Source organism: Agrobacterium sp. ST15.13.013 (assembly GCF_027956525.1).
Taxonomy (GTDB): domain Bacteria; phylum Pseudomonadota; class Alphaproteobacteria; order Rhizobiales; family Rhizobiaceae; genus Agrobacterium; species Agrobacterium salinitolerans.
Genome location: NZ_JAQKGP010000005.1, coordinates 1 through 56,575 on the forward strand (window position 1 = coordinate 1; position 56,575 = coordinate 56,575).

The 56,575-nt window shown below is 59.5% G+C and carries 51 protein-coding genes and 1 pseudogene; 22 read left to right on the plus strand and 30 right to left on the minus strand.

All coding sequences use genetic code 11. The annotated features are described in order from the left end of the window. Positions 1 to 271 (plus strand): annotated as a pseudogene (locus PL597_RS06890) (MFS transporter); the annotation flags it as partial. 99 nt (positions 272 to 370) lie between these two features. Here the strand turns inward: PL597_RS06890 and PL597_RS06895 are convergent. Further along, positions 371 to 1,459 (minus strand): hypothetical protein, encoded by a 1,089-nt coding sequence (locus PL597_RS06895; protein WP_269824037.1) that lies wholly within the window; start codon positions 1,457 to 1,459, stop codon positions 371 to 373. 308 nt (positions 1,460 to 1,767) lie between these two features. After that, a complete protein-coding gene (locus PL597_RS06900) occupies positions 1,768 to 2,865 on the minus strand; it encodes a citrate synthase/methylcitrate synthase (protein ID WP_269826827.1) in 1,098 nt (365 codons plus the stop codon). A 116-nt stretch (positions 2,866 to 2,981) separates the two neighbouring features. Here PL597_RS06900 and PL597_RS06905 point away from each other — a divergent pair, with 116 nt between their 5' ends. Continuing rightward, a complete protein-coding gene (locus PL597_RS06905; RefSeq protein WP_271364824.1) occupies positions 2,982 to 4,142 on the plus strand; it encodes a citrate/2-methylcitrate synthase in 1,161 nt (386 codons plus the stop codon). A gap of 221 nt (positions 4,143 to 4,363) precedes the next feature. Here PL597_RS06905 and PL597_RS06910 read toward each other — a convergent pair whose 3' ends face one another. Next, positions 4,364 to 5,182: a helix-turn-helix transcriptional regulator gene (locus PL597_RS06910; RefSeq protein ID WP_137412101.1), complete on the minus strand. Its 819-nt coding sequence runs from the start codon at positions 5,180 to 5,182 to the stop codon at positions 4,364 to 4,366. Positions 5,183 to 5,288: 106 nt separating this feature from the next. On the opposite strand from PL597_RS06910, the gene PL597_RS06915 reads away from it, so the two are divergent. Next, positions 5,289 to 6,182 carry an SDR family oxidoreductase gene (locus tag PL597_RS06915; protein ID WP_271364825.1) on the plus strand — a complete coding sequence of 298 codons (894 nt, stop codon included), beginning with the start codon at positions 5,289 to 5,291 and terminating at the stop codon, positions 6,180 to 6,182. A gap of 130 nt (positions 6,183 to 6,312) precedes the next feature. Here PL597_RS06915 and PL597_RS06920 read toward each other — a convergent pair whose 3' ends face one another. Both PL597_RS06920 and ampC read right to left on the minus strand, forming a co-directional pair. Next, complete coding sequence (locus tag PL597_RS06920) at positions 6,313 to 7,635, minus strand: solute carrier family 23 protein (RefSeq protein WP_271364826.1); 1,323 nt, start codon at positions 7,633 to 7,635, stop codon at positions 6,313 to 6,315. A 246-nt stretch (positions 7,636 to 7,881) separates the two neighbouring features. Next, entirely contained in the window at positions 7,882 to 9,039 is a 1,158-nt protein-coding gene (ampC, locus tag PL597_RS06925) for a class C beta-lactamase (RefSeq protein ID WP_271364827.1), read from the minus strand. Between the two features lie 133 nt (positions 9,040 to 9,172). Between ampC and PL597_RS06930 the strand changes: the two genes are divergently transcribed. After that, positions 9,173 to 10,051, plus strand: a complete 879-nt coding sequence (locus PL597_RS06930) for a LysR substrate-binding domain-containing protein (RefSeq protein ID WP_271364828.1) — start codon at positions 9,173 to 9,175, stop codon at positions 10,049 to 10,051. 9 nt (positions 10,052 to 10,060) lie between these two features. On the opposite strand, the gene chrA is transcribed toward PL597_RS06930, so the two are convergent. The 6 genes from chrA to PL597_RS06960 all read right to left on the minus strand — a co-directional run bounded on the left by chrA (position 10,061) and on the right by PL597_RS06960 (position 16,418). Beyond that, entirely contained in the window at positions 10,061 to 11,290 is a 1,230-nt protein-coding gene (gene chrA, locus PL597_RS06935; RefSeq protein ID WP_271364829.1) for a chromate efflux transporter, read from the minus strand. Positions 11,291 to 11,455: 165 nt separating this feature from the next. Then, positions 11,456 to 11,941, minus strand: coding sequence for a hypothetical protein (locus PL597_RS06940; RefSeq protein ID WP_269824044.1), 486 nt, complete (start codon positions 11,939 to 11,941; stop codon positions 11,456 to 11,458). A 130-nt stretch (positions 11,942 to 12,071) separates the two neighbouring features. Next, positions 12,072 to 12,614, minus strand: coding sequence for a hypothetical protein (locus PL597_RS06945; RefSeq protein ID WP_142913929.1), 543 nt, complete (start codon positions 12,612 to 12,614; stop codon positions 12,072 to 12,074). 219 nt (positions 12,615 to 12,833) lie between these two features. Then, positions 12,834 to 14,702 carry a tyrosyl-tRNA deacylase gene (locus tag PL597_RS06950; protein WP_271364830.1) on the minus strand — a complete coding sequence of 623 codons (1,869 nt, stop codon included), beginning with the start codon at positions 14,700 to 14,702 and terminating at the stop codon, positions 12,834 to 12,836. 51 nt (positions 14,703 to 14,753) lie between these two features. Then, on the minus strand, positions 14,754 to 15,656 hold the full coding sequence (locus tag PL597_RS06955) for a hypothetical protein (RefSeq protein WP_142913931.1): 903 nt from the start codon (positions 15,654 to 15,656) through the stop codon (positions 14,754 to 14,756). 594 nt (positions 15,657 to 16,250) lie between these two features. Continuing rightward, positions 16,251 to 16,418: a hypothetical protein gene (locus PL597_RS06960; RefSeq protein ID WP_271364831.1), complete on the minus strand. Its 168-nt coding sequence runs from the start codon at positions 16,416 to 16,418 to the stop codon at positions 16,251 to 16,253. A gap of 78 nt (positions 16,419 to 16,496) precedes the next feature. Between PL597_RS06960 and PL597_RS06965 the strand changes: the two genes are divergently transcribed. Continuing rightward, a complete protein-coding gene (locus PL597_RS06965; RefSeq protein WP_271364832.1) occupies positions 16,497 to 17,123 on the plus strand; it encodes a hypothetical protein in 627 nt (208 codons plus the stop codon). Here PL597_RS06965 and PL597_RS06970 read toward each other — a convergent pair. The 8 genes from PL597_RS06970 to PL597_RS07005 form a co-directional block, all read right to left on the minus strand. Continuing rightward, the gene (locus PL597_RS06970) at positions 17,015 to 17,818 is read right to left on the minus strand and encodes an aspartate/glutamate racemase family protein (protein WP_271364833.1); all 804 of its coding nucleotides are present in this window, start codon (positions 17,816 to 17,818) and stop codon (positions 17,015 to 17,017) included. The genes PL597_RS06965 and PL597_RS06970 overlap by 109 nt on opposite strands. Positions 17,819 to 17,829: 11 nt before the next feature. After that, the gene (locus tag PL597_RS06975; RefSeq protein ID WP_142913935.1) at positions 17,830 to 18,648 is read right to left on the minus strand and encodes an ABC transporter permease; all 819 of its coding nucleotides are present in this window, start codon (positions 18,646 to 18,648) and stop codon (positions 17,830 to 17,832) included. Positions 18,649 to 18,652: 4 nt separating this feature from the next. After that, on the minus strand, positions 18,653 to 19,564 hold the full coding sequence (locus PL597_RS06980; protein ID WP_077984166.1) for an ABC transporter permease: 912 nt from the start codon (positions 19,562 to 19,564) through the stop codon (positions 18,653 to 18,655). A 236-nt stretch (positions 19,565 to 19,800) separates the two neighbouring features. Next, positions 19,801 to 21,090 (minus strand): ABC transporter substrate-binding protein, encoded by a 1,290-nt coding sequence (locus tag PL597_RS06985; protein WP_080796270.1) that lies wholly within the window; start codon positions 21,088 to 21,090, stop codon positions 19,801 to 19,803. Positions 21,091 to 21,120: 30 nt separating this feature from the next. After that, positions 21,121 to 22,206, minus strand: coding sequence for an ABC transporter ATP-binding protein (locus PL597_RS06990; RefSeq protein WP_271364834.1), 1,086 nt, complete (start codon positions 22,204 to 22,206; stop codon positions 21,121 to 21,123). Between the two features lie 182 nt (positions 22,207 to 22,388). Then, positions 22,389 to 23,369 carry a 3'-5' exonuclease gene (locus PL597_RS06995; RefSeq protein ID WP_271364835.1) on the minus strand — a complete coding sequence of 327 codons (981 nt, stop codon included), beginning with the start codon at positions 23,367 to 23,369 and terminating at the stop codon, positions 22,389 to 22,391. 326 nt (positions 23,370 to 23,695) lie between these two features. After that, positions 23,696 to 24,589: a transglycosylase SLT domain-containing protein gene (locus PL597_RS07000; RefSeq protein WP_142913938.1), complete on the minus strand. Its 894-nt coding sequence runs from the start codon at positions 24,587 to 24,589 to the stop codon at positions 23,696 to 23,698. A gap of 325 nt (positions 24,590 to 24,914) precedes the next feature. Then, entirely contained in the window at positions 24,915 to 26,699 is a 1,785-nt protein-coding gene (locus PL597_RS07005; RefSeq protein ID WP_271364836.1) for a methyl-accepting chemotaxis protein, read from the minus strand. 275 nt (positions 26,700 to 26,974) lie between these two features. Between PL597_RS07005 and PL597_RS07010 the strand changes: the two genes are divergently transcribed. The 5 genes from PL597_RS07010 (at position 26,975) to PL597_RS07030 (ending at position 32,068) form a co-directional block, all read left to right on the plus strand. After that, positions 26,975 to 27,448, plus strand: coding sequence for a VOC family protein (locus PL597_RS07010; protein WP_142913940.1), 474 nt, complete (start codon positions 26,975 to 26,977; stop codon positions 27,446 to 27,448). Positions 27,449 to 27,707: 259 nt separating this feature from the next. Then, a complete protein-coding gene (locus PL597_RS07015) occupies positions 27,708 to 29,051 on the plus strand; it encodes an extracellular solute-binding protein (RefSeq protein ID WP_271364837.1) in 1,344 nt (447 codons plus the stop codon). Positions 29,052 to 29,132: 81 nt separating this feature from the next. Continuing rightward, the gene (locus PL597_RS07020) at positions 29,133 to 30,023 is read left to right on the plus strand and encodes a carbohydrate ABC transporter permease (RefSeq protein WP_077984174.1); all 891 of its coding nucleotides are present in this window, start codon (positions 29,133 to 29,135) and stop codon (positions 30,021 to 30,023) included. 7 nt (positions 30,024 to 30,030) lie between these two features. Continuing rightward, entirely contained in the window at positions 30,031 to 30,915 is an 885-nt protein-coding gene (locus PL597_RS07025) for an ABC transporter permease subunit (RefSeq protein WP_271364838.1), read from the plus strand. 31 nt (positions 30,916 to 30,946) lie between these two features. Beyond that, positions 30,947 to 32,068, plus strand: coding sequence for a sn-glycerol-3-phosphate import ATP-binding protein UgpC (locus PL597_RS07030; protein WP_271364839.1), 1,122 nt, complete (start codon positions 30,947 to 30,949; stop codon positions 32,066 to 32,068). A gap of 114 nt (positions 32,069 to 32,182) precedes the next feature. Here PL597_RS07030 and PL597_RS07035 read toward each other — a convergent pair whose 3' ends face one another. The 7 genes from PL597_RS07035 to PL597_RS07065 form a co-directional block, all read right to left on the minus strand. Continuing rightward, a complete protein-coding gene (locus PL597_RS07035; RefSeq protein WP_063949887.1) occupies positions 32,183 to 33,010 on the minus strand; it encodes a carbohydrate ABC transporter permease in 828 nt (275 codons plus the stop codon). Further along, complete coding sequence (locus PL597_RS07040; protein ID WP_162520600.1) at positions 33,007 to 33,891, minus strand: carbohydrate ABC transporter permease; 885 nt, start codon at positions 33,889 to 33,891, stop codon at positions 33,007 to 33,009. The genes PL597_RS07035 and PL597_RS07040 overlap by 4 nt, the downstream gene beginning before the upstream one ends. A gap of 67 nt (positions 33,892 to 33,958) precedes the next feature. Next, entirely contained in the window at positions 33,959 to 35,233 is a 1,275-nt protein-coding gene (locus tag PL597_RS07045) for an extracellular solute-binding protein (protein WP_137412081.1), read from the minus strand. 75 nt (positions 35,234 to 35,308) lie between these two features. After that, entirely contained in the window at positions 35,309 to 36,382 is a 1,074-nt protein-coding gene (locus PL597_RS07050; RefSeq protein WP_269824054.1) for an ABC transporter ATP-binding protein, read from the minus strand. A gap of 7 nt (positions 36,383 to 36,389) precedes the next feature. Then, a complete protein-coding gene (gene arfA, locus PL597_RS07055; RefSeq protein ID WP_271364840.1) occupies positions 36,390 to 37,901 on the minus strand; it encodes an arabinosylfuranosidase ArfA in 1,512 nt (503 codons plus the stop codon). A gap of 121 nt (positions 37,902 to 38,022) precedes the next feature. Then, the gene (locus PL597_RS07060; RefSeq protein WP_142913943.1) at positions 38,023 to 38,952 is read right to left on the minus strand and encodes an ArsR/SmtB family transcription factor; all 930 of its coding nucleotides are present in this window, start codon (positions 38,950 to 38,952) and stop codon (positions 38,023 to 38,025) included. 182 nt (positions 38,953 to 39,134) lie between these two features. Beyond that, entirely contained in the window at positions 39,135 to 40,427 is a 1,293-nt protein-coding gene (locus tag PL597_RS07065) for an ABC transporter substrate-binding protein (protein ID WP_137412078.1), read from the minus strand. A gap of 112 nt (positions 40,428 to 40,539) precedes the next feature. Here PL597_RS07065 and PL597_RS07070 point away from each other — a divergent pair, with 112 nt between their 5' ends. The 6 genes from PL597_RS07070 (at position 40,540) to PL597_RS07095 (ending at position 46,096) form a co-directional block, all read left to right on the plus strand. Then, positions 40,540 to 41,604 carry a LacI family DNA-binding transcriptional regulator gene (locus PL597_RS07070; protein WP_142913945.1) on the plus strand — a complete coding sequence of 355 codons (1,065 nt, stop codon included), beginning with the start codon at positions 40,540 to 40,542 and terminating at the stop codon, positions 41,602 to 41,604. Continuing rightward, positions 41,597 to 43,474, plus strand: coding sequence for a DUF2264 domain-containing protein (locus tag PL597_RS07075; RefSeq protein WP_271364841.1), 1,878 nt, complete (start codon positions 41,597 to 41,599; stop codon positions 43,472 to 43,474). Before PL597_RS07070 ends, PL597_RS07075 begins: the two co-directional genes overlap by 8 nt. Continuing rightward, positions 43,471 to 44,487 carry a hydroxyacid dehydrogenase gene (locus tag PL597_RS07080; protein WP_269834959.1) on the plus strand — a complete coding sequence of 339 codons (1,017 nt, stop codon included), beginning with the start codon at positions 43,471 to 43,473 and terminating at the stop codon, positions 44,485 to 44,487. Before PL597_RS07075 ends, PL597_RS07080 begins: the two co-directional genes overlap by 4 nt. After that, the gene (locus PL597_RS07085; RefSeq protein WP_271364842.1) at positions 44,484 to 45,260 is read left to right on the plus strand and encodes a sugar phosphate isomerase/epimerase family protein; all 777 of its coding nucleotides are present in this window, start codon (positions 44,484 to 44,486) and stop codon (positions 45,258 to 45,260) included. Before PL597_RS07080 ends, PL597_RS07085 begins: the two co-directional genes overlap by 4 nt. A gap of 99 nt (positions 45,261 to 45,359) precedes the next feature. Then, a complete protein-coding gene (locus PL597_RS07090; RefSeq protein ID WP_271364843.1) occupies positions 45,360 to 45,620 on the plus strand; it encodes a DUF4160 domain-containing protein in 261 nt (86 codons plus the stop codon). Next, positions 45,617 to 46,096, plus strand: coding sequence for a hypothetical protein (locus tag PL597_RS07095; RefSeq protein ID WP_271364844.1), 480 nt, complete (start codon positions 45,617 to 45,619; stop codon positions 46,094 to 46,096). The genes PL597_RS07090 and PL597_RS07095 overlap by 4 nt, the downstream gene beginning before the upstream one ends. Before the next feature lie 17 nt (positions 46,097 to 46,113). On the opposite strand, the gene PL597_RS07100 is transcribed toward PL597_RS07095, so the two are convergent. The 4 genes from PL597_RS07100 to PL597_RS07115 all read right to left on the minus strand — a co-directional run bounded on the left by PL597_RS07100 (position 46,114) and on the right by PL597_RS07115 (position 50,385). Further along, the gene (locus tag PL597_RS07100; RefSeq protein ID WP_077984188.1) at positions 46,114 to 47,190 is read right to left on the minus strand and encodes an ABC transporter ATP-binding protein; all 1,077 of its coding nucleotides are present in this window, start codon (positions 47,188 to 47,190) and stop codon (positions 46,114 to 46,116) included. Between the two features lie 77 nt (positions 47,191 to 47,267). After that, entirely contained in the window at positions 47,268 to 48,143 is an 876-nt protein-coding gene (locus tag PL597_RS07105) for a carbohydrate ABC transporter permease (protein WP_035210311.1), read from the minus strand. Then, positions 48,136 to 49,089 (minus strand): carbohydrate ABC transporter permease, encoded by a 954-nt coding sequence (locus tag PL597_RS07110; protein WP_162520601.1) that lies wholly within the window; start codon positions 49,087 to 49,089, stop codon positions 48,136 to 48,138. The genes PL597_RS07105 and PL597_RS07110 overlap by 8 nt, the downstream gene beginning before the upstream one ends. 6 nt (positions 49,090 to 49,095) lie before the next feature. Then, positions 49,096 to 50,385 carry an ABC transporter substrate-binding protein gene (locus PL597_RS07115; protein WP_271364845.1) on the minus strand — a complete coding sequence of 430 codons (1,290 nt, stop codon included), beginning with the start codon at positions 50,383 to 50,385 and terminating at the stop codon, positions 49,096 to 49,098. 117 nt (positions 50,386 to 50,502) lie between these two features. Between PL597_RS07115 and PL597_RS07120 the strand changes: the two genes are divergently transcribed. The 6 genes from PL597_RS07120 (at position 50,503) to PL597_RS07145 (ending at position 56,384) form a co-directional block, all read left to right on the plus strand. Further along, complete coding sequence (locus PL597_RS07120) at positions 50,503 to 51,213, plus strand: TetR/AcrR family transcriptional regulator (RefSeq protein WP_137412069.1); 711 nt, start codon at positions 50,503 to 50,505, stop codon at positions 51,211 to 51,213. Positions 51,214 to 51,459: 246 nt separating this feature from the next. Continuing rightward, entirely contained in the window at positions 51,460 to 52,602 is a 1,143-nt protein-coding gene (locus PL597_RS07125; protein WP_065116516.1) for a Gfo/Idh/MocA family protein, read from the plus strand. Positions 52,603 to 52,612: 10 nt separating this feature from the next. Next, complete coding sequence (locus tag PL597_RS07130; protein WP_271364846.1) at positions 52,613 to 53,776, plus strand: dihydrodipicolinate synthase family protein; 1,164 nt, start codon at positions 52,613 to 52,615, stop codon at positions 53,774 to 53,776. A 24-nt stretch (positions 53,777 to 53,800) separates the two neighbouring features. Further along, entirely contained in the window at positions 53,801 to 54,622 is an 822-nt protein-coding gene (locus tag PL597_RS07135; protein ID WP_269824068.1) for a sugar phosphate isomerase/epimerase family protein, read from the plus strand. Between the two features lie 19 nt (positions 54,623 to 54,641). Further along, entirely contained in the window at positions 54,642 to 55,877 is a 1,236-nt protein-coding gene (locus PL597_RS07140; protein WP_149147498.1) for a Gfo/Idh/MocA family protein, read from the plus strand. Between the two features lie 336 nt (positions 55,878 to 56,213). Continuing rightward, positions 56,214 to 56,384 (plus strand): hypothetical protein, encoded by a 171-nt coding sequence (locus PL597_RS07145; protein WP_162854306.1) that lies wholly within the window; start codon positions 56,214 to 56,216, stop codon positions 56,382 to 56,384. The last annotated feature ends 191 nt before the right edge of the window (positions 56,385 to 56,575 follow it).

The following is a 56,575-nucleotide window of genomic DNA, read 5'->3' on the forward strand; positions in this document are numbered from 1 at the left end:
CAGCGGCGCCGCATTCGCGCTCGTCGCGCTTTGGGGCCTTGCCTTCGGCATGGCGCCCGTGGTGCTGCCGACCAATCTTTCCCGCGGTGCACCCGATGCTCTGGAGGCAGCAGGCAGCCTGATGGTCGTTTCCTTTCAGGTGGCCATCAGTATCGGTGCGGTCTTCGGCGGCTATATCGTCGATTCCTACGGCGCCACTGCGCCGCTGGCGCTGACCGCAATACTGGCCGCATCCACGGTCGCTCTGGCCTTGTTGCAGCGTCGGGATTGATCCTGTCTGTGACGCCAGATGCCTAAAACGTAAGTCCTGCCCGGAATGTGGTCCGGGCAGGACTTTTTTTAACAGCCGATTTTCTTGCCGTCGCTCTGGTTACTTGCGGTAGGCTAGCCCACCCCAGATGCGGCCTTCGTCTCTGTGGCGACCGCCGTGTACTGCGCCGATATAGGCAGCCGCAGCGGAAACGAGCGCGGAAGCGGCCAGCAGGAATGCTGTCAGAATACCAGCGACGCGTGCTTTTTCTGCGGCATCCGCAGCCTTGGTCTTGGCATCGTCCAATGCCTTCTGCGCCTCAGCCTTCACGGTCTCGAGCTGCTTCTGCGCTTCATCGACCTTCTTCTGCGCTTCCGCCCTGACGGCCTGCACACGTTCAACCGTCTGGTTCACGCGCGTTTGCGCATCGGTCTGGCTGATGCTTGTGCGGGCAGCGACCTGATTGGCGAGCCATGTTTTGTCGGCATCAGATATTTCGCCTGTTGCCATCAGATTGCCGAGAATGCCGCTAATCTGGCGCTGATAGTCACTGGCGCTCTGTTCACCCGTCACAGGGGTGGCGGGCGTATCGGTCCTCAGTAGCGTATCCGTGAAATAGTCGATCGGGTTAGTTCTCAGGCCCTGCGGAAGCATCTGCTCAATGCTGGGTGCTGCAGCCTGACCGGCTCCTTGCGCCAGACCACCGGCCGCACTGCCAGCGCCGGAAATGATGCCGCCCGCCATTTGGCCAGCCCCCTGAACGGCGCCGCCGACTGCGGAACCCGTGGCCTCGACGGCGGTCTGCGCCACGCTGCCAACAGCTTTGGCGCCACCGGACAGTACGCCGAGCGCGAGAAATGCCGAGACGACCGTTCCGAGCCCCCATACGACCAGGCCATTCACACCATCGCGGACCGTCAGTTCGTTCCTGTCGGCAGCGCCGGCAGGCCGACGCATGCGGCCGGCAATATAGCCACCCAGCATGTAGGAGCCGACCATGGAAATGATGACGAAGAGCGCGGTTATGATGAGCCAGACTGTGCTGATGTCGCCGCCATCGTCGGCCGAGATCGAACTCAGGCCTAGGCCGCCCGCAAATGCGGTGAGGACTGCCATGGCGCCCGAAGAGATGACGGCACCGGCGAAGATCGCTGGCCAGTCCACATAGCTGCGGTTTGGATTCGTTTCGATACCCGTTGGATCAACCATCAGCGTAGCCCCAGCAGTGAGAGAATGAACAGGACAACGACGACGAGTCCAACTAGATAGATGATGGAATTCATGCGGTATCTCCTCCGAAAGGACGATCAATCCTCCGCGTAGCGGCGATTTTATGCAGTGAGAAACGTGAGCCGAGTGCTCCTGCACTAAACTCATCGCACCCGAAAAAGTTTCAGGACTTCTCATTGTCTCGGAAGGATTTGAACAAATTCGACCCCGAAACCGCCATGTGAGCACGGGTGAAAGATCAGGGGATGTCCCGCCTTTCGTCACTCAATCTTTGCTGACGAAAGGCCTCACTCGGGCGATGGACCGACATAGCGGGACTGCGGACGAATGAGCCGCCCTGTCCGTTGCTGCTCCAGCACATGCGCCGTCCATCCTGCCATGCGACCTGCGGCAAAGACATTGGTAAAGCTGTCGCGTGGAAAACCCAACGCCTCCAGCACCAGCGCCGTGTAGAACTCTACATTTGTCTGCAATGGCCGAAGCGGCTTCTTTTCCTTGAGGAGCGCGAGCGCCGCCGCCTCCACTTTGCCGGCAAAGGCAATGCGGCTGGATCCATCCTTGAGAGCCGACACCGCGCCTTTCAGCACGTCGGCGCGAGGGTCGCGGACACGATAGATCCGATGGCCAAAGCCCATGAGGCGCTCCCCGCGCGAAAGCGCATCCTCCAGCCATGTTTGAATGTCAGCCTCACTGCCAATCGCATCCAGCATATCAAGCACCGGACCCGGCGCCCCACCATGAAGAGGCCCCTTTAACGCACACAGCGCACCAACCACTGCTGAGAACATTCCGGCGTCTGTCGAAGCAATAATGCGGGCCGTAAAGGTCGAGGCGTTCAGTCCATGATCGGAAACCGTCGTGAGGTAAGTATCGAGTGCGCGCACCTTCTCCGGCGAAGGGTGAAGATCGGAAATCATTCGCAGAAAATCCGCTGAATGGCCGAGCGTGATATCGGGTGCAATCGGCGGAAGCCCTTGCCTGTCGCGGATGATGACCGCGGCAAAGACCGGCGCCGCCGCAACGGCCATGATGTGGTGCGCAGTCGTTTCATCATCAGGCAACGCGGACAGCAAGAAGCGCAGGCCCTCTATGGAAGAAAGATGTGACAGGTCAGGAAGCGGCTGGATCAGCTGGAAAGCCCGCTGCCGGGCAGAACCCAGCTGAGAACGAATGTCCTGCGCCGTCGCAGGCTGGGGGACTTGCTCTGCCCATAGAAGCTCCAGAACCTGTTCAAAAGACCAGCCCGCCAGACTTGAAAGATGGTGCCCGCGAATAATCAGTTCACCAGCCGTCCCGTCCACATGGCTGAGAACGGTTTCGGCTGCGACGACATCATCGAGGCCGATCACCGACCTATTATCACTCAAGGCTGCTATCGCGGACATGTAATTTTCCTCAATCTGAATACGAATGCGCTTGAGGATGCGGCATTGTATATATATGGTCAATATTGATTGATATAATCAATATGAGATATGGAATGCAGCCTTACGACAAGTACATGAGCGCTGACCGCGCGGCTTCCGAGCTCGGCATCAGCCGAGCAACGCTTTATGCCTATGTCAGCCGTGGCTTGATCCAGACGAGCGCAGCCGAAAGTGACCCGCGTCGCAAGCTCTACAGCACCCATGATGTCGAGGCGCTGAAGAAAAGGAAAACCGTTGGGCGACGCCCCGGACAGGTTGCCGCTTCCGCGCTTGACTGGGGGCTGCCGGTTCTCGAATCCTCTATTACGCAGATAACGGAAGGACGCCTGCGCTATCGGGGGCATGATGCGCTTGTGCTTTCACAAACCGCGACCCTGGAGGATGTGGCCTGTCTGCTGTGGGATTGCGGTGAGACTAACCCTTTCGATGACACGAAGGCCGCACCTGCCCCATGGCCACAGCCGATCCTTGATTATGTCAGCACCCTGCCGCTGACGGAGCGGTGTCAAACACTTCTCCCTCTCGTTGAAGCAGGCCGCCTGACGGCGTGGAGGCGCGAAAACAATCGTCTCTGGTCCGGCGCCGCCGTTCTACTTCGAGCTGTCGCCAGCGCCTGCAGCCTCGGCCAGCCGGGCACGCAGCCGGTTCACCTGTTTCTCGCTGACGTATGGAGGACGGATGCGGCAGGCGCTGATCTCATCCGCCGCGCTCTCGTGCTTCAGGCCGATCATGAGTTGAATGCCTCCGCATTCGCTGCGCGCGTTGTCGCCTCCACAGGCGCCTCGCTCGGTGCTTGTCTCAATGCAGGCCTTTCGGCGCTGAGCGGACCCATGCATGGCGGCATGACAAGTCTCGTCGAGCTCCTGTTCGATGAGCTGGAACGGCGTGATGATGTGGAACGGGTGATTGATGAACGGCTTCGACGCGGCGAAGCCATACCGGGCTTTCACCATCCGCTTTACCCGGACGGTGATCCACGGGCAGCGGGCCTCCTGCCCCATCTTCCATCGGATGCGAAGCGAGCTGAGCTTCTGCGAGTGATGAACGACACCACCGGGCAGTTGCCGACCTGCGATGTAGCGCTGGTGAGCCTGCGTCGCAATCTCGGGCTGCCGCGTGGCTCGGCCCTGGCGCTCTTCTCCATCGCACGGACCACCGGCTGGATTGCCCATGCTCTGGAACAGAAGCTGGACGATAAACTCATCCGGCCCCGCGCGCGCTATGTGGGGCAATAGGCATTGTGATTTCACAGCATGGCCGGCATTCACCTCCAGGCCTGAACGTGCAACGACTTTGGCACATGCCGAGCTGCTTGATTTCGATGTGCGGCCAATGCACGGAAATATCGCGCGGTGCTGGCCTGAACCGCTAGACTATGTTGCGGTGGATGCCGAAAACCGAATGGGTGTGAGCGCATTTGAACCGCCCCGATGGCGAATAGAACGGCGAGACGGAATCAATGAGATTTTGCAATGAACGAGCGAAACCGGTCGCTCATTTCCGGGTTGGCAGGATTATAGACCATCATGTTGAGATCCCCGCGCCCCTCCACCGCAAAGCTTGAAAACTCCAATTCAATCGTTCCGAGAACGGGATGGTGAAGGCGCTTGAGCCCTTCATGCATGCTTGTGACCTCGTTGTCGTCCCACATGGCCTTGAATTCGGCGCTGGCGGCCGAGAGCTCATCGACCAGTTGCCGGACGTCGGCGCCAGCGCCAGCGCGCGCGGCGTCCGCCCGGAATGCGCCGACGACATAACGGGCAACATTGCGCCAGTCCTCCTGCGCGGTGCGCACCCGGTCATTTGAGAAGATCAGGCGCAGAATATTGCGGTTCTCCCTCGCCAGTTTGCTGTAATCGGTAAGGATGAGGGCGGCGGCCCGGTTCCACGCCAGAACGTCCCATGTCGCCGTTCTGATGATGGCGGGGCTGAAGGGCATAGCGTCAAGCACACCCTGCAGCCGGGGCGTTATGGTCTCGGGTTGACGGTAACGCGGCTCGGGCGGATGGCCGAAGGCCAGTATATGCAGGTGGTCGCGTTCGGGCTCGGTCAGCATCAATCCCTTGGCGATGCGATCCAGCACATCCGCCGAGGGCGAACCGCCCCGGCCCTGCTCCAGCCAGGTATACCAGGTCGGGCTTATATTAGCGCGCTGAGCGACCTCTTCCCGACGCAGGCCCGGTGTGCGGCGGCGGCCGGTGGCAAAACCGAACGTCGCGGGATCAAGCCGCATACGGCGATCACGCAGGAAGGCACTGAGCGCATTGTCTGTCATCGCATTCCCCGGCACAGCCTGTTGAGAATTATACCATGATAAGGTCACTACTTTAACAGGACAATTCTTCATGAGATCACCTCTCCCGTCAACGCGGGAGATTTTTATGCGTGTTTTTCTGACAGGTGCGACCGGGTTCATCGGCTCGCGGATTCTTCGTGAACTGTTGGCGGACGGCCATGAGGTGGTTGGCCTCACCCGCTCGGAGGCCGGTGCAAGAGCGCTAGAGGCCGCCGGCGCCACCGCACATATTGCAACGCTTGAAGATGCGGCAGGGCTAGCGCAGGGTGCGGAAACTGCCGATGCGGTGATCCACACGGCATTCGATCATGATTTTGCGAATTTCGCCGCCAATTGCGAAAAGGATCGCCGGGTGATCGCTGCGATCGGTACCGTATTGGCTGGCTCCGACCGGCCAATGCTCATCACCTCCGCGGTCGGCATGGGCGATCCCGGCAATGGCGAACCTGCGCGGGAAAATGTGTTCGATACACATCATTTCAACCCGCGCATCGCCTCTGAACTCGCGGGACAGGAGCAATTGCAGGCTGGCGTCAATCTCGGCGTCATCAGACTTCCGCAGGTGCATGACACGGTAAAGCAGGGCCTCATCTCGCCCTATATCGAGATGTCGCGAGACAAAGGCATCGTCACCTATGTCGAGGACGGCGGCAATCGCTGGTCGGCCGGTCATGTCGATGATGTGGCGAAACTCTATGTGATGGCGCTCGCTCGAGGCGAACGCGGTGCTCGATATAATGCCGTGGCGGAAGAAGGCGTTGTGGTTCGCGATGTTGCCGGGATCGTTGCAGAGGGGCTGGGGCTACCGCTGCTATCAATAGGCAAAGAAGAGGCTGCCGGCCATTTCGGCTGGTTTGCCCTGTTTGCCTCCATGGACCTCAGGGCTTCCAGCGCCCTCACACGGGAAAAGCTGGGCTGGGCGCCGAAAGGTCCGGGCCTGCTCGATGATCTCAGAGCCATGGATTATTCGGCGATCTAGGCATTGGCCGACCGGCGCCCACTAAAGTGGACGCCGGCCCCCTTGATAGGGAATGGCGAAGACAGGCAGCATGGCAGCAACGGAAAACCAATGCTGACTTTATGAATGGAAAACGTTCAGGTGACGGACATCATTTGCCCGATTCCGGTCTGCCAAGGCCAAGCAGGTGGTAAAAGGCAATCGCTCCGATTGTCGCCGTGCCGATACCATCCAGCGTGAAGCCGGCGACATTGAGCTTGAAGTTGCCAGCGCCCAGCACCAGAGCGATACCCACGGTAATGAGGTTGCGGGGTTCGGAGAAATCCACCTTGTTTTCCACCCAGATGCGCCCTGCGGTCGCCGCGATCAGACCGAAGACCACGACAGACAGGCCGCCGATGACGGGTCCCGGTATGGTCTGAATGAGCGCACCGAATTTCGGGGAGAAGCCGAGAATGATGGCGACCAGTGCAGCAACGATGAAGACGAGTGTCGAGAAAATGCGGGTTATCGCCATGACGCCCATGTTTTCGGCATAGGTCGTCATGCCGGTGCCGCCGAAAGCGCCTGAAAACATCGTCGCGATGCCGTCACCGATAAAGGCGCGGCCGAGATAACGATCGAGGTTCTGCCCGGTCATCGCGCCTATCGCCTTGATATGCCCAAGATTTTCCGCCACGAGAATGACTACGACCGGCGCGATCAGCGCAATCGCCGATCCTGAAAACACCGGTGCGGTGAATGTCGGCAATCCGAACCACGATGTGGCCGCCACGCCGGAGAAATCGACGGGCTTGCCGAGGCCAAAGCCGTTGGCAAGCACGAGATAGGCGAGATAGGCAATCGCACCGCCGAGAAGAATGGGAAGACGGCGCGCCATGCCGGGCGCATAGACTGCAATCGCACCGACCGATGTGACCGTCAGGATTGCAATCCAGCGCGACAGCTGGTCGCCATCGGGGTTGCCCGGGCCCGAGCCAGAGGCGCTTGCGATCGCAATTGGTGCGAGGACAAGACCGATCGCCGCAACGATCGCGCCCGTCAGCACTGGCGGCATCAGCTTTTCGATCCAGTTATGACCGGCGATCATGACGATGACGCCGATCAACGCATAAAGCACCCCGGCAGCGATGATACCGCCGAGCGCCAGCGCGATATTGGGACTGACTGCCCCGGCGGCTGCCCCCGTTGCCACGAGCACCGGCCCGATGAACGCAAAGGACGAGCCGAGATAGCTTGGCACACGTCCGCCAACGGCGATGAAGAAGATCAGTGTCGAAATGCCTGAAAACAGGATCGAGACGTTCGGATCGAACCCCATGATCAGCGGAGCAAGAACCGTGGAACCGAACATCGCAACGACATGCTGAAGACCAAGCACCGCGGTCTGGCCCGCAGGCAGACGCTCATCGGGCAGGATGCGTCCTTCTGTTTTCAGTCTCCAGCGCGGAAAGTAACCACCGGTATCGCTCATATCGCCCCCTGGCAAACAGCCGGCACGCGCCTCCCGGGGCCTTCCCGTTTCAGTTCGCAACCGCGCAAGAAAATTTGCTTTTTATGATTTGCGCCCACCGTCCGAGATCGAATCGGCAGCTGGCGCATCTTTTTCTCCGTTAACGCGATTGCCTGTCCCTGTCATCGGCTATGGGCTGTTTCCCACTGTTGCTTCCGGCGCGGAAACAATCAGCTCCCGCGCCGGTAAAAGATCGGGTGGACGGCGTTATTGCGCTTTTTCAAGCGCCGTCAGGATTTCATAGGCCGCAGAAACCCGCTCCTCATTGGGGTAGTTTTTATTGGCCAGAATGACGATGCCCAATTTCTGCTTTGGTATGAACGCCACATAAGCGCCAAAACCATTGGTGGAGCCGGTCTTGTTGATGAAGACATCCTGGCGCGGTTTCATAGGCGGCGAGATTTCAGAGACCGGAACAGTCTTGAGCAGGGCGCCGGAATTCAACTCTCGCAATGTCTCCAGCTGCGCGGGATGGGCATATTGTTCCCAGACCATATCCTGCGTCATGGCGCCGACGCCGAAATATCCCGTATGGGTGTTGATGAGCGCCTGCTGGATTTTTCCGTCCAGCTTTTCCAGTCCCATATTCGCATTGACGAAGCGGATCATGTCTGCCGCTGTCGATCTGACGCCGTAGGCCTCCGAGGAGAGGACGGCCGGTGTCATGCGGGCGGGTTCGCCGGTCCGCTTGTAGCCCTGCGCGTAGTCGGCCATCTTTGCCTCGGGCACCACGGTGAAGGTGTTCTTCAGGCCCAGAGCGGGGAAGAGTGTATCTTTCATGGCGTCATCGAAGCTTTGGCCCATGGCCTTTGCCGTGATGTATCCGAGCATTCCGATGCTGGGATTGGCGTAGGTCCTGTGCGTTCCTGGCTTGTATGAGGGTTTCCAGGCCTTGAGATAGGCCAGCAACTGCTGTTCCGTCTTGACGGCATCCGGCACCTGCAACGGAAAGCCGCCGGCGGTGTGGGTGCCGAGTTGCATAAGCGTGACATCGCCGAAGGGCTTGCCCTTCATGGAGGGAAGATAATTTTCCACCTTGCTCGAGAGCGAAAGCTGGCCATTCATTTCGGCATAGGTGCTGAGGGTGACCGTGAAAGTTTTGGAAATGGAGCCGAGTTCGAAAAGCGTCTGCGCCGTCACCGGCTTGCCCGAGCTTTTGGACATGACGCCATAGGTGAAGATGTGGCTTTCACCATCGACACTGATACCAACGGCAAGGCCCGGAATGCCGTTTTTCTCCATGATCGGTTTGATCGCGGCATCCGTTATCGCTTTCAGCTTTGCCTCATCGGCGGCAAAAGCCTGTGTTAACAGGCTCGTCGAGAGCAAGGCCGCCAGTGCGACATGTCTGCTGTTGAGTTTCATCTTTCGCGTTCTCCAAAACCTAGAGTGGATTTTAGGCGTGTTTGCCATCCCCAGCGAAAGACGTTTAACCGGCCTACATTGCACGAACAAATCATGATATCTCGGAGGAGGCACAAGAAAATCTAGGTCTTGAATGGTTCGGCAATTTCTCCCCCTGAACGGCCTACGGGCTTTTGAGGCATCGGCGCGACACCTGAGCTTCACCCGCGCGGCCATCGAATTGTGTGTGACGCAGGCGGCTGTGAGCCAGCAGGTGAAAGGGCTGGAAAAGCGGCTTGGCGTTTCGCTTTTTCAGCGGCTTCCGCGCGGCCTGAAGATTACCGCCGAAGGCGAGGCCCTGCTGCCGACGGTAACCAGCTCCTTCGACCAGATGGCGACGACGCTTGACCGGATCGAGGCCGGGCAGGTGCGCGAATTGCTGTTTCTGGGTGTTGTGGGAACCTTTGCCGTGGGCTGGCTGCTGCCCCGGCTGAAGGCGTTTCAAAAGCAGCATCCCTTCATCGATGTCAGGGTTTCCACCAATAATAACCGGGTTGATATGGCGGCTGAAGGGCTGGATTTTGCCATTCGTTTCGGCCAGGGCTCCTGGCATGGCACGGATGCCTTCCGATTGTTCGAGGCGCCACTTTCACCGCTTTGCACGCCGAAACTGGCGGAGACACTGAAAAAGCCGGCCGATCTGATGGAAGCGACGCTGTTGCGCAGCTACCGAGCAGATGAATGGAGCAACTGGTTTGCGGCGGCCGGCGTCATACCTGCGGCACAGGTGAATGCCGGTATCGTCTTCGACACGTCTCTGGGCATGATGGAGGCCGCGCTTCAGGGGCTGGGCGTGGCGCTGGCGCCGCCATCGATGTTTTCGCGGCATCTGGCCTCCGGCGCGATCATGCAACCCTTCCCCGTCACCATCTCGCTTGGAAGCTATTGGCTGACCCGACTGCAATCGAAACCGCCGACACCGGCCATGCAGGCCTTTACCGACTGGCTGTTCGAGACCATCAGTGCTGCGTGATCGGCCCTATCACATTAAGGCAAGCAGAACGCCGCCTGACGCGCAGAGCAGGACCACGGCCCATGGCGGCGTTTTCCACACCGTCAGCAGGATGAAGCCGGTGAGCGCAAGGGTAAAATCCTTCGGCGTGAAGATCGCGCTTGTCCACACCGGATCGTAAAGTGCCGCACCGAGAATGCCGACGACGGCGGCATTTGCGCCGCGCATGGCGGCCTGCGCCAGAAGGTGTTTGCGGAACCCTTCCCAGAAGGGCAGCGCGCCGACGAGCAGCAACATGCCGGGCAGGAAGATCGCAACAAGGGCGATCGCCGCGCCTGTAACACCGTTGGGCTGCGACCCCACCACCGCACCGAGATAGGCAGCGAAGGTGAAGAGCGGACCGGGCACGGCCTGGGTTGCGCCATAACCGGCGATGAAGGCATTTTCCGTAACCCAGCCCGTGGCGACGACTTCCGATTGCAGCAGCGGCAGCACCACATGGCCGCCGCCGAAAACCAGCGCGCCGGCGCGATAAAAGGCATCGAACAAGGAGAGGCCTTGTGAAGCCGCGACGGCCGCAAAGAGCGGCAGGAGGCCAAGAAGCAGGGCAAAGGTGGCGAGCGCAATGTATCCCGCACTTTTCGGCACCCGGAAGGCGAGATGGGTGGCCTGACGCGCGGCATCGGCACGACAGAAGACAAGCCCGGCGAGCGCGCCGACGGCAAGCGCCAGGATCTGCCCGAAGGCGCCGGCGACAAACACGACGCAGACGATGCCGGCAAGCGCGATGCTGGCCCGCTCACGATCCGGCGCAAGGCTTTTTGCCATGCCCCAGACCGCCTGCGCCACGACGGCAACGGCGACGATTTTCAGCCCATGCAGGAGGCCGGCGCCGACCGGCCCTTCGATGGAGGCGGCGACCATGGCGAAGAAAAACAGAAAAATGGCGGATGGCAGGGTAAAACCCGTCCAGGCCGCCAGCGCACCGAGCGGACCTGCCCGCAGCAGCCCGAGCGCAAACCCCACCTGGCTGGAGGCAGGACCGGGAAGAAACTGGCAGAGCGCCACGAGATCGGCATAACCGGCCTCGTCGATCCATTTGCGCCGCACGACGAGCTCATCGCGAAAGTAACCGAGATGGGCGATGGGGCCGCCGAAGGAGGTAACGCCGAGCTTCAGGAATGCCGCGAAAACCTCGCCGGGCGTGCCGTGTGTCTGGCCGTGCACTTCGGTCTCTATGCTTCGCGTTGACGATTTCACCAAAGAACTCCCTGCGTGCAACGGCTAGTCGTCAACACATATCAGCCTCAAAACGGTTTCGGTATCAGATAACATTATGACAGGCATATGAAGGGACTGACGGCGTTGACGCCGGAACGTTGCGATAACGTTCCGGCGTCGTTTGGCGATTATCCGGCGAAGGGCCTATCGCTCGGTGGGCAACAATGCGGTGAAGTGCGAAATCCAGCCATTTTCATCGGTGCCGCCGGAAAAGCCCGTCGCATCCCAGATGATGTGATGCCGGTTGCTGCCGTTATGAATAGTCACCGCGGCGGCGATGGGGGTCGGGGATCGCCACGAAAAGTTGCGGTTCGCCCCGGGCTCGAGATGGCTGAGGGATTCGAGCTGGACATCGTCGAGAAAAAGCACCGTGCTCATCTGCGTCTCATAGAGATATTCCCATCGCGCCTGCGCCAGCGCATTCGCTGCCGCAACGAGAAGATTGCTCTCGCCGACGGGATCGGCCAGGGCCGCCAGGCGCCATGCGGCGAAGATATTGGCGATATCCCCTGTACCGAGCCCAAGGCTTGAGAAGAATTCGATGGTCTGCGCATTGTTGCTGAAAGTATCATAGCCCGCTTCGCCGAAGGGCCGAATATGCTTGACGACGAAATTGCTGAGAATTGGCATGTGTATCTCCTTTTTGGACATGGGCCACCTGTTCCCGGACGTCGACGTGCAGGAGCGCATGGTGGGATTTTGTGTTATTGGGGCGCCGGATATCTCCGGCAATCGAGGGAAATGCGGTCGGCTTGCCGGCCTAACCGAAGGCGATGGCGACGCGGGCCGGCATTGCCAGAAATTCCTGCAGGCCGATGCGGGTTCTGGCGCCGCCTCGCCCTGCCGGCCATGGATCGAGAATATGAAGTTCGAGATTCTTGCCGTTCACGGTGTAGCCGTAGACGAGGTAATAGTGGTATTCCGTTCCGATCACGAAGACGCGGTTGTTATCGATCTCGTGTCTGACGGTATCGGCTGTCAGGCCATTGACGAAGTGGCCGCCCGTCGTGGTGTGATCGAAGGCGTTCCACTGGCTGGAAACCAGCTTGACGACATTGCTGTTTGCATTGGCACCGCCCTGCTCATCGATGCCGGCGGATTGATCCAGAACCTGCGCCAGCTCCCAGCGCTCCTGAACCTGCGGATCGACGCTCGCAAGCGCCTCGGTGTTGCGCCTTGCAATCTCGTATTGGGTGGCGGCGGGAAGCCCGTAATAGGCCCGCACCATCTGCTCGACGGCGGCAAAGCACCAGGCGGGGGTGTCCTGAGGCACCAAAACGGGAGGGTTATTGACTGTAGGCATGGTCTTCTCCTTTCTGAAAATGACGTGGCATGGAACGCTTCGATGGCGGCCGGATGCCTGTCGTTGATTTGGTGAATGTCGAAGTTTCGGCGGCCGTCCTGCCGGCATCTGCGCCGGCAGGACATTGCCCATGATCCCATGCCCGAGGGGGACGATTCCGGCTGAGATCATGGATGGGTTTCTGCCGAGCCGGAAAAGGAACGGCAGGGTCTCAGGGGATCAGGCGGTCTTGCTCAGATCCTGACGATAGGCTTGCAGCGACGCGATTTTTGCGTCCGCGGCGGCCTCGCGTTCGGCGACGATGGCCGAGAGCTTCTCCGCGACACCCGCCAGATAGGCCGGCAGATCGTCACTTTTGATATATCCGCCCTGCAACTTGTTCAGCTTCGACCATCCTTCGGCAAAGCTGCGGTTGAAGCGGTCGGAGACGATCACCACCGCGTGCCACTGGGCGGTTTGCCTGACGAAGAACTCGTCGACGGAGCGGATGAGCTGCGCGAAGCGGTTCTTTCGCAGCGTCTCCTGCCCGGCGACATTTTCAATGCCGGTGATCTGATGCTGGGCATCATCTGCGACCGCTTGCATGAAATCGGCGAAGCCCTTGAAGAAGAAGGCGATTTCTTCAACGATTTCCTTCATGCGTTTCAGCGCCGAAATGCTGACATTGAGCGATTGCACCGCAAGCTTGATCTTGTCATCCTCTGCCTGCTTTCCCTTCAGGAGGGCGTTGATCCTGATGAGTTCTGCCGCCTGGGTACGGCGCTCCTTCTCATAGGCCTCCGCCTTGTCGATCATCTGCATCTGGATTTCGCGCAGGCTGGCAGCCTGCTGCTGCTGCTCTTCGGAAAGCTTGCCCAGCCCCTTGTCCAAAGCATCGAGCGAGGCCTGCAGACTGGAAACAACCGTTTGCTGAGCGGCGATCTTTTCTTCCTGCGCCTTGAGTTCCGCGGCGCGTGCAGCCAGACGTTTATCGAGTTCGGCAAGCTCGATGGCCTTGCTCGATTTGGGGTCGGCGCTTTCCGCGTCGTCCGCAAGCTTCGCCTTGGCGTCCTCGAGCGACTTGACATCTCCCTTCAGAGCGTCGCGTTTTTCCTCGCTCTTGCGAAGCTCGGCTTTCTTTTCGGAAAGCTCGCTCTGCTTGGCGGCCGCATCGGCCTTGCTTCCGCCGCCTGACGGGGTGCGGGAGCCGCCACCCTGGCCCTGCCCGTCCGCATCCTGTCCGGCCTTGGATTGTCCTGAAAGTGCGCCGCCAACCGACGAGGCCAGCATGGAGGCGGGACCGCCTGCCACCATGGCAATGGCGGGAATTGCGCTTGAAATCATCTGCGCGCCGACCCGGACAATCGACATGACAAAAGCACGCTGCTCGGCCGTATTGGCCCGCTGCTCATATTCCCGGGCCTTCTTTTCGAATGCCGCAACCTGTTCCTTGAGATCGTTGACAAGCGATTCAAGCTGTTCCCGTCGTGCGTCCGCCTCCCGGATTTCCCGTTCCATCACCGCTTTATCGGCGAGGCGTTTGCTCAAGGCCGTTTCGCTCATATCCGTGGTTTGCGCCGTGTCCCTGATGATGGCGTCGTAGGTCGCAGCAAGGGCCAGAAGCTCGTCTCGAACGCTGAGCGCCCTATCCCGGATGCCCGTTGCGAGCTTTATCAGATCGTTGGAGACGAATGCCTTGATTTCGGCCTGATCGTTTTCTTCCCTGACATCGAGCCAGTCCGGGAAAAGATCGGCGATGGACAGGCCGATACGGGTCGCCGCCGCCATCGCGTTCTTCATGACTATTTCGCTTTTCTGCTGCGACGTGATCAGCCTGTTCATGATAGCGCTGATGCGGACGCGAATATCGCCGTTTTCCTGCGGCGTGGTGTTATAGGCGATGTAAAGCAGATCGATCGCATTGTCGGTGTCGCGCTTGGCGCGCTCGACATCATAGGTTCCCTGGATTTTATCGACATAGGACCGGACAAGCGCCGTATCAGACTTGGGAAGGCTGAAATTCGGTTGCGAAACGATCGCATCGACGCCGGCGTCGATTGCGCCGTTGATCTGGGCGGTCCGGCTCTCGAAAGTCACGACATTGTTCATTTTCATGCTCCTGTTGATGGGTGGTTGCGGAGAGTCATTGGGGGTGATCGTTCACGATCCGCATTGTTTCTTCGCGTCGTCAGGCAGCCCGGCCTCGGTGGAGGAAATGAACTGCGGCACGTCTTTGGTCAGGCCGTCGATCTCGGTCGACAGCCGCGTAACCTGACGTATTTTCGCGTCGTCAGGATTGACCTCGCTCGCTTCCTTCAGAGCGCTGGTGAAGTTGGCGACCTGAATGTTGAAGTCCTGAACCTTGACGTTGATGGTGGAGATCGCCGCCTTGAGCCTGGTGATCTGCTCTTCCAGAGTTTTCACCGCTTTCTGGTTTTCCGCGTGGCTCTGCTGTGCCGCCGCAAGCTGGCGGCGATTGTTTTCGAGCTGGTTGCGAACGCCTTCAAGAGCCGCCCGGGCATTGTCCAGACGCGGCCGCGCGGTCCGGTATTCCCTCTCCGCATCATTCATCCAGCCCAGCGCCTTGACCGCCGCGTCGCCGGCCTGGCAAATTCCCGGCAGGAAGAAGAGGACGCCGCTGCATATTTTTACTCGCTTGGCCTGCTCGTCCATTTCCTTCCGGGCTTTTTCGAAGGTGGCCTGACGCGCCCTGACGTTCTCGCTCTCGGACTGGACCAGCTCCTCGTAGCCCTTCACGCTGGTTTCGGACTGCACCACCTGCCGCTCCAGTTCGATCTGCAGGTACATGGCCTGCCCCAGCGCCTTCTCGCGGTCAGCGCTGAGCTGCTGTTGCGCCGTCAGATGTTCCATCAGGCACGCGGATCGACGGCCGAGCAGCTCGCGGCTCGCTTCCGCCTGTTCCAGTTTCGACTGGAAAGCCGCCGTCTGCTCGGCGGTGAGGGTGGCCGCGTTCGCAAGGGTCGGCTGGCCCATGGACGGGATATCGAAATTCATTGCGAAGGCCGCAAGGCCTGCAAAAACAACATGCTTAAGTTGAATCATTTCAACCTCCTCTGAAGAATCGGGGATGAATAAAGGGCATGAAGGGCTCTACGCGCCGCCAGGCATCGCTGCCGAACGCGCCAGAGACCTGGCAGTAACATTCGGGTGTCATGTGGTTTCGGATGCATCTTTTACGATGTCGTCAATGCCTAAAAAACAACCATCAAAGATTGTATTCATGGCAAATAGACAAAAGATTTCGCATCCACGACTTCACTAATTTATGCAATAAAAACAGTCGATAACTTCATTTTCAGCGTCACTCTCGCAAACCGTCTCAAAAGGGAACACATTTTAACGCGCTCCTTAACATTCAATTTATGAGAGTATTTCTTAATACCCCGCAACAGAGCCTCGGGGGAGTGCAACAAAATGCACGCATCTTCCGGAGCGGAACCTTTCGGCTGTCACCCCTGCCCCAAGCGGCCGTTGTCAGCGAACAGAACTCACGCTTTCGAATTCGCCATAAAGTAGCGAATAACAAAAAACCACGGGAGAAAGGTATCCGGAAAAGCAGGCGCCCCAACTTCAAAGACGCACCCGAAAAGGGACTTCGCCCGACCTCGGCCGGACATGCTTCGAGAGAGGCTGGGCTTACTTGCGAACCGAATCCTGAACGACGATGCCTTCGGTGATGCCGTCGCCCATCTTTGCAGCCACATATCGACCGCCTTCAAAAAGGAGCAGCGCCTCGTCCGCGCGCTTGGAGATTTCGGCGCATTCGCCACTGTCATGTGCGCGGTGGGCATCGCATCGGTCCATGGCGGGCAATTTACGCTGGCGGCGGTGCAGGCAGTCGTCGTTCCGCGCGGCTGGGCTTCCAGCCGCAGGACACGGGCGTTGATCGACTGGCTGGAGCTGGAAAATACCGCGCAGCGTCACCCGCCCGGCGACGATAACCGCGAGCGGCCATGGTCGCTAAACGGCTGGATTATTTCGGCCATCGAGACGCTTGCAAGCACCTATCGCGTCGCGGCCTCGCCGTGGCAAACCCTCCCGGCAACGGAAACGCCTGCGGAGGAAGCCATCGGAACCGGCGTGCTTGTCGACGGTGTGAGCTGGCTTGTGCGGCACGCGCAGGATTTGCCTTTTCTCTCAGAGGAAGTACGGATGTTTCTTGGGCATGCGCCGGGTTTCCTGATCTTGCTGGACCTGCTGTCCGCCGCGAAAGCGGACGCGTGCGATGCAACAGGTTGCGTGTTCTCCCGCAAGGCGACGGCGCGCGCCTATGGGGTCAGCCGCGCTCATGTCACGGCCATACTCGCCAGGGCCGAACGGTTGAAAATCTTGAAAAGAAACGGACCCAGAATAGTTCTGAGCGACCTGGCATTGCAGAACGTCCAGCGCGATCTGGCCTATCAGCTCGCCTTCGTCGTTTTATGGACGGAGGCAGTGAGAACGTCTCCACTGTCCGCGGATGCCCCCGAAAGCCTGTCCGGCTGGAATGCCTCCAGCAAGCCGCGATAGGGCTTGGCGAGCGGCGTGGCATAAGCGCCGCGCTTGGCGGTGGACAACCCCATGGACACCAGCGATTCCGCCTGCTTGACGGCCGCCGCAACGCCATCGACAACCGGCACGCCGAACTCATCGCGGAGTTCGGCGGCAAGATCCGCCATGCCGGCGCAGCCGAGCACGATCGCCTCCGCCCTGTCCTCTTTCAGGGCCAGCGCGATTTCCGCGCGCAGCCTTTCACGGGCGTTCGAGGCGGGATCTTCCAGCGACAGGACAGGAATATCGGCGGCGCGCACATTGCAGCGGGCGGACATGCCATAACGATGGACGAGATGTTCCAGCGGCAGCCGCGAGCGCTCCATCGTCGTAACGATGGTGAATTTCTGCGCGATGAAGGCGGTAGCGGAGACCGCCGCCTCGCAGATGCCGATAACCGGAATATCGGCGAGCGCGCGGGCCGCATCGAGCCCGGTATCGTCGAAACAGGCGATGATCGCGGCGTCGGCTCCAAGCGTCGGCGCCTTTGCCAGCTCCAGCAAAAGGCCGGGCACGGCGAAAACCTCGTCGTAATAACCTTCGATGGAGACAGGCCCCATGGAGGAGGTGACGGCCAATATGTCCGTATCGCGGCCGGCTATACGCATCGCGGCGTCGGCAATGGTCGCGGTCATGGATTGCGTGGTGTTGGGATTGATGACGAGAATGCGCATTTGACGTTACTTTATCCGCGTGAACGGCGGCGATTGAGCGTGACGATCAGGCCGAGCGTGGCCGCGATCACCAGGAAAGAAAACAGGGTTGTGACAGCACCGAGCGCGTAAAGCACCGGCGTTGTGACATTGGTGGTCATGCCGTAGATTTCCAGCGGCAGCGTGTTGTAAGTGCCTGACGTCATCAATGTGCGGGCGAACTCGTCATAAGAAAGCGTGAAGCCGAAAAGGCCGACGCCGATCAGGCTCGGCGCGATCATCGGCAGCACCACATGGGCGAAGGTCTGCCAGGAGGAAGCGCCGAGATCCCGGGCCGCTTCCTCATAGGACGGCGAAAACCGGTTGAAGACGGCGAGCATGATGAGAACGCCGAAGGGCAGCGTCCAGGTGAGATGCGCGCCGAAAGCTGATGTATACCATGAAGGTTCCAGCCCAAGCTGCTGGAATAGAACACCGATGCCGAGCGATATGATGATCGACGGCACCACGAGGCTTGCGACCGACAGATAAAATAGCGGCGTCGCGCCGATGAATTTGCGCCGGAAGGCAAGGCCCGCCAGCAGCGAGACCAGCACGGTAACGGCCATGACCATCAGGCCAAGTGCGAATGAGCGCCGGAAGGAGCCGCCGAAATCTCCGACAGCCTGCTGTTCGAAGAGATTGCCGAACCAGTGCAGCGAAACGCCGTTCAGCGGGAAAGTCAGGCCGCCATTCGGCCCCTGAAAGGCGAGGATGAGGATGGCCGACAGCGGGCCGTAGAGAAACAGCACGAAGAGGACGAAAAAGAAGGCGAGGATGTAGAATTCGCGGCCGCGTTTTTCCTGATGCATGGGATCAAAGCTCCTTGCGGATATCTACGATGCGCAGAATGCCCGCGACCATCAGAAGAACGAGGATGAGCAGGATGACGGCGTTCGCCGCAGCAGCCGGATATTGCAGCAGCGACATCTGGTTCTTCATCATCAGCGCCACCGAGGCGCTCTGGCCGCCGGACATGACTTGAACCGTCGAGAAATCCGCCATGACCAGGGTGACGACGAAGATGCTGCCGATGGCCATACCGGGCTTGGCAAGAGGAATGATGACGTTGGTGAGCGTCTGCCATCCCGTGGCGCCCGCATCACGCGCCGCCTCGATCAGCGATTTATCGATACGCATCAGCGTGTTGAAAATCGGCGTGACCATGAACAGCGTATAAAGATGCACCATGGCCAGCACCACGGCGAAATCCGAATAAAGCAGCCATTCGATCGGCTCGGGAATGATGCCGGAACCCACCAATGCGCTGTTAACAAGACCGTTTCGCCCGAGAACGGGAATCCATGAAATCATGCGGATGATGTTCGAAGTCAGGAACGGCACGGTGCAGACAAGGAACAACACCATCTGCATGGTGGTGGTGCGAATGTGGAACGCAAGGAAGTACGCCACCCAGAAACCGCAGAAAAGCGTGATCGCCCAGACCATGGCGGCATATTTCAGGGTATTGAGATAGGTCTGCCAGGTGACCCAGGACCCTAACGTTTCGCTATAATTGAAGGTGACGAAATCGGGATACATCTGGGCGAAGTCGTAGTCCCAGAAGCTGACGATGGCGATCATCAGGATCGGCAGAGCCAGGAAAAAGCCGAGGATCAGCAAAAGTGGCAGGGACTGAATATAGGACACAAGCTTCTGCGGCAGGGCAAAGCTGCGGGGCGGCTTGTCCTTTTTTTCACTGACGCCAATGAGTCTGACCGTCACCATTGTGAAGCCTTTCGCTGTATTTGCAGAAGTACCGGCGGCTTTCGCACCGGGTAGTGTGTCAGGCAAAGTTCTCTTCAAACGCGACGTCATCCTCGGGCTTGTCCCGAGGATCCAACCACGTTTGATGTGGTGGGTCGTTAGATCCTCGGGTCAAGCCCGAGGATGACGTCGCGTTTAGAGGCTCTGTTGCTGTCAAGACCGGCGGCCAACGCCACCGATCTTGTCTGTTTCGGGTACTAGGCAGCGATAAACTCGTTCCAGCGGCGGACCATGTAGCGGTCTTCATCCATGACGGAGTTCCAGCACGCCACCTTGCCCATGCGCTCCTCGAAAGAGCCGCCGTCGCGAACGGCACCGGCCTTTTCCATGACCTTGCCGTCGGGCGCGATGATGTCGCCCTCAGCCGGCTTGCCTTCGACCCAGTAACCCCACTCGTCGGCGGTCATGTGCTCCTTGGCCGTTTCCATGGCGGCGGAGTAATAACCCTGGCGGTTGAGATAAGCGCCGACCCAGCCGGAGGTGTACCAGTTGATATATTCATAGGCTGCGTCGAGCTTCGCGCCGGACAGGTGCTTGGCGAGACCCAGACCTCCGCCCCAGGAACGATAGCCCTCCTTCAGCGGCTGGTATTTGCAGGCGATACCCTTGGAGCGGACGGCGGCAACGGCCGGCGACCACATGGACTGGATGATGACTTCGCCCGAGGCCATGAGGTTGACGCTTTCATCGAAGCTCTTCCAGAAGGCGCGGAACTGGCCGTCCTTCTTGGCCTTGATGAGGAAATCGATGGTCTTGTCGATCTCTTCCTTGGTCATGTTGCCCTTGTCGGCATATTTGATGTTGCCCATGGCTTCCATAATCATCGCCGCATCCATGATGCCGATGGAGGGGATGTTGAGAATGGAGGTCTTGCCCTTGAACTTCGGGTCCATGATATCGGCCCAGCTGGTGATATCGCGACCGACAAGATCGGGACGGATGCCGAGCGTATCGGCATTGTAGATGGTGGGAACCATGGTGAAATAATCGGTCTCGCCCTTCGCGAATGTCTTGTCGCCGGGCTTTTCAACGAAACCGACCGTGTGCGGCGCGGTACCCTGCGCGACCACGCTGTCCGGCTTCAGCTTGCCGTTTTTGAACAGCGGCACGATCTTGTCGTAATATTTCAGCTTCTTGATTTCCATCGGCTGAATGACGCCGGCCGGATAGACCTTCTTGAGGATCCAGTATTCGATATCGGCGATATCGTAGGAGTTCGGCTGGGTGACGGCGCGCTGGGCGGCGGCGTCGGAATCCGTCGCCGTCATTTCGAGCGTGATGCCGAGGTCTGCCTTGCACTTCTCGGCAATGGCATTGAGGTTGGAGACGCCGGTGCCGAACTGGCGGATAGTAATCGGGTTCTGTGCCCAGATGGTCGGAAAGCCGGTGATGAGGCCGGAGCCGATCGCCGCACCCGTGGCGGCCGCGCCCGCCTTCAGGAGGCCGCGGCGGGACAGGCCCTTCTTGCTGTTGGTGGTATCGGTCATTTCAAAGTTCTCCTCTGGTTATTTTTGGGGTCACTTCTCTACCCGGCCGAGCACGATGGCATCGGCCGCATTCCATGAAAGCGGTATGGCGTCGCCGGTCCTGACCGGATTTTCGAAGAAGGCGGCATCGCTAAGGATGACGTTGAAATCCTCGATGCCTGCGCCGGTCACGGCGATCTTCACGCTTGCGCCGCGATATTCGACGTTCGAGACGATGCCGGTGAAACCGAGGCCCGGCTGTTGCGCCTCACCCACGCGCACGCGGTCGGTGCGCACGGCGATATCGACCGCGCCCTCATCCGGGGCGACGCCGCCTGCCGTGAAAGTACCGCCGCCCGCCACTTCGAGCGTGACGAGGTCTCCCGATTTTTCCCGGTAGCGCCCGGAAATGACGTTGTGGTCGCCCATGAAGCGGGCGACGAAGGCGGTGGCCGGACGCTCGAACACCTCGCGCGGCGTGGCCGCCTGTTCGATGCGGCCGTCATTCATGACGACGACGATATCGGCAAGCGCCATGGCCTCTTCCTGGCTGTGGGTGACATGCACGAAGGTGATGCCGAGCGAGGTCTGCAGTTTCTTCAGCTCGGCGCGCATACGGATCTTGAGGAACGGGTCCAGCGCCGAAAGCGGCTCGTCCAGAAGCAGCGCCTCGGGATCGGTAATCAACGCACGCGCCAGCGCCACCCGCTGCTGCTGCCCGCCGGAAAGCTGGGCCGGACGGCGGCTGGCATAGGGTTCGAGCTGCATCAGCCGCAGCATATCGAGCGCCTTGGCCCGTCGGGTTTCCTTGTCCACACCCTTCATCTTGAGGCTGAAAGCGACATTGTCGACGAGATCGAGATGCGGAAACAGCGCGTAGGACTGGAACATCATGGCCGTACCGCGCCGGGCGGGCGGCAGATCGGTGACGACCGCATTGCCGAGCCTGATGTCACCGCTGGAGATGCTTTCGTGGCCGGCGATCATTCTGAGCGTCGAGGTCTTGCCGCAGCCCGACGGCCCAAGCAGGCAGCAATAGCTCCCGGCCGGTATTTTGAGGCTTATCGCATGCACGGCGGTGGTGTTGCCGTAAATCTTGGATACGGACGCGATGTCGATTGCTGCGGCTTTGCTCATAAACACTCTCCTGCGACGTCTTTGTCATGCAGGAGGCGTGCCAATCGGCTTAGCCATTGATGTAAAATGATATTCTTCTGCGGTCCGGAAAGCTTTGCCCGGACTTGCCCAATTTTACGTCGATTGTTTTCGATTCATTGCAGAAATTGTATGCAATCCAAAAATCCGAAACGCCCCGCGCTTCACCCGGCCTTGAACCGGTCGAAAGCGGTGAGATATTTGACCGTGGGATCGGCATCCCAGCGGTAAATTTCGGTCCGCAGGAAATGCAGTTCCTCTTCGAGCTTTTCCTCCGGCAGTTCGACCCACCAGGATTTCGGCCGTCCATCGGAACCGTCGGACCAGCGATAGCCCCGTTTTTTCAGATGATCCTTCATGTCGAACGGGCTGTTTTCCGCGTAGAGGCGCACCCTTGAGCGCAGGCTCGCCTCATGGAGTTCTGCAAACGGCGTTCTACTCTGGCCAGGGCGCGTCTGCTCCAGCACTTCCAGCAGGGCGAAACAATCGTCCACCGCACGATGGCCGTCGTGGAAATAGCCGGATTGCCCGATCAGATAACCGAGTTTGTTGCCTTCGAAACCACGCGCGCGCCAGTCAATTTCCGAAACGGAGCAGGCCCATGCCTTGTCGCGGAAGATCGGCGAGAAGGCCTCGCAAAAGGGGCGGTCGAAACCGGCATTGTGGGCGATGATCAGATCGGCATGGGCAATGAGGGAGGTCAGCCGGCCCATGTCTATCGACTGCCCCGCCACCATCTCGTCGGTGATCCCGGTCAGGCGGGTGATTTCTTCGGGAATGGCGATACCAGGCTGCCGCAACCCGCCATAGATGCCGGTGACATCGCCGATTGTGCCGTTATCGTCGAATGTGAAGGTGATGACGCCGATTTCGATGATCTCGTCGGTCCGATGGTCGAGGCCTGTCGTTTCCGTATCGAGGATCACGCCCTGACGGGCGAATTCCGGCCTTGGCCGATCGATGACCGCGCGCGGCTGCAACCGGCGCAGGACACGATAATTGCCGGTGGATTCAAGATAAGCGGCAAGGGCCTCATCGTCCGTAGCGGTCTTTTGGGTCGTTTCGCGACCACCCGCTTTTCGCCCTCTTTCAGCCTGCGGAAGCCGCGCTGCCGCGGGAGAGAAAAAATCCAACTGGGAGGTCATAGTGCGCCTGTCCGCCTTGCCCGGAAACCAAGATTGAGTATTCCAACATATGCGCACGGGCTCACAGTAACAACCGCACTGAGCCTCATCCACAGAAACGGGATAGGCAGACAGTCGCGATTTCGCTTTGAGATATCTGGCGACCGGGACGGCTATAACGGCCCGCCTCACGACGCCGGACGATTGAGACTATCCGCGCAATTGCCGCAATTGCCGATGATCTCGGTCGTCCTGGTGCTGAAGCCGGCATAGGTCTGAAGCCGATCAACTTGTTATGATCAGCCCCTTCGCGGGAAGCCGATTTACCGGTCCGGCGCGCGCAGTTTTTACCTGTTGCGGAACACGGTGCAGGGAACGCCCGCGCGCCGGATATCGCCACAAAGCGCGTTGGCTTCAGCTCTGGTTTCCCGGCCGATGCGGGCGGCATAACGCGGCCGCGAACCGAAATTGCCGCCCCGCTGCCGCACGATCAAAGCCCGCTCGGCATTCAGCGGCTCCGAAAGCTGCAGGATCGCCCGGGTGAAAAGCCGGTTCGCCACGGCCGGATTATAATGCGCCGCAAGCTGCACGCCCCAGGGCGCCCAGTCGGCCGATGCAATGAGAACGGGATCTTTCATGGTGCGGGTGTCGGCGAGACGCACGCAGGCATCGAGAAAGGAACGGTTGTCATCCAGCGCCGGCGCAGCCTTTTCCGGCGGATTGTCCTTCCATGTCTCCACAGGATAACCGGTGATCGCGAACACATAATCGCGGGTTTCGGTGGGCAGGCGGCCGTTGGCGATGAAGTTCCGCAAGCCCGCCTCCCCCGCATTGTAAGCTGCGGCGGCAAGGCCGAAATTGCCGAACTGCACGTTCAATTCGGAGAGATATCGGGAAGATGCCTCAAGCGCGGCGATGATGTTGAAACTGTCTTCGAGACCGCGCAACCGCGCCGTTCCCGGCATGAACTGGGCAATGCCCTCCGCCCCCTTCGGGCTGACCGCACTCGCCCGGAACAGGCTTTCTCGCCAGATCAGCCGGGCGAAATAATCCGGCGGAACGGCATGGCGGACGGCGAGAACCTCAATGGCATGGCAAAGATCGTTATTGTAACTGTCGGCATTGATGCACAAATCCGGCGCGACATCATGGGTATAAGCGCAGGCGGTTTTTTCCCTGGCGGGCTCTTCGGCTTGCGCCGCCCCAAAGGCTGCGGTCAGCAGACACAGGGCAAGAGCCATGCGGCTTGTCGATATCCCTGCCAAGCGAAAGTCCCCGAAAACTCCAGACACGATGTGCCGATTATCGGCCAATCCGGAAGATATGCCCAGCTTTCCGGCTTGTCATCACGTATCGAACATCCAATGGACTGGCGTGATCGGATGGGGCGAGGACGGCGGGCAACCCCTTTTAAGTCAATAATGGAGGGTCAACTTTCTCTCGACGTCATCCTCGGCCCTGTGCCGAGGATCTAATCACGTCGAATAAAATCGATACGTTGCAGATCCTCGGGACAAGCCCGAGGATGACGTGGGCGTGATTGGCTCGGCTTGCCGAGGCCTCACTCTAAAAGTCCTGCCACTCCTCATGCTTGACGGCAACCGCGGCGGAACCGCGCGCTGCAAGCGGGCGGGATGCGCTGCGATGCGAGCTCGCCGGCGCAGATTGCTGCTCGAAGCCGCTGCGCGCAGAGGCGGAGGAGCGCGGAGTGTCATCGAACCGGAATTGCCCGAGAAGTTCGAACAGGGCCGCCGCTTCCCGCGCAAGGCTGTGGCTTGCGGCTGTCTGCTCCTCGACCATGGCGGCGTTCTGCTGGGTGCCCTGATCCACAGTGTTGACAGCCTGATTGATTTCCGCAAGCGCCGTGGACTGTTCGCGCGCGGCATCGACAATCGCGACGACATTGGTGTTGATGTCACGCACCTGCTCGGCGATCTCCTGCAGGGCCGAGCCGGCCCTGGTGACAAGGCCGACACCGTTCTCCACCTGCGCCCCGGAGGCATTGATCAGGCTCTTGATTTCCTTGGCAGCCGTTGCCGAACGCTGCGCGAGTTCGCGAACCTCCTGCGCAACCACGGCAAAACCCTTGCCCGCCTCACCGGCACGGGCGGCTTCAACGCCTGCATTCAATGCCAGAAGATTGGTCTGGAAGGCGATTTCGTCGATCACGCCGATAATATTGGAGATTTCACGCGATGATTTTTCGATCTGGTCCATGGCGCCGATCGCATCGCGCACCACCTGGCCCGAATGTTCCGCGTGGTCACGGGCGCGGGCAACGATCTTGCCAGCCTCTTCGGCGCGGCGGCTGGAATCGTTGACGGCGGTGGTGATTTCCTCCAGTGCAGCTGCCGTTTCTTCGATGGAGGCGGCCTGCTGCTCCGTGCGTCTGGCGAGATCGTCGGCAGCGGACCTGATCTCGTTGGAACCGGAAGAAATGGCGCCTGCATTTTCAGACACCAGCGTCATGGCCCTTTTCAGCTTTTCCGAAGCCGCGTTGAAATCCGTGCGCAATCTATCAAGCGAGGGGATGAAGGGCTTGTCGATGTTCTGGGCAAGATCGCCCTCGGCCAGATCGGTGAGGCACTGCGCCAGCTTTTCGACATTCTCGACGCGGCCGGTCACGTCAGTCGCGAATTTGACGACCTTGAACACCTTGCCGTTGAGATCGAAGATCGGGTTATAGGACGCCTGAATGAAGACCTTGCGGCCGCCCTTGCCAAGCCGCATGAACTCGTCCGCCACGAGATCGCCGCCGGCCAGCCTTTCCCAGAACTGCTTATATTGCGGCGACTGCGTATAGGCCGGTTCGCAGAACATGGAATGGTGCCTGCCCTGCACCTCCGCCAGCGAATAACCGAGCGCGGCCAGAAAATTCTCGTTTGCGGTCAAAACCTCGCCGTTCGGGGAGAATTCAATGATGGCTTGCGCCCGAGACAGGGCGTCGATCTTGCCCGCGTCTTCCGCCGCCTTCAGTTTGCGGTCGGTAATATCGGTGGCGATCTTGACCACTTTCACCGGCTTGCCGCGACGAAACACCGGATTGTAGGACGCCTCGATCCAGACTTCCCGGCCGCCCTTGCCGATGCGCTTATATTGCCGCTGATCGAACTGACCGGCCGAAAGCTTGGACCAGAAGGCCCTGTAGTCCTCAGAAGACACGACCGCAGGTTCCACGAACATGCTGTGGTGCCTGCCGAGGATTTCCGAAAGCTCGTAACCGAGCGCCCGACAGAAATTCTCGTTGGCGTTGAGGATTTTTCCCGAAAGGTCGAATTCAATGATGGCCTGGGATTTGGAAAGCGCGGCAAGAACCGCAAAAGCATTGGCACCACGATCAAGAATACTCACGCGCAGTCCTCCATTAGAAAGGGATGATTTCTATTCAAAATCATTCGTGAATATTATTATTATATTCTTAAATAATATTTAAGGATAAAGTTGATGTTCGTCATCTACGGTTGCGGAAACCGTGGCAGAGTGGTGTCTGTCGATGTTCCCTTGCCGCCGTTCTTTTTTGGAACGTTCAAGACTTGGCCGCATTCTATGCCGAATGGGAAAGCGGCAATTGCCGGCGCATTTACGTGCCGGCACGAGGGCGATTTCAACTTGGGAGGAACACACAGATGGAAAAGAACACGATCTGTATCTGGTACGACAAGGATGCCGAGGCCGCGGCCAGATTTTACGCCGAAACCTTTCCGGATAGTGCGGTCACCGGTGTTCACCATGCGCCGAGCGACTTTCCCTCCGGTAAGAAGGGAGACGTGCTGACGGTGCAGTTCACCGTTGCAGGCATCCCCTGCATCGGCCTCAATGGCGGACCGGTCTTCAAGCAGAGCGAGGCTTTCTCCTTCCAGATATCGACTGAAGACCAGGAAGAAACCGACCGTTACTGGAACGCCATCGTCGGCAATGGCGGTGAGGAAAGCGCCTGCGGCTGGTGCAAGGATAGATGGGGCGTTTCGTGGCAGATCACGCCGCGCGTGCTGATGGAGGCCATGGCCGCCGGCGGCGCGGAGGCCAAACGCGCCTTCGACGCGATGATGGACATGAAGAAAATCGACGTCGCCGCCATCGAGGCCGCACGTCGCGGTTGATTGGCAAAAGCTGTTCAGCAAGAAGTGGCAACGCAATCCGGAAACAGTAAGCGCTTGATAAACAAGGTTACATTCCGATTTTCCGCATTTGTCGCACTTTTTTCGCCGCGCAGAATACACTGCGCGGCCAGTCATCATAAAACGTTCAACAAAATGTAAGCGATCCGTTAAATACGACTGTTAGCAGAGCCCGTGGCTACGTGCCGGGGACATGAGGTCCTTGCCGAGCAGGCCATCATTCCATCAACGGGGCTAACTCATGAAATCTTCCGCTCTGACTTCCTTCGTGGCCGGCGTCGCCATCGCCGCCGCCTTCGGCGCCACGGCCGCCCAGGCAGAAAAGACCAAATTCGAATTCTGGTACGGTCTTTCCGGCGATCTCGGCGACCGCGTGCAGGAAACCTGCAAGAAGTTCAACGAATCCCAGACCGAATTCGAGATCGTCTGCACCTCGCAAAACGATTACGAATCCACCCTGCAGAACACCATTGCCGCGTATCGTGCCAAGAAGCAGCCCGCCATCACCCAGATTTATGACGCCGGCACGCTGGACATGATGCTGTCCAAGGCTTTCGTTCCAGCCAAGAAGCTGATGGCTGACAATGGTTACAAGATCGACTGGGACAATTACTTCCCCGGCATCGCCAATTATTACGCCACGGCCGCAGGCGAGCTGAATTCCTTCCCCTATAATTCTTCGACCGCGATGTTCTATTACAACGTCGACGCTTTCGAAAAAGCCGGCGTCACTTTCAAGCCCGACACCTGGGAACAGGTCGAAGAGGCTTCGAAAAAGCTGAAAGCCGCCGGCTTCGAATGCCCGCTCGCCTTCAACTTCGACACATGGATGCTGATGGAGCAGTTTTCCGCCATCCACAACCAGCCGATCGCCACCAGGGCGAATGGTTATCAGGGCCTCGACGCGGAACTTGCGATCAACAAGACCAAGTTCGTCGACCATGTGAAATTCTTCAAGAAGATGCAGGACGAGAAGCTGTTCGTCGTCAAGACCAAGCAGCTCGGCATGGATATCCTGCCGGCCTTCACCTCCCAGACCTGCCAGATGTTCATGACCTCCATCGCCAACCACGGCACCGTTGGCAAATCCATGCCGGAAGGCGTGAAGTGGGACGTCGCCATGCTGCCGATCTGGAAGGGCACGGAGCGTCACAACTCGCTGGTGGGCGGCGCTTCGCTATGGGTCATGGCCGGTCGTCCGGACGCCGAATACAAGGGTGCGGCCGCATTCCTGAACTTCATCGCCCAGCCTGATATGGTTGAATGGTGGTCGACGGTCACCGGTTACATTCCGGTCACCAAGACCGGCTTCGACGCCATGAAGGCAAACGGTTTTTACGACAAGGCTCCCTATAAGGGCCGCGAAAAGGCCATCGAAAGCCTGACGTTCACGCCGCCGTCCGACTATACCCGCGGCATCCGCCTCGGCGGTTTCACGCAGATCCGCAAGGAAGTCGCCACCTCGCTCGAAGCCATCTTCATGCAGAACGCGGATATCCAGGCTGAACTCGACAAGGCCGTCGAGCGCGCCAATACCGGCCTGCGCCGCTTCGAAAAGACCTATGAAGGCGCCAAGCTGAACTAAGCCCGCTTTCATCGCCGTCAAAGGCCTGTCCGGACATGGTTCGGGCAGAGCCGCCGAATTCTCGAACCCTGCCGGTTTCCAATGGAAAAGCGTACCGTCTTCAAAAGCACATGGCTGCCTGTGCTCTTCGCCCTGCCGCAGTTCCTGCTCATCCTTTTGTTCTTCTATTGGCCGGTTGCGGCGGTGCTGAACTGGGCATTCACCCTGGAGCCGCCTTTCGGCGGCCAGGCGGAATTCGTCGGTTTAGCCAATTTCATCGAAACCTTCGGCGATCCGCTTTATTGGCAATCGATCCTCACCAGCCTGATATTTGCGGTGGCCGGGCCGTTTTTCGCGATCCTCATCGGCCTTGTGCTCGCCCTTGCGGTCGATCGCCAGCTTCCCGGCTCCGGCTTTTTCCGGGTGCTTTATATCCTGCCCTACGCGATTGCCGGTCCCGCCGCCGGCATGGCCTTCCGCTTCATCCTGTCGCCGGAACGCGGCATCGCCGCATCGCTGAATTCCTGGTGGCCCGATATCTGGAACCCTGCAAAATACGGCGAGCACGCGCTCATCCTTGTCATCGTAATCTTCATCTGGAAATGGGCGGGCTACACCTTCATCTTCCTGTTCGCCGGCCTGCAATCCGTGCCGCGTTCGCTGACGGAGGCCGCCGCCATGGACGGCTCCGGGCCCGTTCGCCGCGCCATCGACATTCAGGTGCCGCTGCTGGCCCCGACCCTGTTCTTTCTCACCGTCATCATGATGACCGAAGGTTTCGTTGGCGCCGATACGTTCGGCATCGTCGCCTCCACCACGGAGGGCGGCCCCAACCACGCCACCGAAGTGATGGTCTACCGCATCGTCAGCGAGGCCTTCGAGGGACTGAACTATTCCGGCGCCTCGGCGCAGAGCCTCGTCCTCATCGGCCTCATCATGGTCTTCACCTTCATCCAGTTCCGCTTCGTCGAGCGGCAAGTCCATTACAAGTGAGGCGGCGATGATCCAGCGCACACCCTATGCCGACGCCCTGACCTATGCGATCATGGTGGCCGGTTTCTTCCTGCTCATCGGCCCCTTCATCGTCGTCATTTCCGGCGCCAGCCAGTCGGTCCAGCAGGTCAACAGCGTCCCCTTCAACTTCATGCCGCAGGGCGAATTCTTCACAAATGCACAGGCGGCATGGCAACGCGCCAATCTCGGCAATGCCCTCCTCAAGAGCATGATCATGGCGACGCTGGTGACCATCGGCAAGGTGGCCCTTTCGGCCTTCACCGCCTTTGCCATCGTATTCTTCCGCTCGCCGCTCAGGCATCTGTTCTTCTGGACGGTGTTCATCACCCTTATGCTGCCGCTCGAAGTGCGCGTGGTGCCAACCTATTCGGTCGCCGCCGATGTTTTCCAGCCGTTCCGCTCGATCCTCGGCCTGTTCGGCATCGAGATCACCCTCGAATGGAACCTGCTGAACTCCTATGCCGGCCTCACCCTTCCGCTGATCGCCACCGCCACCGGCACCTTTCTTTACCGGCAGTTCTTCATGACGATCCCGGACGAACTGGCGGAAGCCGCGCGCATGGACGGTTCGGGTGCGGCACGTTTCTTTGTGGATATGCTGCTGCCACTGTCGCGCACCAACATGCTGGCGCTCACCACCATCATGTTCGTTTATGCCTGGAACCAGTATCTGTGGCCGCTGCTGATGATCACCGACCCGTCCTACAAGACGGTGATGATGTCGCTGCGCGCGCTTCTGCCCGCCGATGACGGCACGCCGGACTGGAACGTCACGCTGGCCGGTTCCCTCATCATCATCCTGCCGCCGCTCCTCGTCGTGGCCTTCCTGCAACGCTGGTTCGTCCGCGGTCTCGTCTCGTCCGACAAGTGATAGCGCGGCTTTCAACAAAGGTTTTATAATCATGGCTCAGATCGATATCCGTCAGGTCCGCAAATCCTATGGCAAGACGCCTACCCTGCACGGCGTGGACCTCTATTTCGGTTCCGGCGAATTCGTCGTCATCCTCGGCCCCTCGGGCTGCGGCAAATCCACGCTTCTGCGCATGATCGCCGGTCTGGAGGATATCACCTCCGGCGAGATCGCCATTGGCGGGCGTGTGGTCAACATGCTGGAACCGCGTGAGCGCGGCTGCGCCATGGTGTTTCAGAACTACGCGCTTTATCCGCATATGTCAGTTGCCGGTAATATCGGTTATGCGCTGAAAGTCGCCGGCGTTGCGAAAGCCGAACGCCAGCGCCGCATTGAGGAGACAGCAAAGATCGTCGGCCTTTCCGATTATCTGGAGCGCAAGCCAGCAGCCCTTTCCGGCGGCCAGCGCCAGCGCGTCGCCATGGCCCGCGCCATCATCCGCGAACCTGCGGTGTTTCTGTTCGACGAACCGCTCTCCAACCTCGACGCCAAGCTGCGCGTGACCATGCGCGCGGAAATCCGCAAGCTGCACCAGCGCCTGTCCGCCACCTCCATCTTCGTCACTCATGATCAGGTGGAGGCCATGACGCTGGCCGACCGGCTGGTCGTGATGAACAAGGGCAATGTCGAGCAGGTCGGCCATCCGCTGGATATTTATCACCGCCCGGCCAGCACCTTCGTGGCGTCCTTCATCGGCTCGCCGGCCATGAACCTGTTCAGCACAAGGGTGGAGGTGGAATCCCCCGCCGTGATGCTGAATGGCGCGCCGGTGAAACTATTCCCCGAAATCGCGCTGGAACTGCGCGGTCGCGACGTCACGGTCGGCATCCGCCCGGAGCAGTGCGTGGTCAGCACGGATGGCGCCGGCGTACCGGCGGTTGTTGATTTCGTCGAAGAATTGGGCTCGGGCCGCATCGTGCATGCCGATATCGCAGGCGAGACCTTTTCCGCCGCCATCGGTGAGGACCTTTCCGTAAAACCCGGCCAGCGCATCCATCTCGATCTTCCACCCGCCCATCTTCATTTTTTCGATCCGGCCACCGGCAAACGGATCGAAGCGGAAGGTATGGCGGAGACCCCCCGAAGCATAAACGAGAAGCTGCTCGCGGTTTGATCCTTCTGCGAGACATGTCCGGCACGGTTTGGAATATTCTCTCTCCGCGCCGGACCCGCAATTAAGATCAAGCCTGTTTGGCAGGCGCGTCGCATCATGCGACGGGTCCGGCCGTCACCCTTTCACGCCTGACGAAATCATGATCGCTTCCGTTACACGCCGCTGGAAGATGACATAGGCGATGATGACCGGCAGCGCCGCCAGCATGGCGATGGCCATCAGCCGCGCATAGGCGACCCCGAAAGTGTCGTTGACCTGGGTGATGCCAACAGGGATGGTCATCATGTTTTCCGAGGTGACGACGAGGAAGGGCCAGAAGAAGGCGTTCCACACCGTGATGAACGTCACAATCGCCATAGCGGTGGTGATGCCCCAGTTAAGCGGCAGATAGACCTTAAAAAGAATGGTATATTCGCCGCCGCCATCCAGAACCACCGCCTCGCGCATCTCCTTCGGCACGCTGTCGAAGAACTGCTTGTAGACAATGATGACGATGGGCGTGATGAGCTGCGGCAGGATGATGCCCGCCCAGGTGTTGATAAGGTTAAGGTTCTTCATCAGGATAAATTGCGTGACGACCAGCGTCTGCGCCGGCACCATGAAACTGGCCAGCACGATGCCATAAAGCAGCCGCCGGCCCGGAAAACGTATCTGCGACAGGGCATAAGCACATAACATCGAGATCAGCAGCACCGACACGGTGACGATGGCCGCCGTGCCAACGGAGTTGATATACCAGTTCATCAATTTCGTGTTGAAGATGGCGCTGACATAAGCACTCAGCCGGAATTCATCGGGGATCAATGATGTGTTGCCGGCAACATTCTCATCCGAACGGATGGACGTCACGAACGTCCAGTAGAGCGGGAAAATCCAGACCAGTGCGGCCGAAAAGGTCAGCACGGTCAGGATAATGTTTTCTAGTCTTCTTGTGAGGCTCATGAGTTCCTCCGGATGCGCAGCAGCTGGAACTGGAGAATGGAAACGATCATGATCAGCAGGAACAGCACGGTAGCGACAGCGGAGGCGTAACCGCCATTGTTGAGCTGGAAGGCTTCACGATAGACCTTGAGAAGCAGCACGAAGCTGGAATTGAAGGGTCCGCCGCCGCTGAGCAGATAAATCTGGTCGAATATCTTCAGTTGCAGGATCAGTTGCAGAGTGAGCACGAGAGCTGTCACCGGCCATAACAGCGGCCAGGTGACGCGCCAGAAGCGTTGCCACGTCGTTGCGCCGTCCAGCGAGGCAGCCTCATAAAGCTCGGCCGGAATATTGCGAAGGCCCGCGATGAACAGCAACACGTTGAAGCCATTCGTCCACCAGATGGTGACGACGGCGACCATGGGCATCACCCAATATGGGTTCTTGAATACCGCGACTGGCTTTCCGGCAATCAGCGAAATCACCGGTTGGAGAATACCGAACTGCAGATCGAGCATCCATGCCCAGATTTCAGTGACGACAGACACCGGCAGCACATAGGGCAGGAAGAACAGGCTCATTGCGATCGTCTGCTTGACACCCGAGAGGCGGCTGACGGCAAGAGCGATCATCAGGGCGATAACTGTGGTCGGCACGACAGTCAGAAGCACGAAATAGCCGTTATTCTTGAGGGAGGTGACGAAAAGCTTGTCACTCAGCAACTTGGTGTAGTTGGCCAGCCCTACCCAGTCACCGTCGCCAATCAGCGGCGCATTGGTAAAACTGATGCGCACCATCTCGATCAAAGGATAAAGGAAGAAGGTGACGAAGACCACGATGAACGGCGTCACCATCGACAGCGCGATCAGCGATTTCTTGCGCCGGTTTTCAATCATAGCCATGGGATATCTCCGGGACCTCATGCATTGCAGGCACCCTCCGGCCATAGACCGGAGGGCTGGTTTCCTGTCACTTCAGCTTGCTTTGCAGCTCTTCCTTGATCTGTGCCACCGCATCCGTGCCACTCATGAAGCCCTGAATGGCCGGCGCGATGACGTTGAGCGCCGCATCATAGGCGGGTGAGGCAACGCCGGTGATCGTCGTTTTCGGATCGAACACCGCCGCTTCCGCAAGCGACGCATAGGTCGCATTCGGCTGCATCGCCTTGTAGTCGCTGCCTTCGGTGATCGATTTATAGGCCGGGATATGGCCGGCATCGGCCCAGCTGATGGCGTGTTTTTCCATCCAGCCGATCACTTTCATGACGGCTGCGCGCTTCTCACCCGAAACGGTCTTGTCGCCCTGGTTGGGGATGGCAAAGGCGTGTGAATCCGCCCAGGTGGCGCGTTTGCCCATGAAGGGTGGAACCTCGACCGCGCTCCATTTGAAGCCCAACTTGTTGTTCTTCTCCAGATCCTTGTAGGTCGGCACTTCCCAGACGCCATTCAACTGGAAGGCGGATTTCCCGGCAGAGAAAAGCGCGACGGAAGCAGGATATTCCGCCTGCTCGGGCGCCCAGCCGTTTTCACGCCATTTCGACATGGTGTCGATTGCCTTGGCGGCCTTTTCGGCATTGTCGCCGGCCAGAACCTCGCCATTGGTGACGAGTTCGCCGCCCTGTTGCGAGAACAACGTATAGAAGACACGCCAGACCCCGGCTTCTCCGCCGGACTGGTAGGTCACCGGTGTCTCGACGCCTTTCTCCTTCGCCCAGGCCAACGCCTTCTCAAAGTCATCCATCGTCTTGATGCCGGTCAGCTTGCCCTCGGCATCGATATAGGGCGAGCCTTTGAGAAGATCGGCATTGTAGTAAAGAATAAGCGCGTGAATATCGAAAGGCACGGCATAAAGCTTGCCGTCATGGGTCGCCGCCTCAAGCGGGGCGCTGAAGAAATCGTCTTTCTTCAGGCCAGCATCTTCAAGGTCCTTGTCGGTGATTTCGCTCAGCACCTTTTCCTGCAGCGCCAGGGGCGCGCGGGACAGGTGATAGGTCATGACGTCAGGGCCCTCGCCGACGGCAGAAGCGGTTCGCACCTTGGTATAAAAGGGCACGCCCCACTCCAGTGTCGTTCCCTTGACCTGAATATCCGGGTGCTCCTTGTTGAAAGCATCGATCAACGCCTTCATGCGCACGCCATCGCCGCCGGACAGAAAGTCCCACCAGACGATATCCTGTTTGGCCAGCGCCGGCAGGGCGGTCAAACCCAGAACCGTGCCAACAAGCAATGTCTTGATCAGTCGCATCGTGTACTCCTCCCATTTATGTGGAAACACCCCTTGAAGAGGCGGTCTGCTCAATCGAAAGGCGCCTCCTCGCACCTATCGCAATCTCTTGCCGTCGCTGTCGAACACCAGAATGTGTTCGGGCGAAGCGCTGAGCGACACGGACCGGCCATCCAGACTCTCGCGTGAGCCCTGCCGCTGCACGATGATTTCCTTGCCCGAAGGCGCGCGGGTGTAGAGATAGGAAACATCCCCCAGCTCCTCCGCCACCTCGACATTGACGGGCAAGGCGCCCTCCTGCGTTATCGTCAGATGCTCGGGCCGAACGCCGATCTCGACCCGCTGGCCGGCGGAAACAGGCTGCGAAAGCCGTGCTTCGAGATGTCTCTCGCCGCCATCGAGCGAAAGCGTCACGACGCCGTTTCGCTGTTCGACAATCTGCGCCTGCAGGAAGTTCATCGCCGGTGAGCCGATGAAGCCCGCGACGAACCGGTTGTCCGGATCGTCATAAAGGGTGAGCGGCGCACCCGCCTGCTGCACGACGCCGCCCTTCAGCACGAAAATCCTGTCCGCAAGCGTCATGGCCTCCACCTGGTCATGCGTGACATAGATCATCGTCGCGCCCAGCTTGCGGTGAAGCCGGGTCAGTTCCAGCCGCATCTGCACACGCAGTTCGGCGTCCAGATTGGACAGCGGTTCATCGAACAGAAATACCTTCGGCTGCCGGACAATGGCGCGGCCGATGGCCACGCGCTGCCTCTGCCCGCCGGAAAGCTGCGAGGGCCGTTTGTGCAGATGCTCCTCGAGCTGGAGGACGCGCGCGGCCTCGCCCACCCTCTCCGTCACCTCCGCCTTCGGCCGGCGTGCAAGACGCAGGCTGAACGCCATGTTCTCGAACACCGTCAGATGCGGATAGAGCGCATAGTTCTGGAACACCATCGCAACGCCGCGATCCGCCGGTTCGACTGCGGTGACATCACGCTCATCGATGGCGATGCGCCCGCCGCTGGTTTCCTCAAGGCCTGCGATCATGCGCAACAGGGTCGATTTTCCGCAGCCGGAAGGCCCCACGAAGACCGCAAAGCTGCCGGCTGGAATTTCCATCGAAACATCCCGGATCGCCGCGAAGGATCCGAAGGACTTGGCGACATTGTTGAGACGGACACCCATGGTCGCCTCACTGAACCTTCAGCCGAAGCACGTGATAGGACAGCGCTGGCACCGAACCCTTCAATGCCCCGTCCTCCACGGCAACGCCACTGCCCGGCACCGGCACGACGCGATCCGGCTGGTCCGGCCCGTTGCCGACACGCAAATCGTATCCCGCCATGGCCAGATGCAGGCTGAGCGTGGCGGATGAATAGCCGGTGAAGCTGACATCGATCTCCGCCGCTTCTGTCAGATGTCGGTTGAGCACGAACAGCGTCACCACGCCTTCCGCTTCGTCATAAACCCCGGCAACATCGAGATATTTGACGTCATCGGCCGCGTTGCAATCGTAAGTCGGGCAATCGACGGCGATGTTCAGCGCGACACCACGGCCATAAAGCGAGGCGAACTGATAGGGATAATAGATCGTCTGCCGCCAGGCCGGGCCGTTCTTTTCCGCCCGGATGGGGGCGATGACATTGACGAGCTGGGCGATGCAGGCGATGCGCACCCGGTCCGAACGGCGGATGAACTCGTTGAGCAGACCGGCGACGAACAGCGCATCCTCGAAGTTGTAAGTTTCCTCCAGAAGTGCGGGCGCTTCCGGCCAGTCCCAGCTCTTGATGCGTTTACCGTCTTCTTCGCGGATGTGATACCAGACGTTCCATTCATCGAAGCAGATGGAAACATCGTTCTTGGCGCGTTTCTTCGCCTTCACGTAATCGATGACCCCGGCAATCGTCTGGATATAGCGCCCGGTTTCCTCGATCTTGCCGAAATAGTTCAGCGTGTCGCGGCTGCTATTGCCGAAATATTTGTGCAGCGAGATATGATCGACATTCTCGTAGCACTCCTCCAGCACCTCGCGCTCCCATTCGGGATAGGTCGGCATGCCGTCATTGGAACTGCCGCAGACAATCGCTTCAATCGTCGGGTCGAAGCCCTTGAAGGCCTTGGCGGTTTCATTGGCGAGGCGGCCATATTCCACAGCCGACTTGTGGCCGATCTGCCAGGGGCCGTCCATCTCGTTGCCGAGGCACCACATTTTCACACCGTGGGGCTTTTCAGTGCCGTGGCTGCGGCGCAGATCGCTGAGAGCCGTGCCTCCTGGAAAGTTCACGTATTCGAGGAAGTTGCGGGCATCGTCCAGCCCACGGGAACCGAGATTGACGGCGAGCATCATCTCGATGCCGGCCATCTGCGCCCAGTCGGCAAATTCATTGATGCCGATCTGGTTGGTTTCCTTCGAACGCCAAGCAAGGTCGAGACGGATGGGGCGCTGATCGCGCGGGCCGATGCCGTCTTCCCAGCGATAAGCTGACACGAAGTTGCCGCCGGGATAGCGGATCGCGGGAATTTTCAGGTCCTGCACGAATTTCAGGACGTCTTTGCGAAAGCCATTCGCATCCGCCTGCGGATGGCCGGGCTCATAAATCCCACCATAGATCGCACGCCCCATATGCTCGATGAAGGCGGAATAAAGACGATCGTCGATACGCCCAATCCGGAAGTCCCGGTGGACTGAAACCCGCGCTTTCATAAGGCTCTCCTCCCTGCGCATTTATATCTTAAAATATGATATGAACCATATTTGATAATATAGTTGCCGAGGGAATCCGCGCCTGTCAACCGCGAAAATCATACTTTTGAAAATTGAGGGTTCAGCCCGCGGTACGCAGGCGCAGGATGATGTCCTGATCGTAATTGCCAAAGCCGCGGCCGAATATATTCAACCCGCCCGGATGTTTTGCATCGGCCTTGACCTCGATGCGCAAGCGGATGGAACGGTGGCTGGTCAGATCGATATCCGTCAGTGTCACATCCGAAATCCGGGTTCCGTCGACATAGGTTCCCTGTTCGGTGATGCGCCAGGTCTTGAGCATGCCATATTGGGAACCGGAGAGCTTCCACCAGTCCGGCGTAAACGTGCCGCGCTTGTCGCCGAAGTCGCCGGGTGAAGTCCACACCCCGATTTCCCGGCCGTTGACGGATAGCGTAATATCGGACGGCCAGTTGCTGTGCGTTCCGGGCACTTCGGAACTCACTTCCATCGAAAACTCGATTTCCTCGACTTCCCGCCCCTGAATCTTGGCATTATTGGGGAATTGATATTCCACGAAGCCGGAGGTCAACCACAGAAGCGCCGTCTTCATGCGGTCTGGATCCATGAATGTATCGGGCACATCAAGCAGACCGATAATTCCCTCCGGCGAGCAGATGCCGCAGGGCGCGGTGACCGAACTTTGGGTGTAAAGACCGAGCGGCATGGCGACCGCGATGTAATTTGATGTGACAGGCGCCTCGGGTTTTCGGAACGAAACGATGAGTTCGTCACAGGTGGCGAAGCAGATTTTCTGACTTCCCTTGCGCGCCTTGCGCGTTTCGGTTCGCAGAAGCCCCGCCTCCTCGAGAACGGCCACGCCGGCGGAAACGGTGGACTGGGGGAGTTCCAGTCTCTGTGCAATTTCGTTGACGTTGAGGCCGCTCGCCTCATGCAGCAGCTTCAATATTTGCACGCGGATCAGCGACGCCGCCGCCTTCAGGACATCGAATTCTTTTTCAGCATCAACGAGGAGAAAATTGGGCGCCATATTCTAATCTTCAGATTTATCGATCCAGATCAGAATTTCTGGCTTAAATGCCATGCACTTGTCCAGTGCTGTTTGTCATACAGGCGCCTTTGAAAGGCATGAAGCGCCATTCAGCCCGGGTGCTTCACAAAAAAGAGCACCGCCACATGGCTCGACACCGTGTGGCGGCGCCCGTTTCGTCGTCAGCCGCGCTTGCGCAGGGTCCGCGTGCCGGTGTCGACGAGATTTTGCGCCGCTTCATCCACGCTGGCGCGGCCGAAGGCGAGCGAATCGGCGATGGGGCGCATCACGCCACGGTCGAACTCGTTGGCGCCGATCGGGGCGGGTTCCGGATAGGCATCGGTCTTTCCGGACAGGCTTTCGATATAATCCACCGTCTTGCGCTCGGTCTCATTGAGCGTCGGCAACAGGGCCTCGCGCACGGCCTTGGCCGGCGGCACGCCACGTTCGACGCCGAGCGCCTTGCCGGCTTCCAGATCGTTGACAAAGAAGTTGATGAACTTCGCCGCCGCTTCCGCATTGGTCGAGGTGGACGAAATGGACCAGATGAGTCCCGGCCGGTAATAATGACCGGTCGGTTTGCCCGGCCCCTCGCCCGGCAGCATGCCGATGGACAGCGTTTGTTTATTGAGCTTCTGATAACCGACAAGCTGGTTGGAATAGGCAAAGCCGATAGCCGAATTGCCGAGCGTCAGGGCGTTGGATTCGATGGTATTGTCGTCACGGGTCTGAATGTCGGCGGAAACGCAGAGCTTGTTCTCGCGCAAATCCTCCCAATAGGCGAACCATTCCTTGGCGTCTTCCTTGTTGAAGCCGATGGTGCCGTCCTGAAACAGCAGCTTGCCGCGCTGGCGCAGCCAGACATCGAAAACATAATGATAACGCGCGCCATAGGGCACAGCCCAGTAGTTCCGTTTTGCCGGACCGTTCTTCTTGAAATCGCGCGCCAGTTCCGAAAGCGCCTTCCAGGTGATCTGGTCCTGCGGCACGGAAACGCCGGCTTCCTTCAGCGTGTCGGCGTCATACATCATGCAGAAGGAATTCAGCCCGAGGCCGACGCCGTAAAGCTTGCCGTCGATGCGGCAGAGATCGACCTCGCTTTTGCCGAAGGTGGAAAGATCGAGCGACTTGCCGACGAACTGGTCCAGCTCCATGCAGGCGCCACGGCCGGAATAATCGGCAATGGTGGAAGGTTCGAGCTGGAAGATATCGGCGACGTTGCGCCCCGCCATCGATGTCGCAAGCTTGGTCCAGTAATCGGAACCGGCGATCATTTCGCCGCTGATCTCCGTTTGCGGGTTTGCCTTCTGGTAAAGGGCGATCACGTCGTTAGTGCGCTTGCTGCGGTCGGCAGATCCCCACCATACGCAGCGAAGCCGGGTTTCGGCCGCGGCCGCGCGAAAACCGCCCGCCGCCACGCCGAGACCGGCCAGCGCCGCCGTTACCAAAAATCCACGTCTGTCGATAGTTTGCATCTGCTCCTCCCGCGTTTTGCAAATTTTTCATTGACCACTTAAATTCTTGCAAATTTTCTCAGTTTGCAATATTTGCATCATATTAGATTTTTTTGCAAGCGCAGGAGACGATATGAACGATACGCCCGACATCAGCCGCCCGCGCCAGTCGGATATCGCCCAGCGCGCCGGCGTTTCCATCAGCACCGTCTCGCGCGTTCTTGCAGGGGAAAAGGGTATCAGCGCGTCGATCCAGACCAAGGTTCTGGGGGTGGCGGCGGAACTTGGTTATCCCTTGCGGCCGGTCACAACCCAGACCGGCGGCGTGCCGCTGGAGGGCAAGAAAATCCTCGCCCTCATGTCCGCCGAAAGGGCGACCGGCGATATCGGCGCTTTTTATCACGATATTTTCGACATGCTACGCAGCCTTGCCCAGACGGACGGTTTCGAACTCGACATCCGGCTTTTGCACCAGAAACAGGTGGATGATGCGCTGACCCAGCGGGTCTGCGAGGTGGACGGTCTTCTCGCCATCGGTCTCGATCCCGAGGATGAAATCATCCACCGCATAACGCAGGGTGTGCTGCAACCGGTTCTGGTCAACAGCGCCGATCCCTCGATGATGCTGGACTGCGTTTCGCCTTCCAATTTTTACGGCGGGGCGCTGGCGGCGCGGCGGCTTCTGGAGCTCGGGCACCGCAAGGTCGCCTATATCGGCCCGCATCATCGCCACACCATAAGGGAGCGTATGCGCGGCTTCCGCCACACGATTCTTGAGGGAGAGGGAACGACCTATGAGGAGTTTCTGCTTTCGACGGCGGATAGCGGCTTCGGACAGGCAGGCGATGCAGTTCGCCAGCTATTGGCCAAAAACCCTGAACTCACCGGCATCTTCTGCATGAATGACGCGATTGCGCTCGGGGCGCTGGGGGCAGCGCAGGAGCTTGGCCTCGCCGTGCCGGACGATCTTTCCATCATCGGCTTCGACGACCTGCCCTTTGCCGAACTTTCCACGCCCCGTCTCAGCACCATCCGCGTCGACCGTCGAGAAATCGCCCGTGAGGCGGTGGAACTGATGCGCCGCCGGCTGACGGAACCCTCTGCCAATGCCCGTCAGGTGCAGCTTGGCGTGCAGCTGGTGGAAGGACAGACGGCCGGCAAGGCGAAAAAGACGGGAAAGGCAGCACGCGATGCATGACACCATGAGTAAGCCCACCATGGCCAGATTCAATCCGCTGCATGGCAATCCGCTCAAAAGCCGCGCCGATGTCCGACGGGCGCTGGATGACAGTTTCGCGCCGCTTCTTCCCTATTTTTCGCCGGGCGGCGCAAGAGTGACGCTCAGCGGAGCCGCCGCGCATTTCGACCGGGCGGCGGCCGATCTGGAAGGTTTCGCCCGGCCGCTCTGGGGCATCGCACCGCTTGCGCTGAGCGGCGATCATTTCGACCATTGGCCGCTTCTGGCACAGGGAATTGCCAACGGCACCGATCCTTCCCATCCCGAATATTGGGGCGATGTGCGCCAGAAAGACCAGCGGCTGGTGGAGCTTGCAGCAATCGGGTTTGCGCTGCGGCTTGCGCCGCAGCACCTGTGGGAACCGCTTTCCGACGCGCAGAAAGACAATGCGCGGCGTTATCTGCTGGCGGCGCGCGAGCGCAATTACGCCGATAATAACTGGAAGTTCTTCCGGGTGATGGTCGATATGGCGCTTGATCATCTCGGCATCGAATTCGACCGCAGCCTGACCGAGACATTCCAGAAGGAACTGGACGAGTTCTATATTGCCGACGGCTGGTATCGTGACGGTAATTATCGCCGCATCGACCATTACATCGCCTTCGCCATGCATTTTTACGGCCTGATCTACTCGAAACTCAGCAAGCCTGACGACGCCTACGCCGCACGTTACCGGGAGCGGGCGCGCCTCTTCGCCGTCGATTTCGCCAGCTGGTTCGATGAGGATGGCGGCACGCTCGCCTTCGGCCGCTCCATGACCTATCGCTTCGCTTGCGGCGGCTTCTGGGCCGGCCTTGCCTTTGCCGATGAGGAGGCGCTGCCCTGGGGCGAAATCAAGGGGCTTTATCTGCAACATCTGCGCTGGTGGGCGAAAAAGCCGATTGCCGACCGCGACGGCGTGCTCTCCATCGGCTACGCCTATCCGCAGCTCACCATGTCCGAAAGCTATAATTCGGCGGGCTCGCCCTACTGGGCCTTCAAGGCCTTTCTGCCGCTGGCCCTGCCGGAAAGCCACCCCTTCTGGCTGGCGCAGGAAAAACAGCCTGAAACATCCGCAAATCCAAAGCCGCTCGCTCATCCCGGCATGGTGCTGATGCGGGCCGCTGGCAATGTCACGGCACTTTCCAGTGGCCAGGAAAACCTTTCCATGCGTGGCGGGCCGGAGAAATATGCCAAATTCGCCTATTCCTCGCGTTACGGTTTCGGCGTGGAAGTGGACGAGCGTGGTTTCAAGACCAATGGTTTCGACAACATGCTGGCCTTTTCCGAAGACGGCCTGCACTACCGCGTGCGCGAGACCAACGAAAAGGTTCTGCTGGCCGGGGAAAGCCTGCGGGCGACATGGAAGCCGTTCCCGGATGTGGCGGTTGAAACGACGCTGGTTGCGGCTGGCGACTGGCATATAAGGCTGCACCGGATCACCTCCGCCCGTCCCCTTTCGGTGACCGAAGGCGGCTTCGCTATCAACCGCAACGACGGCGACCGCGACGCCGTGCGCGAAAAGTCGGGCCGGGCGACTGCCGATTGCGGCACGGACATATCCGACATTGTCGATCTCGGCTCCAGCATAACCCGCCGCGGCGTGGCGCTGAAGGCGCTGCCCAACACCAATCTCGTCAACGCCAAGACCACGGTGCCGCAATTGCGGGGCGAGATTCCGGCGGGCGAAACCCTACTTGCCTGCGCGGTCTTTGCGGGGATGGCCGGGCCAGAAAGCGAAAAAGCGCTGGCGACGCCACCTGTCTTTCCGGATATGGAGGCGCTCGACCGCCTGTTTGCCGAACGGGGCGTTTCGGTCAGCAGCATGGCGGCAACGGGAGAGCCGCAATGACGAACCCGCTTCCGCGTCTCAGCCTTGCCATGGACCCGGAGCGAACCCAGCATGTGCTGACACCGCAGGCGCTCGACAGGCTGTCGCAGAACGTCGAGATTCTCGATACGAGGCGGATCTGCGATTTCCACGATCCCGCAGTTAAAGAGCAACTGGCACGGACGGATATTCTTCTGACCGGCTGGGGCTGTCCGGATATCGGCGCACGGGAGCTGGCGCTGATGCCGTGCCTCAAACTGATCTCCCATGCCGCCGGCACGGTCAAATATTTCCTGTCGCAGGCGGTGTTCGATCGTGGCGTTACCGTGTGCAGCGCGGCGGAGGCGAATGCGCAGCCGGTCGCCGAATTTTCGCTGGCGATGATCCTGCTCGCCGGCAAGCGCACCTTCGGCTTCCGGCGTCTCTATCTGGAGCACCGAGATCGCGCCCCTGTCGAAGGATTGCAGGCGCAGGCCATCGGCAATCTCGGCCTCACGGTCGGCATTGTCGGCGCCTCACGCATCGGACGTCGCGTCATCAATCTGTTGCAGCCCTTCGATCTCAACCTTATCCTTTTCGACCCGCTTCTAAGCGTTGCGGAGGCGGAAAAGCTCGGTGTACGTCTCGTTTCGCTTGAGGAGCTGGTGGCGGTGAGCGACGTCATTTCCCTGCATGCGCCTTCCCTGCCGGAGACACAGCATATGATCGGCGCGGCAGCGCTTGCCCGCATGAAGGACGGCGCGACCCTGATCAATACGGCGCGCGGCGCGCTGGTGGATGAAGACGCGCTTCTGGCCGAACTGAAAACCGGACGCATCGAAGCCGTCATCGACGTGACCGACCCGGAAGTGCCGCCGCCGGATTCACCCTTCTACAGCCTGCCCAACGTGTTCCTGACGCCGCATATCGCCGGCGCCACCGGCCTTGAACGCGCAAGGCTCGGTGACATGGCGATTGCCGAAATCGAACGCTTCTGCCGCGCGGCACCCCTGCAACAGCAGGTGCGGCCAGAACATCTGGAACTGATCGCATGAGATTTTTCGAGCCGGGCCTCTGCTCCGTCACCTTCCGCTCCCTGTCGCCACAGGCCGTCATCGACCTTGCCGCCGCAAACGGCATCAAGGCAATCGAATGGGGTGCGGATATCCATGTACCGCCCGGCGATCTCGAAAATGCAAGGGATGTGGCGGCGCGGACGGCAGAAGCCGGCCTCTCCGTCTCGTCCTACGGCTCCTATATCTTTGCGCCGGATTCTACGCCGGAAGATGTGGCTGCCGTGCTCGAAACCGCAAAGGCCCTCGGTGCCGGCCATATCCGTATCTGGCCCGGCAGCCGCAAACGCCCGTCTGCCGATTACTCCCCAGGCGAGCGCCGCGCGGCGGCGGAAGCACTGGCGACAATCGCCCGCCGGGCGCACGACGATGGCATCACAATCGGCCTCGAATATCACCCCAACTCACTGACGGACACGCTGCCCTCGGCCCTGCAACTCATGCAGGACTTGCCGATGCCCAACCTCTTCTTTTACTGGCAACCCGCCCCCGGACTGCCGCTGGAGGACGCACTCACGGAAATATCCGCACTCGGCCCACGCATCTGCCACCTGCATGTCTTCGCCTGGCTCGCCGACGCCAGCCGTCTGCCGCTTGGCGAGCGCGCGGATTATTGGCGCGCGTGCATCGCTGCATTGCCGGAAAGCGGCTGGACGAAGACGGCTTTCGCGATGCTGGAATTCGTCAAGGGTGACGATATCGAGCAGTTCGCGGAAGATGCGGCGGTTCTCGGCGACATTCTTTATAGAACATAGAACCCCGCCCTATGACTGCCCACTGGTCAGGAATATGCTTCGCTGCCTCCTTCACATAGTGAAATTTATGCACTATGTTTTATTGATGCGTGGGGGCGCATGGGCAAACTGGTTCAGATCGGGAACATCATTATACGCGTCTATGCGAACGATCATTTGCCACCGCATTTTCACATCATAACACCGGATGCCGATGCCCTTGTCGACATCGAAAATCTGGAGATCCTGCGCGGCAAGCTATCCCGCAGGGCTGAAGCCGAAGCTTTGGCATGGGCGAGAAACAATGGGAACCTGATTGTCGATGAATGGAATCGGACGAACCCGCGTTTTCCCATTGTAGGAAAGGGAAAGAAGTCATGACACCGCGCATCAAAACCATCCTGCCCCATCCACCTTGCACGCTCACCATCGACTGGGTGGACGGAAGCCAGTCGACTGCCGATCTGACCGGATGGATAGCGACCGGAGGAGAATTGCTCAATCCGCTCCATTCGGCAGATATCTGGCAGACCGCGACAGTCACCGACTATGGCGCGAGCGTGGAATGGGACGGAGACGACCTGGCAATCGATGCCTATCACCTTTACCAGATCGCGCAGGACCAGCGGGATTTCGATGTGGAGGACCTGCGCAAATGGCAGGAGGAAATCGGCCTTTCCAATAATGAGGCGGCGGATTTTCTCGGCGTCACTTTACGGACGTGGAACAACTATCGCGCGGGCACGCCTGTAAGCCACGCGATCAAGATGCTGCTGCGGGCCACCCAGCGCGACCCGCTTCTCATGCATGCGCATTTTCGTCCCCGCCGGCCAGGACGCCCGAAACACGCAGCGTAAGACGGCTGCCGGCAGCGCTATATCCGCCGCCCATCCGCCCCGAACAGATGCGTCTTCGCCAAATCAAACGCAAAGGGAATGGTCTCGCCGATGCGGATATGGCGCTGGCCGTCCAGCAGCACGGTGGCGGGCTGGCCGTCGGGGGTCGCGGTGTAGACCACCGTTGAGCCGCCGAGATGTTCGACGAGCTGGATGGAAGCCTCACCCAGCGAGGCGGACTGCTCCTGCGGGTTCACATGTTCCGGGCGCACGCCGAAGGTGAGCGGTTCGCCCTGTTGCGCGGCGACCGGTTTTTCCAGCACGATGCGCTGACCGGCCACCTCTATGGTGCGGTTGGAACTGTCGCCAGAAGCCACCTTGGCGGAGAGGAAATTCATCTTCGGCGAACCGATGAAACCGGCGACGAACTGGTTTGCCGGGTTGTTGTAAAGATCGAGCGGGCGGCCGACCTGCATGATGCGGCCTTCGCGCAGCACGACGATCTTGTCGGCCATGGTCATGGCTTCCACCTGGTCATGCGTCACATAGATCATGGTGCTGCCAAGCGTCTGGTGCAGCTTGGCGATTTCGACGCGCATCTGCACGCGCAGTTCCGCATCGAGGTTGGAAAGCGGCTCGTCGAACAGGAATATCTTCGGTTCGCGCACAATGGCGCGGCCGATGGCGACACGCTGGCGCTGACCGCCCGAAAGCGCCTTCGGCTTGCGCTGCAACAGGGGCCCGATCTGCAGGATGTCGGCGGCCTTCTGCACCCGCGCCTGGACTTCCGGTTTCTTGTAGCCTGCCGTCTCAAGACCGAAAGCGAGGTTCTTGTAGACGCTCATGTGCGGATAGAGCGCATAGGACTGGAAGACCATGGCGATTCCGCGCTTGGAGGCGGCGGTTTCGTTGACCCTTTCGCCATCGATGCGAAGATCGCCCTCGGAGATTTCTTCCAGTCCGGCGATCATGCGTAAAAGCGTGGACTTTCCGCAGCCCGAGGGGCCGACGAAAACTGTGAATTCGCCCGGTTCGATCTTGAGATCGATGCCGTGGATGACCGGAAAAGCGCCGAACCGCTTGACGATTTTTTCCAGAGTAATGCTGCTTGCCATGCTGTTTCTCCCGACTGTCGCGCCGCGCAAAGGGCAGCCACGACAGTGTTGATGGTCTTATAAAATGTTTTCTCGGTTCAGCGTTTCATTCCCGTCGTCGCGATGCCTTCGATCAGCAGCCGCTGGAAAAACAGGAAGAACAGGAAGACCGGCACCAGCGACAGGTTGGACATGGCGAAAAGCGAGGTCCAGTCCGAGCTGCCGGTGGAATCCACGAAGGATCTGAGACCGAGCTGCACGGTGTAGGTGTTGATGTCGTTCAGATAGATCAGCGGACCGAAGAAATCGTCCCATGTCCAGATGAAGGAAAAGATCGCGGCCGTCGCCAGAACCGGCAGCGACAGGGGCAGCATAATCTTCCAGTAGATGCGGAAGGGCGAGCAGCCATCCATGACCGCCGCCTCGTCCAGTTCACGCGGGATGCCGCGGAAGAACTGCACCATCAGGAAGATGAAGAAGGCATCCGTCGCGAGGTATTTCGGCACGATCAGCGGCAGCGATGTGTTCACCCAGCCCATTTCCAGAAACAGGATATATTGCGGGATAAGCACGACGTGATAGGGCAGCATGAGCGTGCCGAGCATCAGCGCAAACCAGAAATTGCGCCCGCCGAACCGAAGCCTTGCAAAAGCAAAGGCGGTGAGCGAGCAGCCGACCACATTCCCTATGGTAGCGAGCACCGAGATGAAGAAGGAGTTCCAGAAGAACTGCCCGAAACTCACCTGCAGCCCCGTCCAGCCACGGATATAACCGCCAAAATCGACTGCCGAGGGAATGAGCGAGGAAGAGCCGAACAGCTCATCCTGCGGCCGGAAAGAGCCCGATATCATCCACAGGATCGGATAGAGCATCGCGAAGGACGCGATGATCAACGCCGTGTGGAGCATCACCGATTTCAGCGGCGAGCGTTGCGGGCCTTGTCCCGGGCGGGGGGCGGTAACAGCGTCAGTCATCGTAATGCACCCAGTATTTTGCGCTGAGGAACGAGAAGGCCGTGAACAGCGAGATGATGATCACCAAAATCCAGGCCAGCGCCGAGGCATAACCCATGCGGAAGAAACCGAAGGCTTCCTGATAGAGGTAGAGCGTGTAGAACAGCGTCGAGTTGATCGGCCCGCCGGAGCCTTCGGAAATGATGAAGGCGGGCGTGAAGGCCTTGAAGGCGTCGATCGTCTGGATGACGGCGTTGAAGAAGATCACCGGCGTCAAAAGCGGCAGGGTAATGCGGAAGAACTGCCGCACCTTGCTCGCGCCGTCGATATCGGCGGCCTCATACATGTCCTGCGGGATTTGTCTCAGACCCGCAAGGAAGATGATCATCGGCGAACCGAACTGCCAGACGGACAGGATGACCAGCGTATAGATCGAATAATCAGGATTGGAAATCCAGCTTGGGCCTTCATAACCGAAAGCCTGCCAGAGCAGCATGTTGACGAGGCCATCGGACGCGAAAAGCTGGCGCCAGAGAACGGCGATCGCGACGCTGGAACCCAGCAGCGACGGCAGATAGAAGATCGCGCGGTAGAGCGTTAGCGCCTTTATGCCGCGATTGAAGGCGAGCGCCACCAGCAGCGCGAAGATGAGCTTCAGCGGCACCGACAGCAGCACATAGGTAAACGTCACCTGCATGGCTGCTGCAAATTTTGGGTCATCGGTTGCGATGCGCACATAGTTCGCCGCACCCACCCAATCCGGCGACTGCAACAGATCGTAATTGGTGAAGGACAGATAAAGCGACGCCAGCGCCGGGCCAAGCGTGAGGCCAAAAAAGCCGATCAGCCAGGGCAGCAGAAACAGGTAGGCGTGAATGTTGCGGTCGAAAACCCGCTTCAGGCCGCCCCGTTTCGGGAGAGCCGCGCCACGGCTCTCCTCCACAAGAGTTTCAGATCGAAAGGCCATAAACCATCACTTCCGTTTGATAACGGTTTCGGATTCCTTGACGAGGCGGTCACCGCCCTCTTCCGGCGTGATCTTGCCGAAGCCAACTTCTTCTGCCGTGCGTTTCAAAACGAAGGCGAACTCGCCCGCGCCCGGAGGCGGCGCCGGCGGCAGATCGCCGACGCCGGGGGTAATCTCGGCAATATAGTCCACCATCGTCTTGCTGACCTCGTCGAGCTTACTGCTCAACTGGCTGCGCATGGATTCCGACGCCGGAACGCCACGCTCGACGCCGAGAATGTCGACGCCCTGCGGGTCAGCCACGAGGAAGTTGATGAACCCAATCGCCTGCTCTATCCCGGCACTGCCATTGGCGACGCTGATGAGCATGGAGGGTTTCAGATAATGGCCAGAAGGGCCATCCTTCGTGCTCTTCGGATAGGAGCTTATGGCAAGCTTGGACTTGTTCAGCTTCTGATACCCGACGAACTGGTTGGAATGGGCAAATGCAGTTGCCGCCTTGCCCGTCGTCAGCGGGTTGGTTTCAATGTTGAGCTGGTCGAGCGCCTGCACGTCGGCTGGCACACAGGCGCCGCTTTTGCGCAGATCAGCCCACAGGGTGAACCACTTGGTGGCATCGGTCGGATCGAAGCCGATCCCGCCATCCTGCGTGTAGAGCGATTTGCCGTTCTGGCGCAGCCAGTTTTCAAAGCTCGGCTCCACGCCGCTGGCGTCGGCCGTTGCGTAATAACCGGGCTTCGGCTTGTTCTTGCTGAGCTTGGCGGCGTTTTCGGCAAACTCCTCCCAGGTCTGGCCGATCGACGGTGGCGTCGCGCCGGATTTTTCCCAGGCCGCCTGATCAAAGAAGACGGCGCTGGAATTGACGCCGAGATTGATGCCATAAAGCTTGCCATCGACCCGGCCGGAATCGATGTTCATCTTGCCGAAATCCTCGATCTTCAGGCCCTTGCCGATATAGTCATCCAGCGGAGCAAGTGCGCCGCGCCGGCCATATTCGAAGATGTAGCGATAATCCATCTGGATCAGGTCAGGCGCATTGCGGCCGGCAACCTGCGTGGCAAGGCGTGGCCAATAATCGCTCCAGCCTGCGAATTCACCGGCAATGTCGAGATCCGGCTTGACCTGCTTATAGGCTGCTATCGCCTTGTTGGTGCGGTCGGCGCGCTCCTGCGAACCCCACCACAACATGCGAAGGCGCGCGGCCTGGGCCTGCGCTGAACCACCTCCCAGTGCTGCAAGCGACAGAGCGCCGAGCCCCGCTGAAAGCACACCTCTCCTGTGAAGCATCATGGGCATTGGCAACTCCTCCCTATTGACTGCCAATTGATGATGAACGTAAACGACGCTTGCCGTTTTATAACTAATTGGTTACATGGGAACACTGATCGCAAACATTGTCAAGCGGGTGCTGAAATGGAAAAAACGACAACAAACCAGCCGTCCGATCCGGCCCCCGATGCCGCCATGGAGAAAACGCCGTCGCCCAAGCGCAAACGCGCGACGGCACAGGTGCGAAACCCGGAAAGGACCCGCGCCGCCATTCTTGAAGCCGCCCGCCGTGAGGTGGCCGCCAAGGGGCTGGCGGGTGCTCGGATAGATGTCGTCGCCCGGCGCGCCGGCACCAACAAGCGGATGATCTACCATTATTTCGGCGACAAGGATGCGCTTTATCTCGCCGTTCTCGAAGACGCTTACCGCCATATCCGCCACACCGAGAGACGGCTTGACCTGGCCCGAAAGGCCCCGTCGGAGGGCCTGCGGGAACTTGCGCTTTTTACCTGGCACTACTTCCTCGACCACCCCGAATTCCTGAGCATCCTCGCCACGGAAAACCTCAATAAAGCCCGCTATCTCAGGCAATCCCCGACGATTACGGCGATGCATTCGAATTTCATTTCAGAGCTGGAAGACGTGCTGCGACGGGGCAGCGACGCCGGCGAATTCCGTGACGGTCTCGATCCGATCGACGTCTATCTGACCATTGCTTCGCTCGGCGCCTTTTATCTTTCGAACCGGTTCACGCTGTCGACCATCTTCCAGCGCGACCTGACCGACCCTGCCGAACTGGAACGCTGGGGCCAGCATATCGTCGATACCCTGCTTGCTGCAGTGCGGCCGGCCTGAACCGGCCGAACCGATTTTCTCTTTAACAACAGCGACGACGCGCCATTCGCATCCGCGAAGCGCGCCGTTTTCTTTTTGCGACGCGGTGGAGACCCGTAAGTTCAGCGATCCTCACCTCATGAATTTTTCCTGTCAAAAACACCTTGACAGATCGCACCTTTCACGAACACAAATAACCAAATGGTTACAAATTGCCATGTTTGACGGAAGCGGCTTTCGGGAAAAGGCCGCCTTGGGAGGAAATTCATGAAACGTATCGGCGTCATCATGCACGGCATCACCGGCCGCATGGGTTACAACCAGCATCTCGTGCGCTCCGTTCTCGCCATTCGCGATCAGGGCGGCGTGCTGTTGAAGAACGGCGAAAGGGTCATGCTCGACCCCATTCTGGTCGGGCGAAACGGCGCGAAGATTGAGGAAATCGCGAAAAAACATAATGTCGCCCGCTGGACCACCGATATCGATGCGGCGCTTGCAAACCCTGATGACACGCTGTTCTTCGATGCCGGCACGACGCAGATGCGCGGCAGCCTCCTGGAGAAAGCCATCAAGGCCGGCAAGAACGTCTATTGCGAAAAGCCGATTTCCGACACGATGGAAGAGGCGCTGGCCATTGCACGGCTGGCCGAAAGCGCCGGCATCAAACACGGCGTGGTGCAGGACAAGCTGTTCCTGCCGGGCTTGCGCAAGCTCGCCATGCTGCGCGACAGCGGCTTTTTCGGAAAAATCCTCTCGGTGCGCGGCGAGTTCGGTTACTGGGTTTTTGAAGGCGACTGGCAACCGGCGCAGCGCCCCTCCTGGAATTACCGTCTGAAGGATGGCGGCGGCATCATTCTCGATATGCTGTGCCACTGGCGTTATGTGCTCGACAATCTGTTCGGACCGGTAAAATCGGTAAGCTGCCTCGGCGCGACCCATATTCCGGAACGTTTTGACGAACAGGGCAAAGCCTATAAGGCGGATGCGGATGACGCGGCCTATGCCACTTTCGAACTTGAAGGCGGCGCCATTGCCCATATCAACTCCTCATGGGCGGTGCGGGTGCGTCGCGACGACCTCGTGACCTTCCAGGTCGATGGCACGCATGGCTCGGCGGTGGCGGGCCTGACCAAATGTTTTACCCAGCACCGCACCAACACACCTAAGCCGGTTTGGAACCCCGACCAGCCGCAGACCATCGATTTCTACAAGACCTGGCAGGAAGTGCCGGACAATGTCGTCTACGATAACGGCTTCAAGGCGCAATGGGAAATGTTCGTGCGCCACCTCGTCGACAACGACCCGTGGCCCTATGGGCTGATGGAAGGCGTGAAGGGCGTGCAGCTTGCCGAACTGGGTCTGAGATCGTGGAAGGAACGCCGCTGGCTCGACGTTCCCGCCATTTCCTAAGGAGGCAGACGTGAGTGAACTCAAGCTTCCGAAGGACGACCGCAGCATCGAGGTCTACCGGCTATCAGGCACGCCGGTCGCCGTTGAGAAACGAAGTGCCGCGGATTTCAACCGCGTCGCCTTCGCCGCCGCCCATGTGGTGGCCGATCCCTTTGCCGATAACGACCCATGGCTTAACCCCGCCATCGACTGGGACGCCACCTTACGTTTTCGTCACCGCCTGTGGGACCTCGGCCTCGGCGTCGCCGAGGCGATGGATACGGCGCAGCGCGGCATGGGACTGGCATGGCCGCAGGCGCAGGAACTGATCTCCCGTTCGCTGAAGGAAGCAGCCAGCCGCAAAGATGCTCTGATTGCCTGCGGCGTCGGCACCGACCATCTGAATGGCGGCGGTTACGACCTGAACCAGATTATCGACTCTTATCTCGAACAGCTTGATTTTGTTCAGGGAGAAGGCGGGCGCGTGATCTTGATGGCGAGCCGCGCATTGGCCGCTGCTGCCCGTTCGCCGGACGATTATCTGAAGGCCTATGCCAGGGTGCTTTCCCACGCCGAGCAGAAAGTGGTGATCCACTGGCTGGGTGAAATGTTCGATCCAGCGCTTGAGGGTTACTGGGGTTCCAGTAACCACATGCAGGCCATGGAAATCTGCCTTGCCATGATCGAGGAGAATGCTGACAGGATCGACGGCATCAAGATTTCGCTTCTCTCCAAGGAAAAGGAAATCGTCATGCGCCGCCGTCTGCCGGCAGGCGTGCGCATGTATACCGGCGACGATTTCAACTACGCCGAACTGATCGCCGGTGATGAGAACGGCCATTCGGACGCGCTGCTCGGTATTTTCGACGCCATCGCGCCGGCGGCTTCGAAAGCGCTGGCCTGCCTGAAGCACGGGGCGGACAATGAATTCTTCGATATTCTGGAGCCGACGGTGGCGCTCTCGCGCCACATCTTCAAGGCTCCCACCCGCTTCTACAAAACCGGTGTGGTGTTCCTCGCCTATCTCAACGGGTTGCAGGATCATTTCACTATGATCGGCGGGCAGGAAAGCACCCGCTCCACGCAGCATTTCGCCGAGCTTTTCCGACTGGCGGACAAGGCCAATGTGCTGACCGAGCCTGATCTGGCCACGCACCGCATGAAGGCGTTTCTGGCCGTCCGCGGCATCGGGTGAAGCAAAACGAGGGGAGATACCGAGATGAGCCTTGAAGGCCTTTCCATCAATTTCGCCACCGTGCGTCAGGGCGGAGATTTTGGCGCAATCGTCGATGCTTGCCTCGCCCATGGCATCACCGCCATTTCGCCCTGGCGCGAACAGGTACACGGCGTCGGTCTTACTGAAGCCGCACGCATCGTTGAGCAGAATGGGCTGCGCCTCAGCGGCCATTGCCGTGGCGGCTTTTTCCCTGCTCCTACCGAGGAAGGCCGTCGGCTCGCCATTGAGGACAATAAACGCGCCGTCGATGAGGCCGCCGCCATGAAAGCTGACTGCCTCGTGCTTGTCGTGGGCGGGCTGCCCGCCGGCTCGCGTGATTTAAAGGGTGCGCGGCAGATGGTGGAGGACGGCATGGCCGAGCTTCTGCCCTATGCCCGCGCCGCCGGCGTGCCGCTGGCCATCGAACCGCTCCACCCTTTTTATGCCGCCGACCGCGCCTGCTTCAACACGCTGAAACAGTCGCTCGATCTCTGCGACCGGCTGGGCGCCGGCACCGGTGTGGCCATCGACGTCTACCATGTCTGGTGGGACCCGGAACTGGAGGAGCAAGTGGCGCGTGCGGGCAGGAACGGGCAAATTCTCGCCCACCATATCTGCGACTGGCTGGTGCCGACCACGGATCCGCTCAATGATCGCGGCATGATGGGCGACGGCGTGATTGACCTCAAGGCCTTTCGCGCCATGATCGAGGCCGCCGGCTTCCACGGCCCGCAGGAAGTTGAGATTTTCTCGCATCGCTGGCAGGCACGCCCGATGGATGAGGTCCTCGCCACCGTGGTTGAGCGCTTCAAGACTGTTTGTTGAGATATCCGGGAGAGAGACGATGCCTGAAAAGGTGAAACGCAAACGTTACGCGCTGGTCGGCACCGGCAATCGCGGTACCACCATGTGGGGCCGCGAATTGCTGGCCGGCTGGAGCGACTATGTCGAGCTGGTCGGCATTTGCGACCTGAACCTGATGCGCGCCGAGCGCGCCCGCGCCATGATGGGATCGAACGCGCCGCTTTACGACGACTTCGACCGGATGATGCTGGAGCAACGCCCGGAACTGGTGATCGTCTGCACACCGGACGACACCCATGACGACATCATCATCCGCGCGCTGGAAGGCGGGGCCGATGTCATCAGCGAAAAGCCCATGACCACCACCCCGGAAAAGATCGACCGCATTCGCGCAGCCGAAGCCAAAAGCGGCCGACGTGTCGATGTGTCCTTCAACTATCGTTTTTCGCCCACGGCCGCTCGCATAAAGGAACTGATCGATGACGGCGCCATCGGCACGGTTACCTCGGTCGATTTCCATTGGTATCTCGATAATCACCACGGCGCGGATTATTTCCGCCGCTGGCATGCCTTCACCGAACATTCCGGCAGCCTGTTCGTGCACAAGGCCACCCACCATTTCGATCTCCTGAACTGGTATCTCGATTCCGATCCCATGGAAGTGAAGGGGTTCGGACAATTGCTGCATTATGGCAAGAACGGTCCGTTCCGGGGAACGCGCTGTCGCACCTGTCCGCACAAAAGCGAGTGCGATTATTTCATGGATCTGGGCGCCGATCCTTTTCTAGATGCGCTATATGAAGATCCTTCGACGGTGGACGGTTATGTGCGCGATGCCTGCGTCTTCCGCGAGGAAATCGACATTCCCGACACCATGAGCGCCTCGATCCGTTATGCCAGCGGCGTGCAGGTTTCCTATTCACTCAATACCTATATGCCGATCGAGGGCCACCATATCGCCTTCAACGGTCATAAGGGGCGCATCGAGATGCGCCAGTATGAAAAGCAGCCCTGGACAGAACCGCCGGCCGATGAAATCCTGCTGGTGAAAAGTTTTGGCGGCGGCGTGGAACGTATCTGGGTGCCGCATGAGCCGGGCGGCCACTATGGCGGCGACAACCGCATGCGCGACATGATCTTCAAGCCTGGCTCCAACGACCGGCTGCGGCAGCGGGCGGGGTCGCGCGCCGGCGCCATGTCCGTTCTGACCGGCGTGGCGGCGCTGAAAAGCGCCCGTGAAGGCGGGACGGCAACGGTGAAATCGTTGCCCGTTTAACCGCTGTCGTCTGCGACCTCATCGGCAGCTGGGCCGCAGACGGCAATCGCCAAAAAAGAACCGACGATATTCCGCAGATTACGCTCTTCTTTCAGGCCGGTAAAATGGCCACCGGGGGAAGAAAGAGTGAGTCATGTCCAGTTTTGAATCCTTCGTTCCGCTAATCATCATCGGCGCCAGCCTCGTTGTGTTCTTCAAATGGGTCGGACGAGATATGAACCGAGAAGAGAAAAAGCCGCGTTCCCGCCGCTGACGGCGGAAAAGCGCGCCCGCGCGGTGTGGAAACGGAACCCGCGCCTTTTCCCTGGCGTTTTCCTGCTAAAAGGAGGACGCGACATGACGAAGAAAACGAAGCCGAAAACTGTCGACAAAGGGCCTTCCAGCCCGAACGACATTCCCCCGGCCGGCCCGCACGCCAAACCTTCCCTCACTGACTGCGACAAGACGCCGGGCGCAGGCAGTCTGCCGGATGACGATGCGAAAGACGTGTCTCCCGGCGGAGGTTGATGCGCGTGAGACCAAAGGCAGCGCCCGACCGGGCTTAACATTGGGTCATCGGGAAATAACGCCGTAAAACAGACACTTAGCGGATCAAGCGTTGCTCGCCGGCGCTTTTTCCTTCAGGGCCCATTGCAAAATCAAAAATTGCGCCTATATTTTCTTCATCGACCATTGCTTGTGACGTCGTTCTGGAACAG

What these genes read in the sequence shown, in the direction of transcription:
- PL597_RS07090 (WP_271364843.1), top strand. Translation starts at nt 45,360, where the DNA reads ATGGGCAAACTGGTTCAGATCGGGAACATCATTATACGCGTCTATGCG.
- PL597_RS07115 (WP_271364845.1), bottom strand. Translation starts at nt 50,385, where the DNA reads ATGCCCATGATGCTTCACAGGAGAGGTGTGCTTTCAGCGGGGCTCGGC.
- PL597_RS07050 (WP_269824054.1), bottom strand. Translation starts at nt 36,382, where the DNA reads ATGGGTGTCCGTCTCAACAATGTCGCCAAGTCCTTCGGATCCTTCGCG.
- PL597_RS07140 (WP_149147498.1), top strand. Translation starts at nt 54,642, where the DNA reads ATGCCTGAAAAGGTGAAACGCAAACGTTACGCGCTGGTCGGCACCGGC.
- PL597_RS07020 (WP_077984174.1), top strand. Translation starts at nt 29,133, where the DNA reads ATGGAAAAGCGTACCGTCTTCAAAAGCACATGGCTGCCTGTGCTCTTC.
- PL597_RS06980 (WP_077984166.1), bottom strand. Translation starts at nt 19,564, where the DNA reads ATGGTGACGGTCAGACTCATTGGCGTCAGTGAAAAAAAGGACAAGCCG.
- PL597_RS06915 (WP_271364825.1), top strand. Translation starts at nt 5,289, where the DNA reads ATGCGTGTTTTTCTGACAGGTGCGACCGGGTTCATCGGCTCGCGGATT.
- PL597_RS06995 (WP_271364835.1), bottom strand. Translation starts at nt 23,369, where the DNA reads ATGACCTCCCAGTTGGATTTTTTCTCTCCCGCGGCAGCGCGGCTTCCG.
- PL597_RS07065 (WP_137412078.1), bottom strand. Translation starts at nt 40,427, where the DNA reads ATGCAAACTATCGACAGACGTGGATTTTTGGTAACGGCGGCGCTGGCC.
- PL597_RS07120 (WP_137412069.1), top strand. Translation starts at nt 50,503, where the DNA reads ATGGAAAAAACGACAACAAACCAGCCGTCCGATCCGGCCCCCGATGCC.
- PL597_RS07100 (WP_077984188.1), bottom strand. Translation starts at nt 47,190, where the DNA reads ATGGCAAGCAGCATTACTCTGGAAAAAATCGTCAAGCGGTTCGGCGCT.
- PL597_RS06950 (WP_271364830.1), bottom strand. Translation starts at nt 14,702, where the DNA reads ATGAACAATGTCGTGACTTTCGAGAGCCGGACCGCCCAGATCAACGGC.
- PL597_RS07070 (WP_142913945.1), top strand. Translation starts at nt 40,540, where the DNA reads ATGAACGATACGCCCGACATCAGCCGCCCGCGCCAGTCGGATATCGCC.
- PL597_RS06895 (WP_269824037.1), bottom strand. Translation starts at nt 1,459, where the DNA reads ATGGTTGATCCAACGGGTATCGAAACGAATCCAAACCGCAGCTATGTG.
- PL597_RS07045 (WP_137412081.1), bottom strand. Translation starts at nt 35,233, where the DNA reads ATGCGACTGATCAAGACATTGCTTGTTGGCACGGTTCTGGGTTTGACC.
- PL597_RS07030 (WP_271364839.1), top strand. Translation starts at nt 30,947, where the DNA reads ATGGCTCAGATCGATATCCGTCAGGTCCGCAAATCCTATGGCAAGACG.
- PL597_RS06930 (WP_271364828.1), top strand. Translation starts at nt 9,173, where the DNA reads ATGGTTCGGCAATTTCTCCCCCTGAACGGCCTACGGGCTTTTGAGGCA.
- PL597_RS07110 (WP_162520601.1), bottom strand. Translation starts at nt 49,089, where the DNA reads ATGGCCTTTCGATCTGAAACTCTTGTGGAGGAGAGCCGTGGCGCGGCT.
- PL597_RS07025 (WP_271364838.1), top strand. Translation starts at nt 30,031, where the DNA reads ATGATCCAGCGCACACCCTATGCCGACGCCCTGACCTATGCGATCATG.
- PL597_RS06900 (WP_269826827.1), bottom strand. Translation starts at nt 2,865, where the DNA reads ATGTCCGCGATAGCAGCCTTGAGTGATAATAGGTCGGTGATCGGCCTC.
- PL597_RS06910 (WP_137412101.1), bottom strand. Translation starts at nt 5,182, where the DNA reads ATGACAGACAATGCGCTCAGTGCCTTCCTGCGTGATCGCCGTATGCGG.
- PL597_RS06985 (WP_080796270.1), bottom strand. Translation starts at nt 21,090, where the DNA reads ATGACCGATACCACCAACAGCAAGAAGGGCCTGTCCCGCCGCGGCCTC.
- PL597_RS06955 (WP_142913931.1), bottom strand. Translation starts at nt 15,656, where the DNA reads ATGATTCAACTTAAGCATGTTGTTTTTGCAGGCCTTGCGGCCTTCGCA.
- PL597_RS07035 (WP_063949887.1), bottom strand. Translation starts at nt 33,010, where the DNA reads ATGAGCCTCACAAGAAGACTAGAAAACATTATCCTGACCGTGCTGACC.
- PL597_RS06975 (WP_142913935.1), bottom strand. Translation starts at nt 18,648, where the DNA reads ATGCATCAGGAAAAACGCGGCCGCGAATTCTACATCCTCGCCTTCTTT.
- PL597_RS07085 (WP_271364842.1), top strand. Translation starts at nt 44,484, where the DNA reads ATGAGATTTTTCGAGCCGGGCCTCTGCTCCGTCACCTTCCGCTCCCTG.
- arfA (WP_271364840.1), bottom strand. Translation starts at nt 37,901, where the DNA reads ATGAAAGCGCGGGTTTCAGTCCACCGGGACTTCCGGATTGGGCGTATC.
- PL597_RS07105 (WP_035210311.1), bottom strand. Translation starts at nt 48,143, where the DNA reads ATGACTGACGCTGTTACCGCCCCCCGCCCGGGACAAGGCCCGCAACGC.
- PL597_RS06945 (WP_142913929.1), bottom strand. Translation starts at nt 12,614, where the DNA reads ATGCCTACAGTCAATAACCCTCCCGTTTTGGTGCCTCAGGACACCCCC.
- PL597_RS07060 (WP_142913943.1), bottom strand. Translation starts at nt 38,952, where the DNA reads ATGGCGCCCAATTTTCTCCTCGTTGATGCTGAAAAAGAATTCGATGTC.
- PL597_RS07075 (WP_271364841.1), top strand. Translation starts at nt 41,597, where the DNA reads ATGCATGACACCATGAGTAAGCCCACCATGGCCAGATTCAATCCGCTG.
- PL597_RS07000 (WP_142913938.1), bottom strand. Translation starts at nt 24,589, where the DNA reads ATGGCTCTTGCCCTGTGTCTGCTGACCGCAGCCTTTGGGGCGGCGCAA.
- ampC (WP_271364827.1), bottom strand. Translation starts at nt 9,039, where the DNA reads ATGAAACTCAACAGCAGACATGTCGCACTGGCGGCCTTGCTCTCGACG.
- PL597_RS07135 (WP_269824068.1), top strand. Translation starts at nt 53,801, where the DNA reads ATGAGCCTTGAAGGCCTTTCCATCAATTTCGCCACCGTGCGTCAGGGC.
- PL597_RS07015 (WP_271364837.1), top strand. Translation starts at nt 27,708, where the DNA reads ATGAAATCTTCCGCTCTGACTTCCTTCGTGGCCGGCGTCGCCATCGCC.
- PL597_RS07095 (WP_271364844.1), top strand. Translation starts at nt 45,617, where the DNA reads ATGACACCGCGCATCAAAACCATCCTGCCCCATCCACCTTGCACGCTC.
- PL597_RS06940 (WP_269824044.1), bottom strand. Translation starts at nt 11,941, where the DNA reads ATGCCAATTCTCAGCAATTTCGTCGTCAAGCATATTCGGCCCTTCGGC.
- PL597_RS06960 (WP_271364831.1), bottom strand. Translation starts at nt 16,418, where the DNA reads ATGGACCGATGCGATGCCCACCGCGCACATGACAGTGGCGAATGCGCC.
- PL597_RS07145 (WP_162854306.1), top strand. Translation starts at nt 56,214, where the DNA reads ATGACGAAGAAAACGAAGCCGAAAACTGTCGACAAAGGGCCTTCCAGC.
- PL597_RS07125 (WP_065116516.1), top strand. Translation starts at nt 51,460, where the DNA reads ATGAAACGTATCGGCGTCATCATGCACGGCATCACCGGCCGCATGGGT.
- PL597_RS06920 (WP_271364826.1), bottom strand. Translation starts at nt 7,635, where the DNA reads ATGAGCGATACCGGTGGTTACTTTCCGCGCTGGAGACTGAAAACAGAA.
- PL597_RS06905 (WP_271364824.1), top strand. Translation starts at nt 2,982, where the DNA reads ATGAGCGCTGACCGCGCGGCTTCCGAGCTCGGCATCAGCCGAGCAACG.
- PL597_RS07080 (WP_269834959.1), top strand. Translation starts at nt 43,471, where the DNA reads ATGACGAACCCGCTTCCGCGTCTCAGCCTTGCCATGGACCCGGAGCGA.
- PL597_RS07010 (WP_142913940.1), top strand. Translation starts at nt 26,975, where the DNA reads ATGGAAAAGAACACGATCTGTATCTGGTACGACAAGGATGCCGAGGCC.
- PL597_RS06970 (WP_271364833.1), bottom strand. Translation starts at nt 17,818, where the DNA reads ATGCGCATTCTCGTCATCAATCCCAACACCACGCAATCCATGACCGCG.
- PL597_RS06990 (WP_271364834.1), bottom strand. Translation starts at nt 22,206, where the DNA reads ATGAGCAAAGCCGCAGCAATCGACATCGCGTCCGTATCCAAGATTTAC.
- PL597_RS07040 (WP_162520600.1), bottom strand. Translation starts at nt 33,891, where the DNA reads ATGGCTATGATTGAAAACCGGCGCAAGAAATCGCTGATCGCGCTGTCG.